The sequence below is a fragment of the Herpetosiphon geysericola genome, assembly GCF_001306135.1.
Lineage (GTDB): Bacteria > Chloroflexota > Chloroflexia > Chloroflexales > Herpetosiphonaceae > Herpetosiphon > Herpetosiphon geysericola.
Genome location: NZ_LGKP01000026.1, coordinates 1 through 57,488, shown reverse-complemented (window position 1 = coordinate 57,488; position 57,488 = coordinate 1). Strand labels below are relative to the sequence as shown.

The 57,488-nt window shown below is 49.5% G+C and carries 53 protein-coding genes and 3 pseudogenes (1 of these 56 running past the window's edge); 23 read left to right on the top strand and 33 right to left on the bottom strand.

All coding sequences use genetic code 11. The annotated features are described in order from the left end of the window. Window positions 1-114: the 5' portion of a class I adenylate-forming enzyme family protein gene (locus tag SE18_RS18855; RefSeq protein ID WP_054536021.1), read on the bottom strand. The gene continues 1,569 nt to the left of window position 1, outside the view; only the first 114 of its 1,683 coding nucleotides appear in the window; the start codon lies at window positions 112-114; the stop codon falls past the left edge of the window. 123 nt (window positions 115-237) lie between these two features. Between SE18_RS18855 and SE18_RS18850 the strand changes: the two genes are divergently transcribed. Further along, window positions 238-777 carry a hypothetical protein gene (locus tag SE18_RS18850; protein ID WP_054536020.1) on the top strand — a complete coding sequence of 180 codons (540 nt, stop codon included), beginning with the start codon at window positions 238-240 and terminating at the stop codon, window positions 775-777. An 86-nt stretch (window positions 778-863) separates the two neighbouring features. Then, window positions 864-1,979, top strand: a complete 1,116-nt coding sequence (locus SE18_RS18845) for a hypothetical protein (protein WP_054536019.1) — start codon at window positions 864-866, stop codon at window positions 1,977-1,979. A gap of 27 nt (window positions 1,980-2,006) precedes the next feature. On the opposite strand, the gene SE18_RS18840 is transcribed toward SE18_RS18845, so the two are convergent. Both SE18_RS18840 and SE18_RS18835 read right to left on the bottom strand, forming a co-directional pair. Continuing rightward, the gene (locus SE18_RS18840; RefSeq protein WP_054536018.1) at window positions 2,007-2,555 is read right to left on the bottom strand and encodes a hypothetical protein; all 549 of its coding nucleotides are present in this window, start codon (window positions 2,553-2,555) and stop codon (window positions 2,007-2,009) included. Between the two features lie 346 nt (window positions 2,556-2,901). Further along, window positions 2,902-3,399, bottom strand: a complete 498-nt coding sequence (locus SE18_RS18835) for a pyridoxamine 5'-phosphate oxidase family protein (protein ID WP_054536017.1) — start codon at window positions 3,397-3,399, stop codon at window positions 2,902-2,904. A 123-nt stretch (window positions 3,400-3,522) separates the two neighbouring features. On the opposite strand from SE18_RS18835, the gene SE18_RS18830 reads away from it, so the two are divergent. After that, complete coding sequence (locus tag SE18_RS18830) at window positions 3,523-4,455, top strand: aldo/keto reductase family protein (RefSeq protein WP_054536016.1); 933 nt, start codon at window positions 3,523-3,525, stop codon at window positions 4,453-4,455. A gap of 53 nt (window positions 4,456-4,508) precedes the next feature. Here SE18_RS18830 and SE18_RS18825 read toward each other — a convergent pair whose 3' ends face one another. From SE18_RS18825 to SE18_RS18815, 3 genes and pseudogenes are all read right to left on the bottom strand, one after another. After that, window positions 4,509-4,976, bottom strand: a complete 468-nt coding sequence (locus tag SE18_RS18825; RefSeq protein ID WP_054536015.1) for a hypothetical protein — start codon at window positions 4,974-4,976, stop codon at window positions 4,509-4,511. Between the two features lie 217 nt (window positions 4,977-5,193). Continuing rightward, window positions 5,194-5,586 (bottom strand): annotated as a pseudogene (locus SE18_RS18820) (lectin OAA family protein); the annotation flags it as partial. 208 nt (window positions 5,587-5,794) lie between these two features. Next, window positions 5,795-6,265: a hypothetical protein gene (locus SE18_RS18815; protein ID WP_054536013.1), complete on the bottom strand. Its 471-nt coding sequence runs from the start codon at window positions 6,263-6,265 to the stop codon at window positions 5,795-5,797. A gap of 205 nt (window positions 6,266-6,470) precedes the next feature. Between SE18_RS18815 and SE18_RS18810 the strand changes: the two genes are divergently transcribed. Continuing rightward, window positions 6,471-8,456, top strand: coding sequence for a reprolysin-like metallopeptidase (locus tag SE18_RS18810; RefSeq protein ID WP_054536012.1), 1,986 nt, complete (start codon window positions 6,471-6,473; stop codon window positions 8,454-8,456). An 81-nt stretch (window positions 8,457-8,537) separates the two neighbouring features. Here SE18_RS18810 and SE18_RS18805 read toward each other — a convergent pair whose 3' ends face one another. Beyond that, complete coding sequence (locus tag SE18_RS18805; protein ID WP_054536011.1) at window positions 8,538-9,392, bottom strand: hypothetical protein; 855 nt, start codon at window positions 9,390-9,392, stop codon at window positions 8,538-8,540. Window positions 9,393-9,538: 146 nt separating this feature from the next. On the opposite strand from SE18_RS18805, the gene SE18_RS18800 reads away from it, so the two are divergent. Both SE18_RS18800 and SE18_RS18795 read left to right on the top strand, forming a co-directional pair. After that, on the top strand, window positions 9,539-12,190 hold the full coding sequence (locus SE18_RS18800; RefSeq protein ID WP_054536010.1) for a tetratricopeptide repeat protein: 2,652 nt from the start codon (window positions 9,539-9,541) through the stop codon (window positions 12,188-12,190). A gap of 198 nt (window positions 12,191-12,388) precedes the next feature. After that, window positions 12,389-14,062: a protein O-mannosyl-transferase family gene (locus SE18_RS18795; RefSeq protein ID WP_160319525.1), complete on the top strand. Its 1,674-nt coding sequence runs from the start codon at window positions 12,389-12,391 to the stop codon at window positions 14,060-14,062. Here the strand turns inward: SE18_RS18795 and SE18_RS18790 are convergent. From SE18_RS18790 to SE18_RS18775, 4 genes are all read right to left on the bottom strand, one after another. Next, on the bottom strand, window positions 14,052-15,173 hold the full coding sequence (locus tag SE18_RS18790) for an SGNH/GDSL hydrolase family protein (RefSeq protein WP_054536008.1): 1,122 nt from the start codon (window positions 15,171-15,173) through the stop codon (window positions 14,052-14,054). The genes SE18_RS18795 and SE18_RS18790 overlap by 11 nt on opposite strands. 132 nt (window positions 15,174-15,305) lie before the next feature. Next, window positions 15,306-15,827, bottom strand: a complete 522-nt coding sequence (locus tag SE18_RS18785; protein WP_054536007.1) for a putative immunity protein — start codon at window positions 15,825-15,827, stop codon at window positions 15,306-15,308. A 178-nt stretch (window positions 15,828-16,005) separates the two neighbouring features. Next, a complete protein-coding gene (locus SE18_RS18780; protein WP_054536006.1) occupies window positions 16,006-17,310 on the bottom strand; it encodes an NB-ARC domain-containing protein in 1,305 nt (434 codons plus the stop codon). A gap of 102 nt (window positions 17,311-17,412) precedes the next feature. Beyond that, a complete protein-coding gene (locus SE18_RS18775) occupies window positions 17,413-17,742 on the bottom strand; it encodes a glutaredoxin family protein (protein WP_054536005.1) in 330 nt (109 codons plus the stop codon). Between the two features lie 126 nt (window positions 17,743-17,868). Here SE18_RS18775 and SE18_RS18770 point away from each other — a divergent pair, with 126 nt between their 5' ends. Continuing rightward, window positions 17,869-20,931 carry a GAF domain-containing protein gene (locus SE18_RS18770; RefSeq protein WP_054536004.1) on the top strand — a complete coding sequence of 1,021 codons (3,063 nt, stop codon included), beginning with the start codon at window positions 17,869-17,871 and terminating at the stop codon, window positions 20,929-20,931. Between the two features lie 534 nt (window positions 20,932-21,465). Here SE18_RS18770 and SE18_RS18765 read toward each other — a convergent pair. The 9 genes from SE18_RS18765 to SE18_RS18725 all read right to left on the bottom strand — a co-directional run bounded on the left by SE18_RS18765 (window position 21,466) and on the right by SE18_RS18725 (window position 33,522). Further along, a complete protein-coding gene (locus tag SE18_RS18765; RefSeq protein ID WP_054536003.1) occupies window positions 21,466-22,281 on the bottom strand; it encodes a menaquinone biosynthetic enzyme MqnA/MqnD family protein in 816 nt (271 codons plus the stop codon). 76 nt (window positions 22,282-22,357) lie between these two features. Beyond that, window positions 22,358-23,461 (bottom strand): aminofutalosine synthase MqnE, encoded by a 1,104-nt coding sequence (gene mqnE, locus SE18_RS18760; protein ID WP_054536002.1) that lies wholly within the window; start codon window positions 23,459-23,461, stop codon window positions 22,358-22,360. A gap of 43 nt (window positions 23,462-23,504) precedes the next feature. Then, window positions 23,505-23,690: a ubiquitin family protein gene (locus tag SE18_RS18755; RefSeq protein ID WP_054536001.1), complete on the bottom strand. Its 186-nt coding sequence runs from the start codon at window positions 23,688-23,690 to the stop codon at window positions 23,505-23,507. A 556-nt stretch (window positions 23,691-24,246) separates the two neighbouring features. After that, on the bottom strand, window positions 24,247-25,308 hold the full coding sequence (locus SE18_RS18750; RefSeq protein ID WP_054536000.1) for a class I SAM-dependent methyltransferase: 1,062 nt from the start codon (window positions 25,306-25,308) through the stop codon (window positions 24,247-24,249). A 20-nt stretch (window positions 25,309-25,328) separates the two neighbouring features. Beyond that, entirely contained in the window at window positions 25,329-27,278 is a 1,950-nt protein-coding gene (locus tag SE18_RS18745; protein ID WP_054535999.1) for a nucleoside-diphosphate sugar epimerase/dehydratase, read from the bottom strand. A gap of 81 nt (window positions 27,279-27,359) precedes the next feature. Further along, window positions 27,360-29,105, bottom strand: coding sequence for a glycosyltransferase family 4 protein (locus tag SE18_RS18740; RefSeq protein ID WP_054535998.1), 1,746 nt, complete (start codon window positions 29,103-29,105; stop codon window positions 27,360-27,362). Between the two features lie 9 nt (window positions 29,106-29,114). Beyond that, the gene (locus tag SE18_RS18735; RefSeq protein WP_054535997.1) at window positions 29,115-31,601 is read right to left on the bottom strand and encodes a glycosyltransferase family 4 protein; all 2,487 of its coding nucleotides are present in this window, start codon (window positions 31,599-31,601) and stop codon (window positions 29,115-29,117) included. Beyond that, on the bottom strand, window positions 31,601-32,794 hold the full coding sequence (locus SE18_RS18730; protein WP_083470011.1) for a class I SAM-dependent methyltransferase: 1,194 nt from the start codon (window positions 32,792-32,794) through the stop codon (window positions 31,601-31,603). The genes SE18_RS18735 and SE18_RS18730 overlap by 1 nt, the downstream gene beginning before the upstream one ends. Before the next feature lie 161 nt (window positions 32,795-32,955). Then, entirely contained in the window at window positions 32,956-33,522 is a 567-nt protein-coding gene (locus tag SE18_RS18725) for a hypothetical protein (RefSeq protein ID WP_054535995.1), read from the bottom strand. 189 nt (window positions 33,523-33,711) lie between these two features. On the opposite strand from SE18_RS18725, the gene SE18_RS18720 reads away from it, so the two are divergent. From SE18_RS18720 to SE18_RS18700, 5 genes are all read left to right on the top strand, one after another. Continuing rightward, entirely contained in the window at window positions 33,712-34,671 is a 960-nt protein-coding gene (locus SE18_RS18720; RefSeq protein WP_054535994.1) for a D-2-hydroxyacid dehydrogenase family protein, read from the top strand. Between the two features lie 34 nt (window positions 34,672-34,705). Then, window positions 34,706-35,329, top strand: a complete 624-nt coding sequence (locus SE18_RS18715; protein WP_054535993.1) for an RraA family protein — start codon at window positions 34,706-34,708, stop codon at window positions 35,327-35,329. 163 nt (window positions 35,330-35,492) lie between these two features. Beyond that, window positions 35,493-36,035 carry a hypothetical protein gene (locus SE18_RS18710; protein WP_054535992.1) on the top strand — a complete coding sequence of 181 codons (543 nt, stop codon included), beginning with the start codon at window positions 35,493-35,495 and terminating at the stop codon, window positions 36,033-36,035. A gap of 7 nt (window positions 36,036-36,042) precedes the next feature. Further along, a complete protein-coding gene (locus tag SE18_RS18705) occupies window positions 36,043-36,777 on the top strand; it encodes a DUF2071 domain-containing protein (protein WP_054535991.1) in 735 nt (244 codons plus the stop codon). An 8-nt stretch (window positions 36,778-36,785) separates the two neighbouring features. After that, window positions 36,786-37,643, top strand: a complete 858-nt coding sequence (locus tag SE18_RS18700) for an NAD(P)H-binding protein (protein WP_054535990.1) — start codon at window positions 36,786-36,788, stop codon at window positions 37,641-37,643. Window positions 37,644-37,778: 135 nt separating this feature from the next. On the opposite strand, the gene SE18_RS18695 is transcribed toward SE18_RS18700, so the two are convergent. Further along, on the bottom strand, window positions 37,779-39,002 hold the full coding sequence (locus SE18_RS18695; RefSeq protein WP_236706912.1) for a S8 family peptidase: 1,224 nt from the start codon (window positions 39,000-39,002) through the stop codon (window positions 37,779-37,781). Window positions 39,003-39,446: 444 nt separating this feature from the next. On the opposite strand from SE18_RS18695, the gene SE18_RS18690 reads away from it, so the two are divergent. Together SE18_RS18690 and SE18_RS18685 are read left to right on the top strand one after the other, a co-directional pair. Continuing rightward, entirely contained in the window at window positions 39,447-40,454 is a 1,008-nt protein-coding gene (locus SE18_RS18690) for a sugar ABC transporter substrate-binding protein (RefSeq protein WP_054535989.1), read from the top strand. Window positions 40,455-40,576: 122 nt separating this feature from the next. Beyond that, complete coding sequence (locus SE18_RS18685) at window positions 40,577-41,680, top strand: STAS domain-containing protein (RefSeq protein ID WP_054535988.1); 1,104 nt, start codon at window positions 40,577-40,579, stop codon at window positions 41,678-41,680. A 3-nt stretch (window positions 41,681-41,683) separates the two neighbouring features. On the opposite strand, the gene SE18_RS18680 is transcribed toward SE18_RS18685, so the two are convergent. From SE18_RS18680 to SE18_RS18655, 6 genes are all read right to left on the bottom strand, one after another. Then, the gene (locus SE18_RS18680) at window positions 41,684-42,154 is read right to left on the bottom strand and encodes a hypothetical protein (RefSeq protein ID WP_054535987.1); all 471 of its coding nucleotides are present in this window, start codon (window positions 42,152-42,154) and stop codon (window positions 41,684-41,686) included. After that, window positions 42,151-43,038 carry a PHP domain-containing protein gene (locus tag SE18_RS18675; RefSeq protein ID WP_054535986.1) on the bottom strand — a complete coding sequence of 296 codons (888 nt, stop codon included), beginning with the start codon at window positions 43,036-43,038 and terminating at the stop codon, window positions 42,151-42,153. Before SE18_RS18675 ends, SE18_RS18680 begins: the two co-directional genes overlap by 4 nt. Further along, a complete protein-coding gene (locus tag SE18_RS18670) occupies window positions 43,038-43,325 on the bottom strand; it encodes a DUF1905 domain-containing protein (RefSeq protein WP_054535985.1) in 288 nt (95 codons plus the stop codon). The genes SE18_RS18675 and SE18_RS18670 overlap by 1 nt, the downstream gene beginning before the upstream one ends. 72 nt (window positions 43,326-43,397) lie before the next feature. Beyond that, window positions 43,398-45,143 (bottom strand): STAS domain-containing protein, encoded by a 1,746-nt coding sequence (locus SE18_RS18665; RefSeq protein WP_054535984.1) that lies wholly within the window; start codon window positions 45,141-45,143, stop codon window positions 43,398-43,400. Window positions 45,144-45,167: 24 nt separating this feature from the next. After that, window positions 45,168-46,307, bottom strand: coding sequence for a TMAO reductase system periplasmic protein TorT (torT, locus tag SE18_RS18660; RefSeq protein WP_054535983.1), 1,140 nt, complete (start codon window positions 46,305-46,307; stop codon window positions 45,168-45,170). A gap of 128 nt (window positions 46,308-46,435) precedes the next feature. Then, window positions 46,436-47,074, bottom strand: coding sequence for a RidA family protein (locus tag SE18_RS18655; protein ID WP_054535982.1), 639 nt, complete (start codon window positions 47,072-47,074; stop codon window positions 46,436-46,438). 314 nt (window positions 47,075-47,388) lie between these two features. On the opposite strand from SE18_RS18655, the gene SE18_RS18650 reads away from it, so the two are divergent. The 4 genes from SE18_RS18650 to SE18_RS18635 all read left to right on the top strand — a co-directional run bounded on the left by SE18_RS18650 (window position 47,389) and on the right by SE18_RS18635 (window position 49,400). After that, complete coding sequence (locus SE18_RS18650; RefSeq protein WP_054535981.1) at window positions 47,389-47,706, top strand: hypothetical protein; 318 nt, start codon at window positions 47,389-47,391, stop codon at window positions 47,704-47,706. Between the two features lie 21 nt (window positions 47,707-47,727). Next, a complete protein-coding gene (locus SE18_RS18645) occupies window positions 47,728-48,132 on the top strand; it encodes a hypothetical protein (RefSeq protein WP_054535980.1) in 405 nt (134 codons plus the stop codon). A 143-nt stretch (window positions 48,133-48,275) separates the two neighbouring features. Next, on the top strand, window positions 48,276-48,671 hold the full coding sequence (locus SE18_RS18640; RefSeq protein WP_054535979.1) for a cupin domain-containing protein: 396 nt from the start codon (window positions 48,276-48,278) through the stop codon (window positions 48,669-48,671). A 60-nt stretch (window positions 48,672-48,731) separates the two neighbouring features. Beyond that, complete coding sequence (locus tag SE18_RS18635) at window positions 48,732-49,400, top strand: VOC family protein (RefSeq protein ID WP_054535978.1); 669 nt, start codon at window positions 48,732-48,734, stop codon at window positions 49,398-49,400. An 87-nt stretch (window positions 49,401-49,487) separates the two neighbouring features. On the opposite strand, the gene SE18_RS26880 is transcribed toward SE18_RS18635, so the two are convergent. Beyond that, a complete protein-coding gene (locus SE18_RS26880) occupies window positions 49,488-49,847 on the bottom strand; it encodes a glutaredoxin domain-containing protein (protein ID WP_083470008.1) in 360 nt (119 codons plus the stop codon). Between the two features lie 124 nt (window positions 49,848-49,971). On the opposite strand from SE18_RS26880, the gene SE18_RS18625 reads away from it, so the two are divergent. Continuing rightward, entirely contained in the window at window positions 49,972-50,943 is a 972-nt protein-coding gene (locus SE18_RS18625; RefSeq protein ID WP_054535977.1) for a WD40 repeat domain-containing protein, read from the top strand. 4 nt (window positions 50,944-50,947) lie between these two features. Here SE18_RS18625 and SE18_RS18620 read toward each other — a convergent pair whose 3' ends face one another. The 3 genes and pseudogenes from SE18_RS18620 to SE18_RS18610 form a co-directional block, all read right to left on the bottom strand. Next, on the bottom strand, window positions 50,948-51,388 hold the full coding sequence (locus tag SE18_RS18620; RefSeq protein ID WP_152976688.1) for a hypothetical protein: 441 nt from the start codon (window positions 51,386-51,388) through the stop codon (window positions 50,948-50,950). Window positions 51,389-52,190: 802 nt separating this feature from the next. After that, window positions 52,191-52,385, bottom strand: a pseudogene (locus SE18_RS28375) (DnaJ domain-containing protein); the annotation flags it as partial. 6 nt (window positions 52,386-52,391) lie between these two features. After that, complete coding sequence (locus SE18_RS18610) at window positions 52,392-53,366, bottom strand: hypothetical protein (protein ID WP_054535974.1); 975 nt, start codon at window positions 53,364-53,366, stop codon at window positions 52,392-52,394. A gap of 129 nt (window positions 53,367-53,495) precedes the next feature. Here SE18_RS18610 and SE18_RS18605 point away from each other — a divergent pair, with 129 nt between their 5' ends. The 4 genes from SE18_RS18605 to SE18_RS18590 all read left to right on the top strand — a co-directional run bounded on the left by SE18_RS18605 (window position 53,496) and on the right by SE18_RS18590 (window position 55,577). Beyond that, window positions 53,496-54,134 (top strand): hypothetical protein, encoded by a 639-nt coding sequence (locus SE18_RS18605; RefSeq protein ID WP_054535973.1) that lies wholly within the window; start codon window positions 53,496-53,498, stop codon window positions 54,132-54,134. Between the two features lie 140 nt (window positions 54,135-54,274). Further along, a complete protein-coding gene (locus SE18_RS18600; protein WP_054535972.1) occupies window positions 54,275-54,610 on the top strand; it encodes an ArsR/SmtB family transcription factor in 336 nt (111 codons plus the stop codon). A 3-nt stretch (window positions 54,611-54,613) separates the two neighbouring features. Beyond that, window positions 54,614-55,123, top strand: a complete 510-nt coding sequence (locus SE18_RS18595) for an SRPBCC family protein (RefSeq protein WP_054535971.1) — start codon at window positions 54,614-54,616, stop codon at window positions 55,121-55,123. A 46-nt stretch (window positions 55,124-55,169) separates the two neighbouring features. Then, window positions 55,170-55,577, top strand: a complete 408-nt coding sequence (locus SE18_RS18590; protein WP_054535970.1) for a DoxX family protein — start codon at window positions 55,170-55,172, stop codon at window positions 55,575-55,577. A gap of 58 nt (window positions 55,578-55,635) precedes the next feature. Here SE18_RS18590 and SE18_RS18585 read toward each other — a convergent pair whose 3' ends face one another. Further along, window positions 55,636-56,964 carry an RCC1 domain-containing protein gene (locus SE18_RS18585; protein ID WP_054535969.1) on the bottom strand — a complete coding sequence of 443 codons (1,329 nt, stop codon included), beginning with the start codon at window positions 56,962-56,964 and terminating at the stop codon, window positions 55,636-55,638. Between the two features lie 234 nt (window positions 56,965-57,198). Beyond that, window positions 57,199-57,488 (bottom strand): annotated as a pseudogene (locus SE18_RS27575) (FG-GAP repeat protein); the annotation flags it as partial.

The following is a 57,488-nucleotide window of genomic DNA, read 5'->3' as shown; positions in this document are numbered from 1 at the left end:
CAGCTCAGCCAGCGAATGCCATGGCGTTTGAACCGTCGAGGCAGGAATTCCCGTGTAGGTATGGGCAGCATTCAACAACTGCATTGTCGTTGGATCAAGCTCAGGGTGCGTCATTGCACAAATACTCCTTAACTGAGAGCACACAGCGAACAGCCTCACCATTATATACGATGCTTGTGGCCGAGAATTAAGTTAAGATAGTGTGTCACAAATTCATACAATCCAAGGAAGCAAGTGATGACAGAGCAACAACCAATGGCTGCTGCGCCCATTAAATATCGCGACGATGGCGAGGTCGATTGGGCCAATATGTGGGAAAGCTTTTGTGGCTTGGCACTCGAGGGCGGGCCGCCGCATCGCGGGATAGAAGCCAACATTCCAATTCAAATTAATGCGAATTCGCAGCATCCCAACTATTTGCAAGTCTATGCAGAGCTATGTCGCGGCATTTACGAGGTCAGCGGCCTCAGTGCGCATATGAGTGATGCTACCGAATGGCTGGCGATTGAATGCCCAATTGTTGGTCAAGCCCAATGGCTGGCAGGCGCAATTAATCAAGAGCATGTGGCGGCCCAAGCCCATGGCCAACAACTATGGGTGCCAATTCATCAAGATTTTAGCCTCAAAAGCGAAATTAAAAGCGTGATTACGGTTGTGGCCAAAACCACCCACTACTGGACAGAGCATCTGCCACCGTCGGTTAAACAGAGTTTTGCCATCCAAGCCCAGTTCAGCAACGTTGGCCAAAAGCTCAAACGCTTATTTAATCGTAGCTAAATTGGTTTAAGCAAGGAAAGGTACTTAATCCCCATTGCGTCTTTATGCCATCGAAAGAGTTAAGTTCGTTCGTCAGGAGGATTTCAATGGGGATTAACGATCAGGCTGAAGATACTATCAATCACCCAAATTCACGGCGCTCATTTTTACGCAACACTGGGTTGGCTGCGTTGGCAACCGCTGGCGCAATCAGCGCGTTCGATCACGCTGCTGCCAGCACCAAGCCCGCAATTGATGAAAACCAACTTGCTGCTGGCGGCGAAATTCCTGATAGCGCCCAATATGCTCGCCGCGCTTTTCGCTCATTGACCTTGCTCGCAATCAGCGCGGTCAGCAGTGACCAAACATTTGCCAAAAAAGTCTATGATTTTGCGCTTGCCGACCTTGATAAAAATATAACTGGTTTATCAAACGCCAGCGATGCGGTCAACAGCCTGAGCTACACACCCAACCCCGACGACGATTACGAACCCCGCCCATGGTGGTGGCCACGCCCGTGGTGGCGGCTCAAAGACCAAGTCTTTACCCCAATCGAGCGGATTCCTGCTGGTGGGTTGATTGTCTTAGATTTGCATCGCAGCCTTGATGCCTTCAACATGGCCTTCCAATATGGCGATCAAGCTTTGCAAGCAGAAAATCTGCGCATGGCCCGTAGCGAAATTCGTAGCCATTTTGTGTCACTGAAACGGGCAAATAGCTTTGCAGCGTGGGAGCCAGGCGACGATCTCTGCCCGCCATGGTGGCCATTCCCATGGCCGCCAAAACGCCAACCAGACATTTCAACGCCGCAACCATTGCTTGAACTCGGCAATCTTGTCAAAGGCTTAATTAATTATGGACTTGGCAAAAGCATGAGCAATACCACGCTTAGCCTTGCCCGCAGCAAAGCAATTATTGTGCAACTTCAGGGAAGTGCACGCAAAATGACCAGTTATAGTGGCAATTTGGTTGGTTGGGTAGATGGCGATGACATTTGCCCACGCTGGCCGTTCCCATGGCCAGGCCCATGGTCACTCAAACAATTGCTTGATCAATACAACCCTAAACCGCAACCAGATCCATGGCATGCAGTTGCCAGCGAAGTGCTGCGTGCCAGCACCATCTTTGCGATTGCCAGCAGCCTGAGAGACCGAGTGATTGCCCAAGGCTTACGTGACGCAGCGATTGGGCAAATCCAAACGCAAGTTGGCAAATTAGCCTAATTGTTAGATTGAAGCAGTGCAGCCGAGCTACGCAACCCGTTTGCTCGGCTGCAAACGATTAAGCGGCCAAATCTCTAGCTCGTCTAGCTCACGCAGCAAGCGTTGGGTTGGTACAAAACGCCCAACCGCTTGAATTGAGGCTAGTTGATCGGGCAATTGATGTTTAACCTCGTGAGCTGGCAAATGCTGGCTGTGTTGGTTGAACCATGGCCGTAGTTGGGCCACAGGCAACACATAGACCTTGCTGGTCGCAACCACATAGCTATACCAATATTCAGCCGCCGTGATTTGCAAACGGCTGGCAGGGTCGGGGTCGGCTTGCCACGTGGGAATAAACAACTGTTGATCGTTGCCATATTCATCGTAGTAGAAGGCAATCCGAATGTTGCGCTTGGAGCATGGTGGGATGCGCACTTTCCAAACAATATTAACCGCTAATTGCTGATAGAGCGGCACATGGGCAACATCATTCACTTCTAAGGTATCGCTAAAACTGCGCAAATGCTTCATGAGCAGACGCTTAACTTCACGGCTTTGTTGGTCGCGCAGTGAGGGTATTTGCAGAATTGTTGCCATTAGAATGCCTCATTTCGTAGTTGCTTCAGTCACCCATTTTGACTATACCAGAACAAATTTTCTATGTCAAGCACACATGTCAAGTTGCGGCGTTTTAGCGCGATTATTATTCCTATAGTTCTTCTCCTTTCTCCTCCCTTCCGTCCCTCCGCTGGAGGGAAACGCCGGGGGTTTTCATCCCCCAGCACCCCCTAATAGTTGCTTTGTGGAATATGCAGGCTGGTTCAGCTGGTCAACTATTGTGCATTTGTCTCTTTCAATTCACGAACATATATAAGCTCAGGATAATGAAAAAGGTCAGTCGCCAAGGGCAACTGACCTGAATCTATCGATGAAAAGCTATTATTTAGAGGCTAACCTTGCCATGATCGCCAACATCTGGGCGTTCGCCAGTCACCAGCGCTGTCAAAAAGCCTTTGACTTGGACAAAGGTGCTGTTGGGAGTATCCCAATATTCAACGACGCTTGGCTCGACCTTAATCAGGATAATGTTGGGGTCGTTTTCATCTTTGAACCATGCCTTGGCCAAGGGAGTCCATAACTCTTTGATTTTGGCCCGATCATCAACCAGCTGGGCTTTACCGCTGACTGAGACATAACGCGAATCATCGACATTCACAAAGGCTACATTCACTTGTTTATCGTTGCTTAATTCATCGATCTTGCCACTATCGCGGCTGGTCATAAACCAAAGATCGCCATCAAATTCTTTTTCTTGCACAACCATTGGGCGGCTGTGCAATGAATCGTTTTGGGCAACCGTGGTTAACATAGCAATTTTAAAGCCTTTAAGTTGCTCGGCAACTTTGGCAATATTTTGTTGAACTGGGGTTTGCTCTGCCATTGAAGTATCCTCCAAACTAGAATTTCTACTAGCTCATCAAGGCAAGAGCTATGCCAAGAGCCACGATAAATCCGTGGTATGATCAGATTGTAATTTCAGCATATCTTCACTTAGGAGGCTTCTGTGGAATATCGACGGCTAGGCAAAGCAGGCATGCGGGTTAGCGCCGTATCACTGGGCGCATGGTTGACCTACGGCGGGAGTGTCGAAAGCGATATGGCCGCCCAATGTTTGCGGGCAGCAATCGACAATGGCATTAACTTTATCGATGTTGCCGATGCATATGCCTACGGCGAAGCTGAAAGAGTCGTTGGTGCAGTTATTCGCGATTACAAACGCTCGGATTTGGTGCTTTCTTCCAAGCTTTTTTGGCCCATGAGTAGCAACGTCAACGATCAAGGGCTTAGTCGCAAGCATATTATGGAATCAATTGATAAAAGCTTGCGCCATTTTGGCACCGATTATTTGGATATTTATTTCTGCCATCGTTTCGACCCCAACACGCCGCTTGAAGAAACTGTGCGCGCAATGAGCGATTTGGTGCAGGCTGGCAAGGTGCTCTATTGGGGCACAAGCGTTTGGGAAGCCGATCAAATTGAGCAAGCGGTCAGCATCGCCAAGCAATATAATGGCTACTTGCCCCAAGTTGAGCAGCCCCGCTACAATATGCTCGATCGCCATATTGAGCCAGCAATCATCCCAACCTGCGAGCAGCATGGCCTTGGCTTGACGGTTTGGAGTCCACTTGCCCAAGGTTTATTAACTGGCAAATACAACGCTGGTGTGCCCGAGGGCAGCCGTGGCGCAACCACCAAATGGCTTGATCGCGAACTCAACGACACAAATTTGCAAAAAATTCGCCAATTGACTGCAATTGCCGAAGAGCTTGAGCTGACTACCAGCCAATTGGCCTTGGCGTGGGTCTTACGCTTGCCGCAAATCAGCTCAGTCATCACCGGCGCAACCAAGCCTGAACATGTGCTCGATAACATCAAGGCTGGCGAAGTGCAATTAAGCGCCGATGTTCAAGCCCAAATCGAAGCAATTCTGGCCTAAAATAACCAAGTGCGCCACCAACAAAATTGTTGGTGGCGCACTTGTAAACAGGTTTATTGCTTTTTCCAGGTCCCGCTGCCGCCAGTAACCGAGGCTGCCACGGCCAAAGCAGCCCCAGTAAAGTTGCCAAGGTAGTTGTTGCCACGCCAGAATTGAATCGTTACTGCGCCGCCAACCCCTGAAACAACCGTCACTTGGAAGCTGCAATCGCCAACTAATTGATCGATCGGAACCCCAACATAGCCGCCAGCACTGGTGCCACCACCAAGCCCAATGCCCCACATCGTGCCATAAAAGCGAATTTTTTGGTTATTATCAAAGGTCAAAATGCATTCGCAGGTACCATAAATGAAAGCAGTGGCAAAGGTAGCAGTCCCAGTTGCGGTCGAGGTTGCTGCTGCGGTTAATTGATTCGATGCATTTTTATCAGCATCAGGAAATGCTTGCTTGAGTGATTCAACCGTAGCATCGTATTGGGCTTGTGCAATTGAATTATAATCAATTTGTTGTTCAGTAGCCATTATTCATTCCTTTACTACACAAATTCCACAGTTCATTGAATCGATTCATACTTAAAACGTATAAGCAACGCAAATCCTGAATTATTTCAAAGGCTTAGATATACATTGAATTACTAGTGCCAATCATAAAGCAATACAGGCATAGCAATGAGTATATGCCTAAAACAAAAAGCCAGCCATGATTAGCTAATCATGGCTGGAAAACGAAGATTAAGCGTTATTGCAGTTTGCCACGAAAACCAATAGGGCCTTCACCAGCATAAACCATCGTGCCATTCAGGGTTTGGCCGCCATCTTGTGAATTAACATCAAGATTAATCGGATTTTGGTTATCACGCCCACCAATCACCCACGTTCCACCTGGATGCCAGGGTGCATCATCGCCGCCCCATTGATTTTCAACAGCATAATTATTAGTACTGGTACGATTTGCGCGGAAGCCAATCGGGCCTTCGTTGTTATAGGTCATGGTTCCAGTAAAGGTTTGGCCGTTATCAGCGGAGGAAATATTAATTGCTACAACATGTTGGTTATCACGTGCGCCCAACACCCATGTGCCACCTGGATGCCAGGGTGCATCATCGCCGCCCCATTGATTTTCAACCCAATATGCGCTCATTCGGTTGGCCTCCTAAACTAAACCGTTGTACCAAGAGAACCCAGCTAACACCAACATAAACCATCTCAGGCAAAAGAGATGCTGTGATCAATTGTTATATTAATTAGTTGATTGCTGGCTCTGCATGTTAAACGTTGTGCACTAGCCAATCCTGAATCATTTTAAGCCCCAATGTTTGATCAAGTATGCTAGCGATTGCTCACGCTAAAAACCAAAGAAATCCCGTAACCATGAGCGGCAACCCAATCGCCAGCAGCAGATTGATGCTTAATCGGAGAACTCGCCCTTCAGCAACCCGCCATTCAACGAAGATACTGCGCAGGATAATCCCAAGGCTATTGCCAAAAAAGATCCAATAGCCCAATCCTAAATTCTTAATCAGGAAGCCGAAGATTGCAATACCATAGATAACGCAGAGCAAGCCTAATCCCCAATAATGCGGCTTTTTTGCTGGCTGATAGAATAGCCCTAATCCCCGCCAACTAGCCATGGCCCCAATGATTGGCCAAAAACACACAATCAGCCAAAGAATTGCTCCACAGATTATCAACAATCCTGAACCAAACGATAAAAACGGTGCTCCAACTGTTAAAAAGAAGGCTCCAGCCAGCCATATCAGAATCACGAACCCAAAAACAACCAAATATGAACTAAAGCGCTGCAACCACATACACCTAAACCTCACTAAGCAATCGATTGAATCAACCAAAGCTTAGCCGCAGCCCGTTACACCAACGTTACAAGGAAGTGGCTTCTATCAATCCTTGCTAAAAACACATTTGCTTTCATGGATCCATTTACAAATATCACAATTTAATTAAATATTTTTAATGTATAATAGATAGGTATCCACTTCTACCTCTAGGAGGTTTGGCATGCCCGGAAAACGTTCATCGTTGGTGATCGTTGCAGCCTTGGTGGTTGCATTGCTGAGTAGCTTTGCTGCCGCCACCCTCGTCACTCCTACCGCCGCTTCGTCCGATGGCTTTTGGCAAGATGTGCAAGAAAGTCGGCTGGTGCAAAAAGGCGCGCGCCAAATTGTACCAACCATCTATCGCACTGTTGGGCTCGATTTGGATGGCTTGAGTCAATATCTCGCCAAAGCACCATTAGAGCAAGACCAAGCAGTAGCAAACTCGTTGTATACGCTGCAATTGCCCATGCCTGATGGCAAATTTGAGCAATTTCGCATCGTCGAATCGCCAATTATGCAGCCTGAACTTGCGGCGAAGTTTCCCGAAATTCGCACCTACCTGATCGTTGGGGTGGATACACCGAATCGTAGCGGACGCTTAGATCTGACTCCAGCAGGCTTCCATGGCTTGATCTTGGGCGATCAAGGCCGGATTTTCATCGATCCCTATAGCGCTGGCGATACCAAAAACTACATTGTGTACGATAGCCGGAATTTTGTGCCAAGCAGCGAGAAACTGGCTGAACGCCAAGTTGAAGATTATGTCATCGATCTGCCATTGAGCAGCGATGGCTTGGCTGCACCAAAAGCTGTTGGCGATAAATTGCGCACCTATCGCTTGGCCATGGCCGCAACTGGCGAATATACCGCCTTCCATGGCGGCACGGTCAGCGGCGCATTGGCAGCAATCACCACCAGCGTCAACCGCGTTAATGCCGTTTATGAGCGCGAAGTTGCCGTGCGTATGGTGTTGGTTGCCAACAACAGCAGCATCATTTACACCAATGCCAGCACCGACCCCTACACCAACAATAACGGCGTCACGATGCTCAGCCAAAATCAAACTAATATCAAAAACGTGATTGGCAATACCAATTATGATATTGGCCACGTGTTCAGCACTGGTGGCGGCGGGGTTGCCTCGTTAGGCTCAGTTTGCTCGACCAACTACAAAGCTCAAGGTGTGACTGGCTCGTCGGCTCCGGTTGGCGATCCATTTGATATTGATTATGTTGCTCACGAAATTGGCCATCAATTTGGCGGCAACCACACTTTCAACGGCACAACTGGCAGCTGCGGTGGTGGCAATCGTGCTAGCAGCGCCGCTTACGAGCCGGGCAGCGGCTCGACGATTATGGCCTATGCAGGCATTTGTGGCGCTGAAAACTTACAATCCAACAGCGATCCCTACTTCCATTCGAAGAGCTTGAACGAAATTACGACCTTCATTACCACTGGCGGCGGTTCAAGCTGTGGCACGGCAACCAACACTGGCAACACGGCTCCAGTCGCTAATGCTGGCGCAGATTACACGATTCCGCGCAGCACGCCATTTGAATTAACTGGCACTGGCAGCGATGCCAACGGCGATAGCCTGACCTACAACTGGGAACAATATAATTTAGGCACTGCTGCGCCACCAAATACCGACAATGGCTCACGCCCAATCTTCCGCAGCTTCAACCCAACCAGCAGTCCAAAGCGCTCGTTCCCCAAATTGAGCGATATTCTCAATAATGTCAGCACGATTGGCGAATCGTTGCCAACCACCAATCGCACCTTGGCCTTCCGCTTGATTGTGCGTGATAATCGGGCTGGCGGCGGCAGCTATGCAATTGATACTGCCAACGTCACGGTCAATAGTGCAGCTGGGCCTTTCACGGTAACCGCGCCTAATACAGCAGTTACTTGGACGCGCAACAGCAGCCGCACGATTACTTGGAATGTGGCAAACACTACCGCTGCTCCTGTTAGCTGCGCCAATGTCGAGATTTTATTCTCCAGCAATGGCGGCAGCAGCTTTAGCAGCTTGCTTGCGTCGACTCCAAATGATGGGAGCCAAGCAGTAACCATGCCGAATACGGCAACCACCCAAGCACGGATCAAAGTGCGCTGCGCCAACAATGTGTTCTTTGATCTTTCAAACGTCAACTTTACGCTGAACTAAGCGCATAGCTGCTAAAACAAAACCAACAACAGGCCACTAGGAATAATCCTAGTGGCCTGTTCGCATCTGAAACAAAACAGATTATTGTGGGATGGGCATGGTGGGGGTAACGGTTGGCGTTGGACCAGGATTGATCACCGTTGGTTCAGGATCTTTGCCATATGGATCAATAATCATCATGCCCAACTTTCCATTCAGATACTCGTTAGTATCTGGGTTATAGCCAATGATCACCGTTGTCGCACTGGTGCGAAACTTGACCATGGTTTGGCTTGAATTGGCATAGGTCGTGTCGCCATGGATTTTTGCATAGCCATAATACGGGGCTGTTTGGCTGGTTGGGCAATTCAGCGCTGAGCTAGAGCATTGACCAACCACCAGCCGATTATCATCAATCAGGCGAAAGCGGCGCACGGTGTTCGATTCAAGGGCATCGGTAGTATGGCGATATTGCCATTGCAAGTTGCCATATAAGCCATTTACATCAACACTCATCCGCGCATCAGGGTGATATAAGAGCGGCTGATTGCCATTCGTGCTAAATTGAGCTTGAGCATAAGTCCAAAAATCAGGGTAGGTCTGCTGCAAGCTGTTTGGCAAATCGAGAGCACACGAAAGGTAGCCATTGCCTTGAAAGTGCGCATAATCTGCTGGGCTGAAATCCACAGCTCCATTGACGGTACAAGCAATTGTCGTCATTGAGACAATTGGTGGGTCTTGGCTGGGGATTTGTGGCGTGCCAAGCTCAACCAAACAGCCATTGGCCGTCTCAAAATCCCAAACTGCCATCCACGTATTGGGCGTTGAAAGATCGACACCTGCTAAACCGCAACCTGCTGGTGGAGGTGGCGTATTAGCCTTAACCTGCGTGGTTTGATTGAATATCAATGAACCCAATAGGCTAATTAGCACTGTTAACACTACGATAAGTCGCATCTGAAGCCTCCCTAATCACAAACGAATCACTTGGCTTTCAGTATAGTGGGCTTGTGGCTCAAAAAGTCTCATTCTGCCCTTAAAAAGTCTCATTTGAGACCAAGCGAGTCAACCATCAGCTGCTTTCGATTAACGAGGAGTGTGGAATGACGCATATTCTTAATCCAATCTTACGCACTGTACTCAACCAGTTTGATCAGCCTGCTGAGCTTGGCACAATCCAACCGTTGGCAACGCCAGCATTGCTTGGGCATTGGTATGATCTCTATGGTGCGTATCCGAGTGAACGCCAACGGGGCCACATTATTCAATTGGTGGTTGCCTATGCCCTGCTTGGTGAAACCCAAGTGCGGCCCGAACAAACCCACGATCTCGCTGAGATTTTGCAACAGCTGCGGGCTGGCAATCGCGACCAACGCTTAGTTTATTGGCGCTTTTTGCACGAACACAAATTGCCAGTGCATGTGCTGATCGATGAGCTTGGCTTGGCCAAAGCAACCTTTCATCGCGATATGAAAGATCGTTTACCCTTGATTTTGGATCAGGCTGCTGATTGTTTGTTGAGCATTTTACAGCCAGCGCTGCAATTGGAACGGCCACCAGTGCCAGCTCAATTGTATGGGCGCGCTGAATGGCTGGCCGAAGCTTATGCAATGCTCAAACACGAACAGCATCTTTGCATTATTGGGTCAACAGGGGTTGGCAAAAGTGCCTGTGCTGCAACACTTGCCAATACATGGCAAGGCCCAGTGTTTTGGCTGACGCTCCTGCCCGATTTGAATGATCAGGTTGAGAGCTGTTTACCCTTGATCGGCGCATTTTTACAGCATCATGGGGCCTATAATCTGGCCCAACATTTGGCAATTGAGGGCGGCAAGCTCAATAGCAATGTGGCGCTGGGCTTAATTCGCCGTGATTGCGCCAGTCTTACAAATCCAGCCTTGTTTTGCCTTGATCAAAGTGAGGTTATGCTCAAACAGCCGCAACCTCATCATCGTGCGTTGCACTCATTTTGGCGTGCTTTAGCTGCAATTTCCAACATGCATGTGCTGATTATTGGCAACCGCGTGTTTAGTGATGATCTGCCAGTGCTTAGCCTAGAACCCTTGGAAAGTAGCGCATTTCGGGCATGGTTTGATGCAACTACAACCATGCAACCAGATTATCCATGGGAGCAATTCCTGGCGTTGATTGCTGGCAACACCCATCTGATGCGGATTGTGATGGTTTTGATTCAGCAGGAACGAAGTTTGGCGGCAATTTGCGCCATGCTCGAAGCGCATCCAGGCGTTAGCTCCTTGATCGAACGGATTATCACTATGCTTGGGCCAAGTGCGCAACAGTTATTAACCATTTTGGCCAGTTTTCAGCAACCGATTCCACGCAGTTTATGGCCAAGCAACGATCTGCAACAACTTGAACAGTATCAATTGCTGCAAGCTGGCTATCGCGATACGCTGGAGCTTTGGCCATTGCTGCGCAAGCACTACTGGCAACAGCTAAGCACCGAACAACGCCAACCATTGCATGAACATGCAGCCCAAGTCCATGCCTTGCTTGGCCAATGGACGCTCGCTGCTGAACATGCAATTGCCGCAGGCGATTATGCGCAAGCGATTGTTTGGTGGTTTCCCCAACGCCATAGCGAAATTCGGGCTGGCTATTTTGGCCGGATGCTGCGCATGCTGCAATTAATTCCACTTGATCAATTACCAGCCCGCGAGGCCCAAACCCTGGCAATTGGACAAGCAGAGTTGGCGCGCTTTATTGGCAGCTACGATCAAGCCCGAGCTGGCTTAGCCGCAGTTTCGCACACGGGAAGCGATTCGCTGCGCGCCTATATTCACCAACTCGAAGGCGATTTATGGGAGGCCCAAGGCCAAATTGAGCAAGCAATGCAGAGCTACGAGCGGGCAATTACGATTTTGGATACCAACCATTATCATCAAGAGGCAATTTTATATGTTAAGCGCGGCTTAATGCACCTCAACCATGAGCGCGATTTCGAAGCCGCGCACCAAGCCGCCGCCAAGACCCATTTTATCGCCGCCTTGTTGAGTGGCGAAATTGCCGATGAAGAAGGCAACTATGACCTAGCGTTACAGGGCTACCAAACTGCACTTGACCATGCCTGTGCGCTCAACGATCAGGCGCTACAAGCGCGCGCCCATGCGAGTTTGGCGATTGTGCATGCCCGCAATGAACGCACCGAAGCCATTGAGCATTTTAATGTTGCCATTCGCTATTATCAATCGATTGGCAACAATGTGCGGGCTGCGCGCAACCAAAGCAATTTGGCCTATTTTTTGGGCGAGATCAACCAACCCCACGAGGCTATTACAATCGCCAAAGAGGCCTATAGCTTCTTCAAGCAAATTAATTCGCGCTTTTGGATTTCGCTGAATACGATGACCTTAGCTAATGCCCATGTGGAGCTCAATCAGTGTGATGATGCTGAGCGCTATGCCCACGAAGTGCTGCATTATGAAGAAACGGCCCATGTACCCTTTGGGGTGTATATTCTAGGCAGGGTTGCCAATCTCAAACAAGAATTCACTATCGCTGAACGCTATTTACATCAATCAGTCCAGCTTAGCCAAGCGATTCAGGATCGCTTTATGCAAGCTAAGGTTTGGCGCGAGCTGACCAAACTTTTTTATGCAACCCAACGCTATCCTGACGCACAGCATGCGCTCAGCCAAGCAAGTGATTTGTATCAACAATTGGGCTTAAACAAAGAGCTGGAGCGGATTCAACACTGGGCGCACCACTCCAATGGACAGCTAGTGGTCAATTAGTGCCCCAACAACAGAACGCCGCAAGCTGCATCGCTCGCACTTGCGGCGTTCTGTTGGCTCCAATCTAGCGCTTGACAGTAACCAGCGCCACGCTGATAATCGTAGCTGAGAAGCAGTTGGCACAACTCCATGATGCAAAACCCAAAACCCATAAAGTTTGATCGCAACGTTAGTGCATTGTTGCTCTTTGGAGTTGCATTGCTGCTGTATAACTTAACCCTACTCCCAGGCCTAGGCGGCGGCGATACTGCCGAATTTCAACGGGTTGGGCCAACCCTTGAGATTGCCCATAGCACTGGCTACCCACTGTATAGTATTGTGACTTGGTTGTGGAGCAAGGTACTGCCATTTGGCAGCGTTGCTTGGCGGATTAATCTCTTTTCGGCCTTTGCTGCGGCACTGAGTTTAACCATCGTTGCCCAAATTGCGCTTAAACTTGGGCTGGCTCAAGGCTGGGCTTGGGCCTGTGCAGCAATTTTAGGCCTATCCGCAACCTTTTGGCAGCAAGCAACCCATGCCGAAATTTATGCCTTTGCAGTGTTGTTGCAGGTTGGCACAATCTGGCTCATTCTGGCTTGGCGACAGCAGCAAGTGGCCTTTTGCTGGCTTGGACTCGCCGCAGGCCTGATGCTTGGGCATCATCGCAGCAGCCTCTTTTTGCTGCCATGGATGCTGATCGCTGCTTGTTGGCAACAGCGGCCAACGGGACGCCAAATACTGCTAGCAATCGCTGCTGGATTAATCAGTTTTGTGCCATATTTGTATATTGTTTGGCGCGCACCTGTTTGGCAAAATGGCTGGGCGGTGTTGACTGAGTATTTACTTGGCAGTGCTGGTGGCGCTTGGTTTGACCCACAGCGCGCAGCCAGTCAAGCGTGGCAACGGTTCGTTGCAGTGCAAGGCGAGCTGTTTGGCCCACAATTAACCTGGCTTGGCTTTGGTTTGGCATGCTATGGGTTTTGGCAGTGTTGGCGGCAACAACGGCCCATTGCAATCATGCTTGCTGGCAGTTATTGCAGCATTCTGGGCTTTTGCTTGGCCTATTTCGTCGACGATTTGGCGGTTTTTGGGCTTGGCGCGTATGTGATGCAAGCCTTGCTGATTGGCTTTGGGCTGGCGTATTTGCCATGGCCACGCTGGAGTTTGGCCGGAGCTTTGGCGATAAGCGTATGGCTGGCATGGCAAAACTTGCCCCACATTCAAGCCAGCAATACAGCCGAGATCGAACGCCTTGCCCGCCAGCGCTTGGCCGAGCCAATTGCAGCGCAAAGCCTGGTGATTGGCGATGGCTGGAGCATCGAAAGTTTGCGCTATCTGCAAGCAGTTGAGCAGCAACGACCCGACCTCGAATTTAGTTTTCAGGCCGATCAGCAACGGATTCGCGATCAGTTAGCCCGAGGTCGCCAGGTCTATGCGCTGCAAGCGATTCCAGAATTGGCCTTGCAGCATCGTAAACTTGGCGATTGGTGGCAGATTGAAAACAAACCCCTACAATTTAGCCAACAGCTCAGCGTTGGCTGGCAAAATGGAATTCAATTAACTGGGCTTGAATTACCTAGCCATGCCCAAAACCAACTGCTGGTTGCGCTGCGCTGGCAAACTGCGCAACCATTACCAAGCTTAATTCGCTTTATCCATGTGCTCGATCAAGCTGGCAATTTGGTCGCCCAAACTGATAGCCCAACCAATCCTACGAGCCAAACTTGGGCGCTTGATCAAGCTCAATCCGACCTGCTAGCGGTTGATTTGGCAGCGCCATTGCCAGCAGGTCGCTATACGGTGATTGTTGGTTGGTATGATCTCAGTGGCCAACGTATGCAGCTTGAGGCAGGCAACGACACCTATGAACTAGGCCAAATTGTTATTGATTGAGCTTTACAAAAGGCATAAATACGCGATAACTTGCCGCTGCTGGAACGGTCCAAGCGCGCGAGCCTTCAGTATTGCCGTTAATATCAACCGCACGCACAATAAGCGTTGCTTGGTTTGCAACCGCAATCGGCTGGCTATAGCGAGTCCAGGTTGTTTCGCTGGGCAAGCGATATTCCAAGCCACGCACGCCGCGATTATCGATCGCGCTGAGGGTTGCCAACCATGTGCCTTGGTTTTGGCTAAATGTTACGTTTGAAACTGGTGCTGCTTGATCAGTAAAATCAAACGAGGCTTGGGCAAGGTTGCTCGCCAGCGTCCGTTGCCCAGCAATCGACGGATGATAAAAATCGGCGGTGACCAAGGTTGGCGAAATTGCTGAATTAAACAACAGATTCTGATCAAAGCGACAGCGTAAATAGCTGCTACAGACCTCGCTTAATTGGCTATTAAAATCAATAACCCGTTGGCGAACACGCTGGCGCCGCTCCATATCAGCGGGCGCGGTTGATTCGGGGTTGGCAAACAGCGCCTGACAAACCCCAAATTGATTCCAAATCCCTCGTGCAGCTGGATTATCTTTGAACGTTTGCCAGACCTTAAACACATCGGGAATGCTAGCAATGAAGATACGGGCTTCTGGCTCATTGGTCGTTAATTGATTCAAGCCGCTGATCAGTTGCGCGCGATAATCGGCCACGCTGGTCATGGCAGCTTCGTTGGAACGACAAACATCGTTCGCGCCCATTAAAATCGTTGCATATTGGGCATCAGCAGAATTGGCTGCATTCACTTGGCCCACCAATGCATTAATGCTTGCGCCAGAAGCAGCAGCATTGGTAGCGGTTAAATTGCCAGTCGCAGTGCGAATCTGCTCAGCCAAACTGTTTACTTCGGAGCTAGTGCCAGTTGCCCAACTATACTGCGGCTGATCCGTAATATTATTCGGATTACCATCAGCCAGAAACGCTTTGGTGATCGAATCGCCAAAGGCCACCATCCGTTGCGGATAGCCCACAACTGCCGGATCAATCACCTCGCCCTGTGGTTTGGCCTGAATAGAACCACTCAGTGCCACGATGCCAACTAATACACCCACCATTGTTCGTCGCATGCTTGTTCCTTGCTTTTAATCAATTCAATCGTGCTGATACTGTATCAAAGCCACATTAACGAAAACAGCAGGTTTAGTGCATATTTGCAGCATGTTCACAGCAGTTCATACTATCGAAATTAAAAGGCTCGATTAATCATTAACCTCAAAAACCCACCAGCAAATTGGATTACGAGTACGTTGATCTTCCAACACAAACTCGCGAATGCTTGTAGGCAGTTGCGCTCGCTGCCAAGCACACTCTTGGCGACCAGCTTCATCCTCAGCGCCCTTGGCTGCTGCCGCGCGCACCGCCTTAATCGCATAGGCCGCAGCGCCAAGATTGTGGGCGGCAACATGGGCAACTAAGGCTGCCTGCGCCGCTGCAAAGCCAGCAAAGCGCGCCGCTCCACTTAAACCACGGGCAGAAGCATTGGCATGGCCACCAGCAGCCCGGGCTTCACTCATGCTAATCTCGCCGCGAACCCATGCCTCAAGTTGGGCTAAAGCGTGGTGTGGCCGTTGATCGTTGGGCTGCGCTTGCTCAAAGTAATCAAGCACATGGCCAGCACATGCAGCAGCCCAACGCGCCAGCAGCCGATGGTCGGCGTCGCTAAGCGTGCCACCACGGCGAATTGTAATCAGGCGCTGGTCACGCTCTTTCGGAAGAATCATCATTGGCTCCTTGAACAGGATTCGAGCAAGCACTGCAATCTTAGCGAATTGTTATGAAGCGCTTGATAGCTAAAATCAATAACGGTTGACACGTTTAAATACTTGCAATACTTCTGTCGGGTTTGGATAAGGCGTAAACAGCCATCATTAACGCTAGCACCATTATGGTGGGCAAAATTCAGCTTAAATGTATATTTTCAGGGTTGGCGATAGCGTGCTGAATACAGCTTGGCATGGCATACCACGCAGCCCAATCAACCAACAGATGCTTCGTTTGAGCTTCGTGCACACTCGCCTGAAGCTGTCTGCTCGGCAGCTCTTGCAAGGCTGCTAGCTCACGTTGGTTGAGCCAGCGAGGCAAGCCTGCTAGTGTCGCGAGCAGCTGTTGGGTCGCTGGTTGCAGTGTCGTATAGCACAGCTTAATCAACCACGCCAACCGCTCTTCGCCTGAAACAATTGCCTGAAGTTGTGCCACTAGGCTCGCCAAATCATAGTCAATACTTAGACTGGCCACTAATTCGAGGGCCAAGGGCAGGCCGCCTAGCAATTGGCAAAGCTGGTTTGCTAGGCCAAGTTGCACTGGGTCATTCAGATCAAGTGTCTGAAAGGGATTTAATCGCTCAAGTAGCAGCTGCAAACTATACTTCGCCTCAAGCAAACCAGGGTGATCAGCAGCGAAGCCAAAGCCTTCAACATGATGCAAACGCTCTTGGGGCACATGCAAGCGCTGTGTGGCGGTAGCCAACACCCGCACAAACGGTGCTGTTTGCAAGCGTTCACACAACCAAGCAGCCAACTCAGGTTGATTCAGATTGTCTAAAATGAGCAACATCTGGCGTGAGCTGAAATACGCTTGCAAGCGTTGTTGCGCGTCGAGGTGCGGGGAATCAAGCCCGAGCTGAGCCAAAAAATCGCGAGCCAGCGTTGCTTGCGTTGCTTTACTCGGTATATGCAACAAGCCAACGCCATCACGAAAAATTGGGCCAACTCGCTGGCTCATTTCCAAGGCCAAGCGGGTTTTGCCCACCCCAGCAGGGCCGATTAAGCTAATCCAATCGCAGCCTTGATCAAACAACAATTGAATCCGCTCAAGATCAAGCGTGCGCCCAAGGAAGCTCGTTTTGGGCATTTGGAAGTCAAGTTGGGGGATGCTTGGCGCAGCAGGTTCAACCTTCGGCGTGGGCAATAGGCCACTAAGCCGCTGACAAAGCGCATTTTGCTGGCGATGAAACGTAGCAGGATGAATCGCCAACACATCACAATAATAGTCAACCGAGGCTTCTGGCTGGCTGATTAAGATAGTCAGCAAGCGCACTTCTTTGGTTTTCAGCGGATAGGTTAACAGCTGCTGGTGCAAATGGCGCAACCCACCAAGTTCGGCAATAACTAACGACCAAGCAGGGTGCGCCAAAAGGCGTTGCGGATAGTTTAAGAGGCTATGGACAACCTCTGCTGTCCATTCTAAGCTAGCGGGTGTGGTCATAGCAGGGCAGCCCTATCATTGCCAAAGCGAGCAAAGCTAAAACCAGTCTCATCGGTTGGCTCTCACACCAACCTTCGCCTCTCTGCCACCCTCAAGCTACGCTTAACTCAACAAACCGTTGCGCTTCAAGAAACCACTCAAGGCTTCATCGCTTGGTTCGGTGATAACGGTACCACGATCAAACGAGCGTGCTTCGCGGCCTGCTGGCAAGGGAGCTGGCTCTTCAAAGGGCAAATTGCTGCCAGCTTCGGCAACCACAATCGTAGGCACACTCCGATAGCCAACCCAGCCCTCGACCAACGCGCCAGCAGCGTCATCTTGATCGATATTAATTTGGGTGTAGGCAACCTGATTGGCTTCTAAAAACCGTTGCGAACGAGCAAGATCAGGGCAAAAACTCGTTCGACCATAGACGACAACATGTTTACTCACAAGAAACCTCCATATGCACCGCCGGATAGAGATAATGGTGCACTATGATCGTACTTGGCTTTATACCATTGTCAAACGCCAAAACACCTCGTACAATGAGGGCAGTGACCCAAGTGGAGAACCTTCATGCCTGATGCAAGCAATGGCCATGTGTTAATCGTCGAAGACGACCTCAGTATTAGCCGCATGTTTCAATTGCTGCTGCGCGATGCTGGCTATCGGGTTTCATTGACCAATAGTAGCGAAGAAGCGTTGCAATTTGTGCGCGTCATTACACCAGATATTATTTTGTTGGATATTTCCTTGCCTGGTATGAATGGCGTTGATCTGACCCGCCATTTGCGCAGTAATCCCGCCATCCCGTTTATTCCGATTATTCAAATTACCGCGCTTGGCGATTTGCGCACCAAAGTTGCTGCACTCGATGCAGGCGCCGACGATATTTTGGTCAAGCCAATCGAGTTATCCGAGCTGTTGGCACGCTTACGGGTGATGATGCGGCTGCAAAAAAATCGCCGCGGCCTCGAAGAATCAACCCGCCAAATGCATATTCTGTATGCCATTAGCCAAACGCTCAATAGCTCGCTCGATATTAACAGCATTTTACGCGATTTGGTGCTGCAATTGGCCAATGCCTTGGGCGCAATTCGCACCTCAATCATTTTGGTCAACGACCATAATACGCCATTTTATGCCTCATCAGTTAAAGAAACCCTGAATACAGAAAGCATTCAACGGGTCATTCGCGATGGCGTAGCAGGCTGGGTGATGCGAGCCAGGAAACCGTTAATCATCAGCGATACTGCCCGCGACCCACGCTGGATCTCGATGGATCGCCGGATTGATACCACCCGCTCGATTCTCTCGGTGCCATTGATTCACCAAGGCATTGTGATTGGCGTGATTACGGCGGCGCATACGCGGATTAATTATTTTACCCAAGATCAGCTTGAATTAGCCCAAAATATTGGCAATCAAAGCGTTACCGCTTTTACCCATGCCCAATTGTTTCAGACCACCGTTCAGCAAAAAGGCCTGCTCGAACGCCGCTCGCAAATGCTCGAAGAATTGCTGAATGTTGGCGAACGCTTAAGCCTCAATTTGCCATTGCATGAGGTGTTGAACGAGCTAGCGCAGGCAATTCATCGCTCGTTGGGCTTTCGCCAAGTGATTATTCACGTCTTTGGGATTGATGACGTTGAGGCGGCCCAAGGCGTAGCAGGCGTTCAGCGTGAGCAAATTCAGCAACTTTGGACCAATGAGCAGATTCAGCAAAGCATCGTGCCGCTGCTGCGTGAGCGCTTTCGGATTAGTCGCTCGTATTTTGTGCCGTCGGGCTATACCCTCGATGACGAAGAAACCAACCACCTTCCATTTGGCGCAACTGGTATTCGCCAAGCTGATTATTTGTTTGTGCCTTTGGGTAGCCCGCAACAATTACTTGGCTTGATGATCGTCGATCTGCCGAATAATCTGATCACGCCCGATTTGGCCACGATTCAAGCGCTCGAAGTCTTTGCCAATCATGGCACAACCGCAGTTAACAACAATCGGCTGTTCGCGCGCGAACATACTCGGGCCAACCAATTGCAATTGCTGGTTGAGCTAGGCCGTAATTTCGCCGAATTAATGACCCCTGATCAGTTGTTGCGCTTGGTGGCGTCGTTAGTGCGCCATAGTTTTGGCTTCAACAGCGTGGCAATTTTGCTCAAGCAGCACGACCAATTTATGCTGCGGGCTGGCACGCATAATTTCGCCCACAACCCATACAACCAAATATTAATCATCGAACCGCCGATTTTACAAGCCTTAGAGCAATATCAAAGCTGGCTTAGCAGCGATGCCAGCCAATTTTGCTTGGATTATCAATGGGCCGAGCCGCAAATTGTGGCCGAGTTAATTGTGCCCTTGCATACCCACGAAGGTATTCAGGGCCTCTTAGTCGTTGGCCATAGCGATCTCAGTGCCTTGGATGGCCTGACTCAATCGATTTTAGGCGCGGTTGCAGTCCAACTGACTGTCGGCTTGGATAACGCTAAGCTCTTTTTGCGCGAACAAGAATATATTCAACAACTTAACCAAGTTAATGAAATTGCCCTGCAACTGACCAGCGCCAGCAGCGAGCCGCCATTTCACGAGATTATGCAACAGGTTGCGGCAATTTTTCAGGCTCCCCAAAGTATGCTGCTGTTAATCAATCACGATCAGCGCCAGATTACGCGGAGCATTGCCTACCCAAGGCCATGGCTTGACCAACTGCCAGCCCTGCCCGAACTGTTGGCTAGTCTCAACGAACATCGCGTCCAGTTGTTTAAACAGCAGCATGCTTCTGCTTTAGGCCAAGCATTACGTCAAGCAGAGATTAACACGATCGTTATTGCTCAGTTGTATAGTGCTGAACGCTTACAAGGCCTTTTGTTGATTAAGCCTGCTGATGATCAGTATGTCTGGCGCTCGAACGAACATAATTTGCTGCAAACCCTTGCCACCTTATTTGCCCAAGCCTTGGAAAACCAGCAACTCCAAGCCCAACGCCTCGAACGCTTGCGCGCCGATTTACAACGCTACATGGCGCCGCCACTGGTCGAACAGTTGTTGAGCGAAGGCGGTTTTGGCGAGCCAAGCGAGCGTGACATCGTGGTGTTATTTGCCGATTTACGCGGCTTTACGGCGCTGAGCGAAAATCTCGCGCCGCAAGTGGTAGTCAAGCAAATTCTCAATCGCTTTTTCGATGAAATGACAGCAGTGCTTTATCGCTATGATGCAATTATCGATAAATTTTTGGGCGATGGTTTGATGGCAGTATTTGGCTCGGTGCGAGCATTAGCCAACGATCCAGAGCGCGCAATCAACGCCGCAATCGATATGCAGCAAACTTTTGCCAGCTTGCAAACAGAATGGCAAGCAAGCTTTGGCTATCCGATTGGCTTGGGCATTGGCATGAGCTGTGGGCGGGCGGTGGTTGGCAATATTGGCTCGGCCCAGCGCATGGATTACACCGTGATTGGCGATGTGGTCAATACCGCCAGTCGGTTGGTGGCGATCGCCGAGGCTGGCCAAATTATCATCACACAGCAGTTGGCCCAACGCTTGCAGCAACATCAAGCCAAACTGGAACAACTAGAGCCAGTTCAACTCAAAGGCAAACGCGAACTCCAAACAATCTACAGCGTGCACAAAGCTGAGTGAACGAGGGATGAAAAGAGCATAGAACAGAGAGCATAGAACATATGGATAAGGGGCTGGGGGTTGGGCTATCGGCTGTTGGCTATAGGAAACATAATCCCAATAATCTGTGCAATCTGTGGCTAGATTAAAGGATGAATTATGAGGGATGAGGGCAAAAGAACAAAGAGCAGAGAATATAAGGACAGAATTATGATGGATGAAATCAAAAGCCATCAGCCAATAGCCTATAGCCAATTTCCCCTTCGTGCGCGGTGTAGATCAATTATTAGCGCAGAGGATAAGGCTCTTGGCTTTTGGCTATCGGAAGCATGATCGGGTTTGGCAAAGACGTTGGGCATTAAACACGGACCCGAGTCCAGCCCCTTAACCCTCGTGATAAACCGCGAAGAACACGAAGGCTTGAGTTACAGAAGCACAGCAACATTCTAAACCATGAATATTTGGGGTTGCAGGGGGCTGAAAACCCCCTGCGTTTCCCGCCAGCGGCGGGACGGAATGGTGACGAATCATTGGTCATCGTGATGATTTAATCACTTATTCGCTAAACCACTCCAGTTGGCTTGGCTGAAAACTAGGCACTGCATAACGCAAAAAAGTGTGCAAGCCTTCCAAATCAACCGACGTTAGGTGGTAGCGCAAATCGCGCAAATATTTGGCACACACGCCAGGCGAGATATTAATTCGTGGCGCATAAAACTGAGCAAGTTCATCGATACGGGTCAAATTTTCGGCTTTGGCAGCCCGCAACGCTGGCACAATTCCAGCATCGCGCACCGCCTCAGCCTGATCGCGCCGCACAACCCACACCGCAAATACAAACGGCAAACCGCTCAGTTTCAGCCATTCATCACCAAGATCAAAGAAGTAGGGCAAACCACGTTCGCCCAAATGGCGACGCGCTGTCGCTTCGACCAAGGCTTTATCGCCAATCATCAATGAACCTTGGCATTCAGCCAACATTGCATCAAGATTGGGGGCCATCGAGCGCCATTCTGGCTGAATTCGATAATGCCGCTCGCACAGCACCTTGAGCAAATTAATGCTGGTTGCTGAATCGGTGGTTAAGGCAACTGGCTGGCCATCAAGCTGGCGCGGATCAGCAGCCCACGAAAACAGATTTACACTATTCACCGCGCCAATCGTGGCGATCGAAAAATCGCGCACAACCAACAACTGATCTGCATTCAAGGCCCATTCATAGACCGACATTGGCGCAACAGCAACCTCACCGCGCAAAACTGCCGCGTTGATCGCCGTTGGTACGCCGCGTTGGACAGGCACATGCGGCAAGCGCTCGGTAATGCCATAATCCATCGGTTGGGTATTGAGATAATCGATTACACCAAGCATATAATTTAAAAGCGTGAGTACGCTAGGCGACTCACGCGATACGCAACGTTTCAAGCAACAGCCCAAAACCCTGCAATTAGTTCACAGCAATGTGGTTATATAAGGCATCGCGTTCGACCGCTGTTTTACCAGCTGTCGTCACAAGATGGACTAATTCAGCGCGTGAGATTCCCTGTTCGGTTTTAGCACCAGCAGCGTGATAGATTTCTTCTTCGATCACCGTGCCGTCGACGTCGGAAACCCCAAACGACAATGCCACTTGGGCCAAGCGTGGCGTAAGCGAGATCCAATAGGCTTTGACGTGGGCAAAGTTGTCAAGCAACAAGCGGCCAATCGCCAAATTCTTCAAATCTTCAAAGCCAGTTGTCCAATCAAGCTTCTTGACCCGACCCAAGTTGTTGTTTTCTGGGTGGAAGGCCAACGGAATATAGGTCACAAAGCCGCCAGTTTTATCTTGTTGCTCGCGCAGCCGCAATAGGTGATCAACCCGTTGTTCGAGGGTTTCAATATGGCCATATAGCATTGTGGCATTGGTTTTGATGCCTAATTCGTGGGCAATCCCATGAATTTCCAGCCAGCCATCACCATCGACCTTTTCTGGGCAGATTTTACGCCGAACTTCAGGATGGAAAATTTCAGCGCCACCGCCAGGCAAGGCATCCAAGCCAGCTTTACGCAAAATCTCAAGCGTCGTGCGCCAATCCATGTTTGAAATTTGCGCCATATAATCAATTTCAACTGCCGTAAAGGCTTTAACGTGAACATTCGGATAATGATCCTTCAATTCACGAATAATATCGGCATAATATTCAACATCGAGATCGGGCACTAAACCGCCGACAATATGGAATTCACGGGTACGTTCGCTAAACAAACGCCCAACGTGATCAATAATTTGCTCGGGTGTACGTACAAACGCATCAGGCTCGTTGCCATTACGGCGGAATGAACAAAAATTACAGTGAAATGCACAAACATTGGTTGGTGTAATGCGGTGATTTTGCACAAAATACACCACATCGCCATTCTTACGGCGATTGACCGTATCGGCCAGTTTACCCAAGGCTAAAATATCGTTAGTTTGATACAAACGAACTCCATCTTCAAACGATAGGCGTTCGCCTGCTTCAACTTTTTCGGCAATATCAGAGAGTGGCGACTTCGCCAACAGAATAGCCATAGACAGTTCCTTTCCGCGTTACTGTGTTCATTATATCACAATGTTATTTTGATTTTCGTGCCAATTTCCGACCATTCCAATACCAGCGTTGGCTGGCTGGAGCAACCAAATTGGCACCGCATACCAAGCCAAGGCTAGTGGTCAGCACCCAAATTGCACAAAACAGCAGATCAGCCCGCAATAAACGACCTAAGCACTGCCAGCCGTTGGCAAATTGGGCATGCGCCATGGCCACAATTTGGTAAACGACCTTCGACTTGCTTGAAGCTTGGCATTTGCTGGCGCAAACCCCGTTATTTCGCTTTGATCCGATTGGATCGGGCCTTGAATAAAGGGTTATTGGGCATCCAGAACCAACAGATTGGGCAGCGCGCCAAATTCGCGGGGCCGAATCGCATTGTTACGGGCATTCCAAACACCCAGCAGCGAACTTAGTGCACTCATTGTAGCAGGCATTAGGCTTAGGCCAAATTGATTCAGGCGTAGCGCTGGTTTGATGGCCGCTGATAGCGATATAAAACTTGATTACTGCCAGCACGATCAGGCTAATAAACAATGCCTACTGTAAGCTTCCGCTTAGCAAGCAAAGTTTGGCCAAAAGCTGGCTTGCCAACTCCGAGCGCAGTGACAGCGCATGAATTGGATTGATACTATGTGAAGCATAACGAGGCATGAAAGAAAATACCGCTGCATTGTTACGCGCAATCAGAGGCGCAGCTACAGCGAACTAGGAAGGCATAGCGTTCGATAATATAACACCAGCGCCCACAAACCTAATCGATATTTCATTCATTTGCTTTTGTAATATGCTTAGCTTGAAGCAACGCTTTGAGCAAACGCAGTATTCGGCCCGATTCAAGCGTGTTGATTTGGCTTTCAAGCTGGGCGATATGTGCGTTTTTGTTGGCAAGCGTTGCTTCAAGCGTCGCCACATACTGCTGAAGCTCATTGGTCGTGGTGGTTAATGGTGGAATCTGTGCCTGAGCTTCATGCAGCTGGGTTGTCAATTCTGCATTACGCATAGTCGCTTGCTGCAAATCATACAACAGCCAGGCTGGCGGGCCTAGACGAGCCATTAACGCCTGTGGATGGCAGGCATAGACCGTCAACATGCGATATTCTGGCGATTCATTGCAATAAAACACACACAAGCCAGCTTGGGTAACTAAGCGCGTCAGGGTTGACACAGTAAAATACAAGGTATGCACCACGCTCAAAAGGCTGCCAGCTTGCCCTTGTTCGATAAACTGATCGCGAAATTGATAGGCTGGCACTTGGATTGCCAAAACACCCTCTGGCTTGAGCGCAGCAGCGAGTTCTTGCACAAACGCTACTGGCTCGTGCAGATGCTCAAGCACATGCCAACAGGTAATTAGATCGAAGGCTTCAAGCTGGGCAAGGCTGGTTGGGTCGCTATAGACAATCAAACCGTAGCGCTGGCGGGCAATCTCTGCGGCCACAGGCGAGAGTTCAATCCCAACTGGTTGCCAACCACGCTGTTGCGCTGCCACCAACAACAAGCCGCGATTACAGCCAAGATCAAGCATCCGCCCAGGTTTCAGCTGGCCATGCTGCTCAATATGGGCAAGGATGCTGGCTTTTAATGCTATTTCTTGCTGCTCGGCGGCTTCGCTGTAGACATACACCTCGCTTTGGTTTTCGAGCACAGTGGTGCTTTCAAGGGTCAAACGCGGATTAAGATAAATTTGCCCACACGCACGACAACTATACAAATTTAAGCCTTCAGCAATAAATGTTTCTGCTTGCTGCCAAACCAAATCTGCTTGAGTTGCACCACAGCTTGGGCAGGCCTTGAGGGTTTCGGTTGGCATTGATTGCAATTGCATGGCAGAGCATTCCATTTGAATCAAATCTCTGCGGTGATTGGTGTAGGTTGAGCAACTTCAGAACGCAACATGCGCCACCAAAAAAGCATGACGATCGCATAAACTACAAGCCAAATAGGAATAAAGAGCCAATCATTACGAATATGTTGGGTTAATTGGCTCATAGCTTTGCTCAAACTTAATTCATGCATTGGCATAAACGGCAAAATACCAGCAATTGTTTCATCGCCATAGCTAAATTGTTCTTGATTCGAGCGATAGCCTAAATCGAGTTTGCGATTTAATTCCCTAAGCTGCAAACTAAGTGTATATGGTTGATTATACGTAGCCATTGGTGGGTAAATCACGTTATAGCCAACATATTCCCAAACCTCACCTTTTGGTGCAGTTAAAGGAGCACAGCGTGTTTCTTGAATCGTTGTAACACAGCCGTTAATGCTAGGATAATTGTTACTTGGTTCTCTAAATAGAACTGCAAAACCTGTTAATGCTGTTTCCGAGCCAGTAAACCTTTGGGCAACTGTCGGTGTATTTTGGTTCAATTGGACTGATAAATGGGCTTCAGCAAAGGCTGGAGCTGGAATAACCATGCCGCGCGTAAGCAACATCGCTGCAATAATGACCCCAATATTAACAACTAACGGAATTGGCAATAAGCGCAGTAATCCAGAATGTGCTTGCGCCAATGGTTGCGCTTGACGGACGCGATATAAACAATAGACCGCCAAACCAAGCACAAAGCCAAATAAGGCCAATTGAAAGCTTTGGATAAATCCTTCAAAACGGGTAAACATTTGTGCAATTAATGGTGAGCGCAGCGATAGTGCATGCACCGGATGCATAAAAGTCAGTTCATTAACTAAATAGCGTGATAAGCCAATGTTTATATCACGGCTTTTACTAAATATCTGAATGACAAATAGAAATTCTGCTAAAAACCAAATGCTGATAGCGCGATAGCCAAAACGCAGCGCAATAACAATCGCAAAAGGAATAAACCAATAGAGCCAATAGGTTGGAATATGAATCCACAAAAAGAACATTGCCATAACTGCTGCTGTAACCCACCAAGCAGAATCGCTGACCCATGTTCGACGATAATTTAATAAAAAGATCAGCAAGACACTATACGAAAATAAAAAGAATGAGACAGGTTCGCTGAATAAACTTCCTTCATTAAATATCCGTGTACCTTCAGGATTAAATAGTACACCAGTAATATAGGCTTTACTGCTTAGAAATGGCAGCGATAGGAGCACAAATGGCAATATGCCAATCATAAACAGGATAGTTTGCCGAGTCCATGATAGGTTAAGCAATAAAATTAATGGTACAACTAAAAATAATGGAATCAGCTTGAATGATGCGCCAATGCCTAAAACTAGCATTGCTTGCCACGCTCTGCGCCATTGAAGTTTTTGCTCGTTTGCTGCCAGCGCTTGACCAACTAAAGCAGTGCCAAGCACCATCGAAGCAGTCGCGTAAACATCGTTTTGACCCATTGAAAGCATATATAAGGCAGTTGGTGAAAGTGCCCACATAATGAGCGCACTCATCCCAATATAACGTTTCAAAGCCCAACCAATTAATATATCGAACGGTAAATAGATCAATTTAAACAGAAAAACCGCCCGCATTGGGTGGGCAAGCGCCCATGACGATGACCAATTACTAATATCGATTAAACCAAGGAGATCGTAGATTTTCGTCCAAAGCCCAGTATATGCATAAAAGCCATAGGGATAGGGTGCCCACACGGGAATATTAATAACGCTATCGCCATAGGTATTCAGTAGATGTTCATAAACATTGAAATGGCCTTGGGCAACAAAATGCGCATGCCATGGCATAAAAAGTACATCATTATGTCCAGTTACAGGCATTATCAATAAACGTGCAGTATAGCCAAGCATAACCAAGAAGATTGGCGCAAACTTAAGCAATACTGCACGATTCAACCATTTCGACATACACTCTTCCTCATTAACTACAGACAGATAACGAATATACCAAGAATCAGCAATGATCGCCGTTGATCGTTGCTCGATGCTTTAGCGCCAATTACGAAATTGAGCTTTAGCCCGATCGTACATCCAGCGGCCATATTGTTTGGCCTCGAGGGCAAGATGATTAAACTTGCCAGAACGAATTAATTGCAAGGTTTTCTTGCTGCGTTCTTGCCATGTTTTCTTGGGCACAATTAAGTTATGCAAGCGTTCGGTAAATTCGCTCAATAAAATATATTCGCTATTTGCCAACGCTTGTTGGGCACGCAAAAAGTCAACCTCGGGCGTGGCGCTACGCTCACGGGTATCGTAGGCAGCTGCATACAACACGCGACAACACAGCTGGCCAAGTTGGGGCATATGGTTGAAGCTCAACGAGCCACCAACCGCAGCCCGAAAATCAAAGCGCACGCTTGAGCCGTTGGTCGAACTCACCACAAAGTGCAAGGCTTGATTGCGGCTGGCTGGCAAAGCTGGAAAGTCAAAATGTAGCCATTGTTGATCAATGCTGCTTGATTCTACATCAACCAAGCTGCGATTTGGATTAATTAGTGCATCGTAAATCTGTAAACGCCACGAGCCACTGGCTGGTTGCGCCAAAGCAACTTCAAAGCCGCAAACACCATCATGTTGGCAAACCAAACGCTGGCCAATGTTAAAATCGGCGTTCAAAGCAGCACTCACGCCATCACCTTGCAAATGTTCGTGATCAGTCAGCAAGCGTTGGTTGATTGCGCCAGAAGCAGTTGTAACCAGCTTAACCAAGGCTTTTTCGACCTCGCGGGCAGAGCTTTCCCAGCGCAAAGTTTTGGCATGCTCAAGGCCAGCCTTGATCAAGCGTTGGCGCAATGGTTCATCGCTCAACACGCTTAACAAGGCTTGAGCAAGTGGTTTTGGCTCTGCTGTTGCCAACAAACCAGTTTTGCCTTGGCTCACCAAAAAGTGATTTGGCGCGAGATCAATATCGACTACCGGACAGCCCGATGCCATCATTTCAGGCGGCATCAACGAAGGGTTGGTTGATGAAATGACTAAGCCCAAGGTGGCCGAAGCATACAACTCAGCCAATTCTTCTGGGTTTAAAATGCCCATGGCGGTAAATTTGAACGGTGCTGAAAAATGCTTGAGATGTTTATCGCCAAAGAGCACAATTTCAACATCGGGCCGTTGTTCTTTGACAATTGCCAAAGCCCGCATGCCCAAATCGAAACAGCGGCGTGGTGTTGATGGTCGCGCATAAAAAATAACCCGCGGTTTTTTGGTCAACAACTTAGGCCGTGGATAGTAGCGTTCGTGCTCGACCGCAAAATCAAATGGAAAAGTTTTCGCCTGATATTGCTCGTGCAAATGTTTGGCCAACCAATGCCCCAAGGTAATACAAGGCCAGCCTTGTTTGTAGGTGGCCTCGGCACTGAGCCATTCATCGCCCATGGCATAGAAAAATGGCTCGAAATCTTGCACAAAATAGGCGCGTGTAATCGCCGGATCGCACATCTCAAAGCCTTGGGTGGTCGTCCATTGGGTTGCTAAAACAATATCAAAGCCCTTAATTTCTTGCGGCCAAAAATAAATTGGCGCATGCACCACGCCAAAATAGCGTTGCACAAAATGCTCAGGCCGATCCAGCGCCTCGGTTGGGTAATCGCTGGGATTCATAAAGATAACTTGCTCGTGGCCAAAGCTTGCCAAGAGATTAATAATTCGAAAAATATTGGTATACCCGCCAGAACCAACAATTGGTGCGGTCAGCAACCAAGCGATTCGCAGACGAGGATGTTCAGTAACTTGCATAACTCGGTTCTATCCTTTACGGTTTACAAGACGTTTAAGCAGCCCTTTGGCTTTGCCACTCAATTGCATCAACATGCCATTGGCGATGTTTTGCAGCTGAATTTCTAATTGGTGGGCATAGGCTTTAGCTTCTGCATTGCCACGCTCAAGCTCTTGAACGCGATAATGTAAATCTTGATTGCTGGTGATTAAGCCATCAATGTGCATCACCAACACTTCGGTGCCATTCGATAACGATTTATTCGCGCCAAGCAACAAGGCATTGCTCTTGATCAACGACATTTGGCGGGCATACATCACCCACACTTGAATCAATGCATTGTGCAATTCGCGGCTACGTGCCTTGGGCGTATAGCGCTCATACACATCAGCCAAGGCTTCGCGGCCCAAGCGTTGGCGCAACGCAGGATCGGTTACCATTGCTTCAAGCGCGGCAATCCATTCAGCTTCGTTTGCGGCCAGCATGCCATTGACCCCGTGGGTAATCGCATGGGTAAACGCTTCAATTGGCGTAGCAATTAAGGGCACGCCCACCAAGCCTGCTTCCATATATTTGACTTCGCTCTTCGATTGACAAAATGGATTATCAAGCTCCAATGGCGCGAGCGCAAAATCAACCGCAGCAATCTCATCGGCCAATTGTTCGAGCGGCACCAGATCGCGGCGCTCAATTCGTGCAGCAACCGCATCGAAGGCTGGTGATAATTGCAAAGGCCCGACAATTCGCAAGCGCACATGCTCGTGCTTGGCCAAAATATGCAACAGCGCAGTTTCAACTTGCTCAAAATCGCGATTATGGGTTGCAGTGCCGCTAAAATAGCCAATTATAACCTGATCATTCGCTTGGGCTACGGGTTTGGCTTGGCGTTGCGTGGCAATAGGCGCAGCATAATTAATTTGATTTTGGCTCAGCGCATTGCGCACCACATAGGCGTTGAGGTCTAAAGCGCGCACCTGTTCGGCCAGCGGCTCGGTTGAAACAATCACTGCATCACACAGCAGCATTGTTTTGCGATAGCGTTCAACCCCATCGCGATAGAGCGCAACCTCATCGGCGGGCCAATCTTTAATCGCATCGATATAATGCAGCAAATCGGTGCGAAACACCAAATCATCAGTATCAAAAATAACTGGATGACCAAGCGCCTGATGAGCGTTGATTAATGCTTCAATGTTCGAATCAAGCGCCACCCGATGCAAAATTAAAATGCCGAATTTAACACTATCGGCAATTTTAAATGGTTCGTTATAGAGGCTCGTAACGCCGCTATACATCTCAAACCATTCGAGCTGTTCTTGGCGATGGCGGCAGCGATAATTGCCTGCATTACCAATATCACAGCCGGTAATCATATGCACCGAGCGATCAGTAAAATATAGATCGCGCTGAAATTGGCTAATTAATGGTTGGCTGGCTGGCTGAATCGCATTGGTGGCAAAACGTTGAATGATCATCAACAGCAGTGCTTCATATTCGGCGGCGGCAGCGGCAATCGTATAGTGGCGTTGCACATGCTCATACGCCGCTTGGCCAAGCTTTTGGCGCAAGCCTGCATCGGCAACCAAGCTACGCAGATGGCTGGTCCATTCTGCTTCAGTAGCGGCCAAAAAGCCATTGTTGCCATGGCTAATTGCTGCGGCAAAGGCGGGAATAGGGCTGGCCACAACTGGCAAGCGTAACGCTGCTGCTTCCAAATATTTTAATTCGCTGCGGCAGCGGGTAAAGGCATTTTCCACATCCAAGGGCGCCAAAATAATATCGGCCTGCGCCATCAGGCTTGGCAACTCTTCCAGCGGCACAAATGGCAATTGCTCAATTTGGGCAGCGACCGGAGCCAAAACCTCGGGCAGGGTAATTTTGCCACCTAAAACGAGGCGTAACTTGGGGTTTTGCTGCAACAGGCTTAATAAACTTGGCGCAATCAGCCGCAAGTCAGCATCGTGCGAAAAGGTGCCGCTAAAATAACCAATCGTCACATGCTCGTGCGCTTCGCGGGCTTGATATGCCGCTTCGCACCAGCGCAGCCAATCGTCGCCAAGCACATTGCGGTGGGTCCAAACTGGCTTATCAAACGCTTTTGCTGCCTCTGCAAGCGGGGTTGTGCTAACAATTGCCGCCTGACATTGCTCAAAAACTGGCCCATTGCCCAACACATAAGCACGCCAAAATTGACGTTCAAAGCCAGTGCTTTCGGCAACAATCGGCATCGAATCGACCAAACGTGGGTCAAACAACAGATCGTCGGTTTCGTAAACTAATGGCTTGCCTGCCGCCGCTTGCTTCACGGTTTCCCAGAAATGGCTGGCTTTGGGCCGATGGGCAATCACGAGATCGGCGGTTGCAATTGCTGAAATAACCGCCGAATCGGTCTGGTTAAACAATTGAGCTTTGTGCCCGCGATGTTTTAGCTGATCAATTGCATGCTGACAGCGATAGCGCTGGGTTTCACCGCCACAACCGCTCCAGAAAACGACGTTTAATTGACGCTGACTCATTAACGAAATTTCCTCCAAAGCTGGCGTAAACGATCAGTTATGCGTTGTGGGAGCGAGCGATTAAGCTGCTGTTGAACCAAGCTATGCTGCCAATGCAGATACTCAAGTTGGGCTTGGACGCCACGTTTTTCGGCCTCAAGCTGCGCCGCTAACACCGAGGCATCAAGCAAACGCCGCTCTAAATCGTGTATTTGCTCAAAGCTGCTTGCTTGTAGGGCAAGTTGTTGCTGCACCTGTGCTAGTTGCTGGCTTTGGGCCTGCTGATCGTGCTTGAATTGCTCAAGTTGGGCTGTAAGGGCTTGCTGAAACAGCACAGTATCGTAGGCGGTGCTAGTCAAAACAGGCAAGACGATGCTCAACAAATCGCTGGCAGGATCGGTTGGCGTAGGCTGGAGTGAACGCTCAACCAAGGCGTGCAAGCTGGAATCCAATTGCCCGTTGGTGGCAATTAAATAGATTTTGCGGTAGCCAGGCCCGCGCTGGTCGTAGGTATAAAAGCGTTGATTATAGAGCGCATCGAAATTGGCGTGCATTGCATCGCGTTGGTTTTGGCGAAACAATAAATGTTTCAGCACCATTAGCAATTGCCAATGCGCCAAGTAGCCGCTTTCAAAAGCCAGATAATCAAGCTGCTCAGCGGCCAGCCAAGCCTCAACCAAGGCCGCTTGGGGCAAGCCATATTCCACATGCTCATCAAGCATGGGGTTGTGCATTTGCAATTGGCTCAGATAAGCGCGCAACATCGCTTCGGCAGTAGCTACATTGGTTAAATTATGCGGTGCTGCCAAAAAAACCGCTCTGCTGGCCACCCGCCGCAGTTCGGCCAAAAAACTATTGCGGCCTGGCAACGGAATATGCTCAAGCGTATCGCAACTAAGCACAATATCAAACACCTGATCATCAAAGGGCAATTTGGTGCCATCAGCCTGCTGATAGCCAGCACCCACATACTCGGCAGTATCCACAACCAAGGTTTCGTCGTCGGGGAAGAAAGCTTGCAACGGCATTACACCATTGCGCGGCGGAAAAAAGCCGCCAACATCAAGAATCCGCCAGCGCTGATCGTGTGCGCCAGCAGCTTGTTTTAATAAAAATATTGCTTCAGCACTCAGCCGATAGCGCTGATATTGATCAAAGGGCATCGCAAGCAGGGCATCGGAATTCCAATGCTCAAGCACAGGGATCATGGTCATTCCTACCCTTTCCAAAGTACACCTACAAAATGCGAATTATAGCATACTCTTTGACAGGCAACACCTGTGCTCAATCAATCGCGTAGCGGTACGCAATTAATAAAATAAGCACAAGAATTCGCATATTAAGTTTATCAATTTAATAATTACTGGTTTGTATTTTAGCGAAATTCAGCACATTGTGCTGGCGACTCAAGCTTTACATTACAACGACTCATTCGCCATTGAAGCTCAATTAAACGATGGGTTTCTGTAAAATCGCCATAGGAAAAATCATGATATTCGTACTTAGTACCCGAAGCACGATTTTTCATTTGAACTAGAGCTGAAATATAGGCCCTTGGTTCTTTCAGTTCGAGATCAGGCATTGTTTGCTGATGACCTGATTTTTTAGCGAGCATGCTTAATGGTGTATCAAATGAGGCAAGCATAACGCTTTTTTGATACAGCATGGCCAATGTTTGATTGGAAACACGATCAATACTTGTTTGATCAAGATAGAGGATTTTGATCGTTGTTTGGCTTAACAACGCATCTAATGCTTCAGGCGATGAAACAATGGCAATTCCTGCAATCGAATGCGCAGCATTAAACGGAGTTTCCGAAAAATAAATTGTATCGATTGGGGCTGTTGGCGTAGGCTGTGGCGCTGGTGCAGCAGGCTGCGCAGTTTGACAGCCAACCAAACCGATCAATCCTAGCAGAAGTCGCACAATCCAGCGTCGCATCCAAGCACCTCCTCACACATTCAGTTACCTTTTCATGCTAGCGCAGCAACGATTGCTTGTAAAGAATAGTGGGGCACGTGAAGCAGCCAGCACGAACAACAGCTCGTTTGGGCGTAGAATAACGCTTGAGCTAGTGATCAATGCTTGGGTAGCATTGCAATTCAGCCATTTACGAAGGAGCCGAACCGAATGAAACTTCAATGTGCAATCCTTGACGATTATCAGCAGGTCGCTTTAACGATGGCAGATTGGTCAGTTATCGCCGATCAGGTTGAGATTCGGGTATTTGCAGAATACTTTAGCGATCAGGCTGCGTTGGTGCAGGCAATTGACGATTGCGAAATTGTGGTGATTATGCGCGAACGCACACCGTTCAAAGCCGATTTGCTTGCTCAATTGCCAAAACTTAAGCTGCTAGTCACGACTGGCATGCGCAATGCGTCGATTGATTTGGCAGCAGCCAAGGCCCAAGGCATTGTGGTTTGTGGCACAGCCACTTACCCAGAACCACCAGTCGAAATAACATGGGCGCTCATTTTGGGCTTGGCGCGCCAGATCGTGCCCGAAAATTTGGCCTTTCGCAACAATGGCCCATGGCAACACACGATTGGCATGGATCTCGCTGGCCAAACGCTGGGATTGTTGGGTTTAGGCAAACTTGGCAGCAAGGTCGCCCAAATTGCCACAGCCTTTGGCATGAACGTGCTGGCTTGGAGCCAAAATCTCAGCGCGGAGCATGCGCAAGCGCTTGGCGTACAACCTGCCGAATCAAAAGCACAGCTGCTCACCGCAAGCGATATTGTTTCGATTCACCTTGTGCTGAGCGAGCGCACTCGTGGCTTAATCGGTGCTGCTGAATTACAGCAGATGCGCCGCACAGCCTATTTGATTAATACCTCACGCGGGCCGATTGTCGATCAAGCAGCGTTAATCAGCGCACTTGAACAAGGCTGGATCGCTGGCGCAGGTTTAGATGTTTTTGATCAAGAGCCGTTGCCTGCCGATCATCCGTTGCGCCGCTTGCCCAATGTGCTGGCAACACCTCACTTGGGCTACGTCACCGAGCGCAACTATCGGGCGTATTTTGGCGAGGCAGTTGCCGATATTCAGGCCTTTTTGGCTGGCACGCCGCTGCGTCAAATCAATTAAACTTAATGATATTCGTTTTCTCTATGGAGGTTTGATGATTGATTATTCTGCATTCGCAGCGCTTTCGCCAACAACCTTGGCTGATACACTGAGCCGCAACCAAATCATGGATCTGGGAATTCGCCCGTTATGGCATGGTATGCCGCGAGTCGCAGGGCCAGCATATACGGTTCAATGTAGTGCTGGCGATAATCTTATGCTCCATGCAGCGATTTATCGCGCAGCGCCAGGCTCGATTATTGTTGTTGATGGCGTTGATGTTGAGTATGCTGTGGCTGGGGGAAATGTATGCACAGTTGCTCAAGAACGTGGGATCAAAGCATTCATTATCGATGGCGTTATTCGTGATCTCGCTGAAATTCGCGAGCGCCAATTTCCAGTTTTTGCCCATGGCGTAGTGCCAATTCCAGGCATCAAAGCGCTAGCCCATCCGCTCAACCAGCCAATCAATTGTGGTGGAGTACAGGTGCGAGCGGGAGATATTGTGGTTGCCGACGAAGAAGGCATTGTGGTTATTCCGCTTGAGCAAGCAGCAACAATCTTGTCCAAGGCCCAAGCACGCGCGGCCAAAGATGCAACCGAAAGTCTCGCAACGTGGGAACAAGCACATCGGGCTAAAATTGATGAACTTTTGCGCCAACAAGGCTTGCTTGATTAGAATCCTTATCGGTGTAGTTAATCAATAATCATTAATGCTTGCCCCTCGACCAGCTGCGGTTGAGGGGTTTTGCGTCGCCAATTTTGGCAGCATAATTTGCTGTAACGGGCTTGTAACGTAGGCGATGTATGCTTGCTGCATCAGTTGATATGAGGTGAATTCAATGCAAACATTGTTTCAACAATTGCGCCAGCCCAAGCAAAGTCTGGCCGAACAACATAATCAGCCAGACCAACAATGGCCATATCGGGCGTGGTTGCAGCATGCTGGTTTAGCAGTTGGTGGCTCGCTGATCTACGGTGGCTCGCTGCAGCAAGCAGTGCCGCAATGGTCGCGGCGTGGGGCGGCTCGTTGGTTGACGCTCTCGGCGGGTGCTGGATGGTTGGTGCTTGGCCCAGCGCTCGTATTCGCCAGCAGAGGCAAAATTAATAGCTGTATTCAGGCATGTTTGGTAAGCATGAGCTATGGCGAAACAATCCTATTAATCGGCGCTTTGCTCAATTATCTGCTCAAAACCCAAGCCTATGCCCAGCAACGCAACCTACTGCTGGTATTAATCGCCAACATCAGCATGGCCAGCACGTTGGCCGAGCAACTGAGCGTAATTAAAGTGGCTCGTTGGCAAACCTGGCTCCTATGGATGCTGCTGCTGAACGGCACAGGCGCTAGTTGTTTCTATCGTTTACGCCATCTTTTAGCGAAATGAGGCTGCTATGCCACTCCTGCATAACCCAATCACCATGCAAGGCCACATTGACCAATGTTGGCTTTTGACCTATCGCATGCCGATCGATCAGTTTCGCGCCATCTTGCCAGCAGAATTAACTGCCACCGAATATCAAGGATACGGTTTTTGGAATATCGTAATATGCCATGTTGCGCATATGCGTCCGTGGTTTGCACCGCAAGCAGTGGGCATTAATTATTGGCATGCAGCCTATCGCATTTATGTCAATCTAAAAACACCATTTGGTATACAACAAGGCCTATATTTTGTGCGCAGCGATTGTGATAATCGGCTGTTGGCATGGGCGGGCAATGGCGTAACCAATTTCAACTTTCATTACACGCCAATTGTTGTCAATAGTTCTGTAAAGCAAACAAGTATTTCGATTAAGAGTACGACCGCAAACGCGCAGATCGTGATTGATAACCAACAGCCAGCCCAACTTGCCAGCGATTCAGTTTTCGAAAGCCTTGAACAAGCAGCCAAGCAGCTTAAATATCCGGCGCGGGGGATTGCGCTGAGTAAGCCAGGCGAAGCCAATATTGTGAGCATTGAGCGCGATGAAGCTGCATGGCAACACAGCTTACGCCATATGCAACAGGCTGAATTTCAGTTGCTCAAGCAATATCCAGTGCAGCCAGAAATTTGCTATGAAATTCAGCCAATCGCCTATCGTTGGCTGCGTGGCTATCGCCGCAAGGTGCTTATGGCTGAGCAGTGAGGTGTGCAATGCGAATTTTCCTGACCGGAGCAAGTGGTTTTATTGGCCGCCATGTGGCAGCTGAATTGAGCAATGCAGGCCATCAATTAACCTGCTTGGTGCGTCGAGCAGCACCGATTCAAGCAAATCCAGCGATTAAGTATCTGGTTGCTGAGTGGCTTAAGCCTGCACAATGGCTCGATCAATTGGCTGACCACGAGATTGTGATTAATTGTGTGGGAATCTTGCGCGAAACACGCCAAGCCAGCTTTCAAGCAGTGCAGACCGATGTGCCAATTGCCTTATTTCAAGCAGCAGCTCAGCACAAACTACAGAAAATTATCCAAATTAGTGCCTTGGGCGCAGATGTTATGGCTCCGCAAGCCTTTGTGCGCAGCAAAGCGCTCGCCGATCAAGCTTTGAGTCAGCAGGCAATTCCGTGGGTGGTGCTGCGGCCAAGTTTTGTCTATGGCTCAGGCAGCTATTCAATGCAGCTCTTTCGGCGCTTGGCACGGCTGCCAATTACCCCAATTTTGGGCGATGGTCGCTATCAAGTGCAACCAATCCATATCAACGATCTTGTACAAGCAATTAAATTGTGCGTTGAACAGCAATCAATTACCAACTGTACGATTGAGGCAGGCGGCGAACGCATGAGTTTTTATCAACTGCTCGAACGCTTGGCAGCCAGCCAAGGGCGTAGCTTACGGCCATGGTTTGTGCCAAACTCGCTCAGCCAGCTGCTTGCCACTATTGGCACAGCAACAAGTTTGGGGCCAATTAATCGGGCTGAATTAAGCCTTTTGCTCCAAGGCAACATTGCTGATTTAAGTGCCTTTCGCCGTTATTTTGGCTTTGAGCCGCGCCCATTTCAGCCACATGACTAAAACCAAAAGCCCATGGTCTAGCTAGTCCCATGGGCTTTTGATCTGATATTTAAGTTAGGGATTTCAGGATCACTTGAACATTTCCACACACCAAGCGGTCAGCAGACCGCTTATTCCGTCAAGGCGAAAGAAGAACTATTGAACAGCTTTGTAGATGTTGATCCGGCCACAGGTCCAGCGTGAGCCAGTCCCGCTGATTTGGTCGGAGCTTGAGCAGATTTTGCTCTTGATTTGGCTATTGCTCAAGCCTTGTGATGACAACAAGCCTGCCAAACCAGCAACGTGCGGAGTAGCCATTGAGGTACCGCTGATCGTGTTATAGCCGCTGCCAATCCAAGTTGAGTAGATGCTCGAACCAGGGGCAGCAACTTCGACCCACGTACCATAGTTTGAGAACGATGAGCGAGCATCGGTCGAAGTGGTTGAAGCAACCGCGAAACAGTTGGTGTAGGCTGCTGGGTACGAGCTGGTGGTGCTTGAGGTGTTGCTGTTCCCAGCGGCACACGCCAAGAATACACCTTTGCCCCAAGCGTAGTTGACAGCATTTTGCAATGCGGTCGAACCGCCGCCACCAAGGCTCAAGTTGATGACCTTCGCGCCATTGTTGGCAGCGTAGGTGATGCCGTTGGCCACACCGGCCAAGGTACCGCTACCGCTGTTGTTCAAGACGCGCACGCCCATCACGCGGCAGTTGGGGCAGGTGCCTGCGCCGCCGGTGCTATTGTTGGTTTCAGCAGCAACCGTCCCAGCGACGTGGGTGCCGTGGCCGTTACCATCAGTTGGCGTTGAGTCATTATCAATGTAGTCATAACCAGCGACGACTTTGGCATCCAAATCAGGGTGATTGCTTTGAATCCCAGTGTCAACGACCGCAACAACAACACTGCTGCTACCACGGGTAATATCCCAAGCAGTGTATGCTTGCGTTACACCCCAAGCCCATTGTGAGCTACGACCTGGGTCGTTTGGGGTATAGGTTGAAGCATAGATAAAGTTGGGTTCGGCGTATTCGATGGAGTCATTTTTGAGCAAGCTTTCAACCAGCGCTGTGCGCGAAGCCAAGCTATCGCTGCTCTTGAGGCTAGCAAATTCGACAACTTCTGCATCGAGAGCTTCGATGCGATCGATTTGCACAGCACCTAAGGCATTCAAGGTATTGGTGCGATTCGCTTTGGTGGTTGTATTCTTGAATTTGATGACGAATTGACCAGGAACAGCAGGGGCATTGAGGTCGAGACCTACAGCATCGCCAATGTCGACGGGTTTTTCTACATCACGTGACTGTGCGAACGATGAATTTGAGCCAGCAAACGCACTAACCGCCAAGATCAACATGCTCGAAACAAACAGACGCTTCAAGGGTGCCTCCTCAACATGTGGGTTATTTAACCAAAATCGTGCAGTACCAAACCAACAGCGGCTGTACCTACACCTATTGCACATCGTTGTCATGAAGGATCGGTGAGGCCGATGATCCTGATGTTGCGTCCTCCTTACGCAGTCAGCAAATTACCCTAACATTCCAGTAAAGCTCCATATCAGTGGATTAGCTATATCTTAAATGATCTTAACGAATTTGTCAAAAAATTTTAATATCCGTTATGCAGATATGTTAAAAAGCGCTTAAACGGGTTTAAGCATACTCCTAGAGCAGGCTGGGATAAAACCTACTACTATTTATCGTAGAAATAGGCTAGTTAACTTGTTCGTAAATTATGACGAATTTAATCAAGATTGATCAGCTAATTCAATTTTTTCGTCTGAGGCTAGTTTTGCATGCTCCATGGGCAGAAGGATCATCCAATGGAAAAACCACTTAACAATGTACATGGTCTGGTAAACTCCGTCGGATATTCCCGCCGTGATTTTTTACGTTTAGGTGGGCTGGCCACGCTTGGCGTGTTGGCAGGCTGTGGCACGAGCCAGGCCACTCCCGTAAGCACCGCTACCCCAACCAAGCCCAAAATTGGTTTGGTAATGAAGTCGCTCAGCAACGAGTTTTTTCAGCAAATGCAGGCTGGCGCTGAAGAATATGCCCGCCAAAATGCAACCCGCTTCGATTTCACTGCCACTGGGATTAACGACGAGCGCGATTTTGCAACTCAAATTGCCTCTTTCGAGCGTTTCATTACCGAAAAATATGCTGTAATCGTGCTTGCTCCCGCCGATTCGGTGGCCTTGGTCGCACCAGTTGCCAAAGCAATCAAAGCTGGGATTGTCGTAATTAATATCGATGTTGCACTCGATGAGGCAACCAAAAAAGCCGCAGGCATCGATTTGGCCTTTTTTGGCCCCGATAACCGCGCTGGTGCTAAAATGTCGGGCGATATTCTAGCCAAAGCCTTGGGAGTTGGCGGCAAGGTCGCGATCCTCGAAGGCAATCCCGAGGCCGATAACGCGGTGCAACGCCGTTTGGGCTTCGATGATGCAATTGCCGATGGTAGTCTGAAGCTTGTCGGGGCCGAAAGTGGCCACTGGGAAACCAGCGAAGGCCAAAGCATCACCGCCGCCTGGCTCAAAAAATACCCCGACTTGCAAGGCATTATGGCCGCCAACGATTCGATGGCCTTTGGCGCTGTGCAAGCACTCGAAGCCGCCGGAATGCTTGATAAAGTCAAAGTCGTGGGCTTCGATAACATTCCAGCAGTGCAGCCGTTGATCAAAGATGGTAAAATGCTGGCAACGGTTGAACAATATGGTGCTCAGATGGCCGCAATCGGCATGGATTATGGCTATCGTGCCCTTAAAGGTGAGAAATTCAGCGGCTGGATTCGCACCGAGCTGAAATTGATCACCAAAGATACACTCTAACAACGTACTTCGAGCAAACCTAATTAATGATCCAGAATGCACAGAAGCTCTATCTTCTGTGCATTCTTCTGGTTGTTAAACATCATTCTTTGCTGGCTATTTTAGTTGGATACCATAGCACTATGCGTCTTAAGGCTTTACTCGCCCTGCTTTTCCGGATCAAACACGCCGATGCCAATATTCGGCGCCGTGGCAAAGCAATCGTCGGCATCACCTTTTTCTTAGTTTGCTGTGTTGTTTTAATTAGCCTATTGAGCATTTTTGCTGCTGGTTGGCGTGAAACCGCTGTGCTTGTTAGCCCTTTTGGGATTTTAGGCTTAGCGGCAATTGGGCTGGCCCGCCGTGGCTCAGCTAATAGCGGCGCAGGCTTGCTGATTGCAATCACGTTGATTGCCTTGGTAGCCGCGCCAGTTTTGTCCAATCGAGTTGCATTTACGCCATTTTTCTTTTTGTTGCCAATCTTAATTGGCTTTGTGACACTCTCGCCGCGTGGCTTGTTGGTTGCCAGCGCAGCCAGCTTCGCAGCACTTGGGCTACTCGCAGGATTAACCAGAGATATCCCCCAAAGCTTGCCCCAAAACGCTGAAGTTTATGGGTTGGCCAGCACGCTACTCGTGATTATCATTGGGCTTGGCTATGTCGGCTCGCGCACGACGCAGCAGGCAATCCATGCGATGAATCTTGCCCAACAACGTAGTCTCGAATTGACTGCGACGCTGCAAACCGAGCGCGATCAGCTAAGCCAGCGTGTAGCTGAAAGCACCCAAGAATTACGCCAAAACTTGGTAAATTCGCAACATTTAATCGAGCAACAAGCCCAATTATTAGCTGAGAACGATCAACAACGCTCAACCATTCGGGCCTTGAGTTTGCCAATTTTGCCTTTGCATCAACAAATGTTGCTGGTGCCGCTGATTGGCACGTTCGATCAGGAGCGCTTGCACGATATTCAGCAACAACTTTTAGCGGCAGTTGGCAGCTATCGCGCCAAAATCTTGTTGTTGGATTTAACAGGCGTGGCGGTGCTTGATTACGCTGGCGCAGCGATGTTGCAGCGAATTGTGCAAGCCAGCAGCTTGCTTGGGGCGGTCGTGGCCTTTATCGGGGTTCGGCCTGAGGCGGCCCAAGCCTTAGTTAGTATGGGCAACGAACTTGATAAGGTAGCGGTTTTCCGCGATCTGCAAGCAGCGATTCAGCAGCATAGTCGGCTCCTATTCAAGAGCTAAGCGTTATTGCTCGATATAGCGATCGATAATAGATCGCTTCGTAAATAAAATATATGCCGGTAAGCGCTGGGTTTCGATATACTGATTGATGGCCTGCACCACCTGTTCATGAGGCAGTAACTCTGGCATATATTTTTCGCCATGATCTGCTTTAAACGAATACTCGATCATCAGCTCAGGATGAGCAATCTGTGGATCATAATGGCTATCAAACTGCGTTCTACAATGTACAGCGTGGCGATCATCGGCAATAAAAATCCCAAAATAAAAACAGCTTAGGTCATGGCCAATAATAAACCCAATATAACTATCATCCTCGAATTCAAGTTCAACATAGAATGGATAATTTTTTTGCCTAGCTCGTAACTCAAGTGCTTGGAGTTGAGCTTGAAAATCCGCTTGATTATTGGGATAAAAGCAATCACCATGGGCTTCACCATATTCCCATTCAATCTTTTTTACAAAATAACTCATGCATCATGATCCTCAGCAACCACAACCCCTAAACGACCCAGCAAGGCCCGATAATCGCCAGCCCGATAGCGAATTGGCGGCTTGCTAGGCCGATGCGAATCTGAGCCAGCGCTCGTCAATAGGCTTCGTTGCGCGGCAAAAGCCCGGTACATAGCAATTTGCTGCGGCGTATGCAACGGATATTCCACCTCAAGCCCATCCAACGCCACTTCGGCCCACAGTTGCTCAAGCAGCGGTTGATCAAAACAAACAAAGCCATCGCTACGGCCTGGATGAGCCAAGATACACACCGCACCACTTTGCTGGGCAGCTGCAACCACCGCGGCAATTGGCGTGGTGGCAAAATCGCAGCCAGCAGCCTGCATCAATTGCGAAAACTGGGCTGGAGTCAGACCTGGGTTTTGCTGTTTGACCAAGGCCGCGAAGGCATGCGGCTGGCTGGCAGAAGGTTGCTTGAGAATTGTCTCAAGTTGCGGTTGCAGCTGCGCGGTTAAAAAGCCTGCATCACAACAATACGCATAGGCATTGGCGATCATTGTCCGTTGGCGTTGATGGAGATCCGCAGCCAACGCTGTTAATGGATTTGGTTCGAGTGTAAAGCCGAAACACAACACATCAACCATTTGCTCACGCCAAACGCAGCTCAGTTCAGCAGCAACCAGCAGCGGCATAGCCTCGGCAAGCGCCAATTCCTGGATTGATTTGGCAAGCTCAGGCCGATCGTGGTCGGTGATGGCGGCCAAGCCAAAGCCTTCGCGCTTGAGATAGCCAATCAATTCGGCTGCTTCCCATTGGCCATCGCTGGCAGTAGTATGCAATTGCAGGTCGATTGCTGCATCGGCGGCCAAAACGAGGTTGGTGGTTGAGAGAGTAGGCATTGACATTATTCGCCAATCTCCAATTGCAGCGTAACCTCATCGCCTTCGTTAAGCTGTTCAGCCAAGCGAATCGTTTTTTTAATTGGCACAAGATACAGGCCATCTTTAGGAATTAACGAGGTGCTCCAACGGGTTTTGCCAATTTGCACTTGGGCGGGAATCACACCCCAGCCGTAAGTCACCAAACCAGCAATAGCTTTGATCGTACTGCTCTCTTCTGCGGGCACAGTCACAAAATACCATGGTGCTGGCCCTTTCCAAAACCAAATTGGCCCAGTAATCTCAATAATCATGGCAAACTCCTGCTCGATTTAACCACAAGAACCCATGCAATCCCCTGCATGGGTTCTTGAATCCGCTTAATCTTAGGATGAACGGCTGAGTTGGGCAACTGCGCTGCGCAAATCAGCTGCGGTTTGGACTGCACTCAAATCAACGGAGAGCGCAGTCAAGCTTTGGGCGACTTCGGGGCCGACCCCGACCAAGGTAACCGTCGCACCCAACAACCGTAAGCCATGGATCATGCGCAATAAGGCTTGGGCAGCAGGTTCGTCCATCATTGGCACGCCAGTAATATCGATGAGGACTTTCTTGGCCCGCTCATGTTCAACCCGCGATAAGATAATCGTGGTTGCTTGTTGCATACGTTCGCCATCCAAGCTGCCAATCAAGGGCATGACCAACACGCCTTTGAGAATTGGAATGACTGGCGAGGCGACATCGCGGAGCAATTGGGATAATTGTTGGCGCTCTGCCAATGAGTGTTCGAGGTTGGCGACCACTTCGCTGAGGCGTTGCATGGCTGCTTCGCGAGCAGCTTCCTTGGCCTCGGTTTCTTGGCGGGCAACCTGCAACGCAGCGGTCATACTATTAAACGAGCTAGCTAATTGGCCCAACTCGTTGCTACTTTCAACCTCAATCGGCTGCAAATCGCCATCAGCAACACGGTTTGTCGCCCCAATCAGGCTAGTCAATGGCTTGACAAATTGGCGCCGCAAAATCAGCGCCATGCCAAAGCCAAACAGAATCAGCGCAATCAAGGCAAGGCCAATATTCAGCGCGAGGCTTTGGTTGGTAATCGTAGCAATTTGGTTGGCAGTTTCTTGGGTGCGCTCGGTAATTTCATCCAATGGCGAAGCTAAACCCAAAGCCCAGGGAATGCCGCTAATAGCTGCATAAGCCACCACATAGCCGCGACCATCCATAAAGATCGTCGTCACGCCATCGCGGCCAGCTTGCAAATCGTTAATCATTGAAGAACTAGCGTTATTCGATTGATTGGTCAAAATTTGCTGGACAACGCCGCCTTGGCCAGCCTCGGTTACGGCAACAACCTCGCCCTTTTGGGTAATCAAAAAGGCAAAACTCGATTCATCAAGAATCAAGCCCTTGAGATAGAATGCCAAGCGATCAAGGCTAACATCGACGCTAACCGTGCCCAAAAATTCAGCATTATCGTAAACTGGCGCAGCAACCGAAATCAAGGGTTGCGATTGATCGATCGACTGGTGGACTTCTGTCCAAGCTAAGGCGCGGCTCGGATTATTAGCTGGCAGGCTGGCAACATAGGCTGCTTCTTGGCTTGGTTGCCAATCAGCTGGTGGATCGTTGGGCGTCATGTTGGGGTAGGTTCGCAGGGTATTGGCGGTCAAATACGAGATGCGCACAATTTCGGGAACGCTAATTTGCAAGCTTGGCAATACATCTTCGAGCCGTTGGCTATAGCCAATATCGGCTAGCGCTCGGGCCTGATCAGGGTTAGCAATCACCAAGACCGTGGTTGCACCGCTGGCATATTGGCGACCATTACGAGCCACGCTTAACTCTGGCAAGCGTGGGCTTTGGGTTGTTGGTTGTTGCAAATAGGTGCGAGTGGTAACTGCCAGCTGTTGCACCGCCCGCACCGTTTGGGCGGTACTGGCAGCGTGGCTTTGAGCAATGCGCAGGAGATATTGTTCAGCTTGGGCTTGCAACGCGGCGGTGCTATCATTGGTGGCTTGGTTGCGCACAGCCACCAAGCCACGGGTATTAATCGCTAAATTAAGCAACGCCAACAGAGATGTTCCCAATAAGAGAATAACAATAACCTGCCTGCGTAAACTATGGAGCATCGTCCATCCTCCACCTACAACAACCTATTGCGACACGCGCAGCGTAATTTTGAACGTTTCTGGTGGGATTGAGGTCGTTGGGTCAAACGTTGTGAGTGATGTTGTATCGATCACAAAACTTTTGGGGCCAACGTGGGCCATATATTCTTTGCCTTCCAAAATGCGCACAGTTTGGTCGAGCGCAATGCGGGCAATCGTGACTGGTGGCGCAACCGCCGCCGCTTGGATGCCGCCGCTTTGCAATTCTGCATAGACTTCTGGGCTGATGTAATACGCCATCAGCTTGATTGTATCTTGCAGCTTGCGTTCGCGCAAAATTTCGGCAGCAGTTACAGTTGTTTGGCCAGTACCTACAATATAATCGATCTCTGGATGCGCGATCAAGACCTCTTCGATTAATTTTGCCTGTTCTTCTTTACCAGTATCGCCATATTTGGTTTCAACAAGGTTAATTGCGCCATTGGTAATAGTAGCTTTGAATTTTTCGTCTGCTGCTTTCGACCAACCAGCCTTCTCTGGGCCGGGGAACCATGCAACATCAACTGGCTCGCTGCCTTTGGGATGTTTTTGCACCAAATATTTGGCAATTTCTTGGCCACCCTCGCCTGGCACTGAAAGTGATTTGGCGGTAACAGCCTTCGACGAAATATCATTCATAAAGGCAATTACTGGAATCTTTTGGCCTTGCAGTTCAACAATCAAATCGTTAAGCCCATCAAGCGAGATAGAGCCAATCACCACAGCTTTGGCGCCATTGGCCACACATTGGCGAATTTGGGTGATTTGGGTGGGCAAATTGCCATAACCGCCAGCTTCAACGATTTCGACATTCACGCCCAAGCGTTCGGCCTCGGAGACGATGCCATAATTAACCGCCAGCCAATAGCTATCTTTGATGTGTGGAATCGAGACACAAATCGTTTCAACTTTATCAGCCAGCACCAGCGGCACATAATCGGTCGTCGTCCGGGGGCTAGCAAAATCAAACGGCGGATTCCAGACTTCAACCTGATAGCTAGCACTGGTACTGGTTTGGCTCAGTGCAGCTGTTGCGCTGGGAGTATTGGTTGGTTGGGTGGTTGGCTGGGCCGTACCACAAGCGGCTAAGCTACAGGCCAATAAGCTGCCAAGAAGCCAGAATGAGCGTTTGGTTGCAAGCTGCATAGGAGCGTCTCCTTGTCCCTGAAACCCGAGCGCAATGATTGAAGAATGCGGTGGGCCTTGTGAGAAGCGGGGATTACATGAAAGAAGGTATGCCGTGCATGATGCAGCGGCATACCCATTTAACCAGTTTAGTTGATTTCAACAATCAATTCAATTTCGGTGGCCATATTGAAAGGTAAGGCAACTTTACCGCCTGATGAACGGGCGTGCTTGCCAGCTTCGGGGCCGAAAATCGTTACCAAGAAGTCTGAGCAGCCATCGACAGTTTTGCCGAGTGCGCCAACAACTGGGCCTGAGGTAACATCATCGTAGGTTGGAACGACGTTGACCGTACCAGTCACCATTACAATGTGATCAACCCGATCGAGGTCGCCAATTGTCGATTTGAGGAAGCGCAAGCCACGCACACAGCTCAACATTGCAGCTTCTTGAGCGGTTGCTAACGAGAGAGTTGGCAACTCGCCTTTGAGGAATCCACCGCTACCAGTCAAAATTTCTGGGCCAGCCGATGAGATGAAAACAATTTCGCCAGCTTGTGAAGCATTCACATAATTGGCAGTTGGTGGAGCCAAGTCGGGCAATGAAGCAACGCCATAGCGAGCTTCAACATAGGCTTCGACCTTTTCGAACACACAATCAACGCCTGGGCGGCGGCAACGGTTGCGTTCGGCGCTGTCAAGCGATTGGCCTTCCGAGGCGAGGGTAATTGAACTAAATGTACCAGCTACCAACAATACGAGCAGGAGTTTTAGGGAAAAACGTTTCATGAATGGACTCCTCGTCACAAACTAGTGCCATGAACGCTTGATCGCAGGATCAACGGTCATTCCATCTATACGGCAAATGGTTCAGTGGATAACCAGAGTCTACCCGACGCATAGCCAAAGTCAATCCGGCCAATAGTCCTATCCAAAAATAACCTCTAATGGGATTGCGCGGCCCATACGCAACTAGGCTATCCTAGGCTTGTCGTTTAGCGCAAAAGTCATTAAATTCGCACCAAACGAGGGGTCAACAGTGAACTATTTTGACGGAGCAGGGGTAAAGTAGGTCAGCACAGGTTAATCTTGAGGAAAACACAATGCCAATCTGGATTCATTTTGAGTTTTTGTGGATTCCACCCCATTTTGGTGGACATCCAAATCCTCCTTTTGAGACCATGATGACACTCATTAGTTGGCAAAAATATGGAGATAGCCCCAATGGCGAGGGCCGAACAATTCGATGGATCGAATTTGACTATGACGAAACAACCAGAGAAGGCTATGCACGCTGTCAGTTTCTGATCAATACACCGTTACCGCAAGGCTGGCTTGAACCGGGATTATTGCTTGAACTAACATTTGGTAACAATCGAATCTTAGCAATCGGCAAAATCGTCGAGGAGCGCAACAGATAATTATTATTCAGCGGAGCAATAATGAATAATACCCTTTGCGACTATTTGTGGGCACAACTCCAACCACTCTTCATAGCATTGGAATACAAGATTCGTGCCCAATTTCAAGTGCCTATCTTTACCAATATTCATATGTACTATAACGATTCATTAACATTTTGTAGCTCCCTTGGGTTTGGTAAAACGCAACATAGTGATTGGATTGTCTTTGAGGTAGATATTGACTATATCGATTCAGGACTGGAGCTTGAAGGCTTTATCATCCATAATCATAATCCATTACGAATTGCAGGGCCAAGCTATATCTTCACTACCAACAATCCCATGAGTAAAGCATTGATTGATGCATGGATTGGCGAATTTAAGGCCTTCATTGATCGCTATGCAGACCATATCAAACCAATCATCGAATCAATGGAAAGCTAAAGCGTTGTTTTGATTTCATCGAGCCACAAAGGGGCTGCTTGATACTAAGCAGCCCCTTCTTCTTTTACTCCCCAATTCTCATGAACCTTTCCGGCCAAATCCGAGTATCATAGATCGTCAATTGAGCACGGAAGGATTGCCCAATGAGTGAATCATTTATGCCAATTTCTGTCGTCTTGCCGGAAGAAGGCACAACCCTGATTGGTGATATTCGCTGCAAAATCTCCAGCGCCGCCACGAACAACCAATGCACGGTCTTGGAGGTTACGTTGCTGGCTGGCCAAGGCGCGGTGCTGCACCAACACGAGGTCGAAATGGAGATTTTGCTGGTGCAGGCAGGGCGTTGCACGGTGGGCGACGAGCGTAATAAATGGCTGCTTGAGGTTGGTGGCATCGCCCACTTTCCCCAAAACACACGCCACTTTTTTCGCAATGATCACCCCGAAACGTGTGTGCTGTTGATTACCGCAATTCCAGGTGGGCTTGACCGCTTTTTCGAGGCCTTGGCAGCCCAAGCAGAAAATCCAGCCCAAGACTGAGCCAACCCAAGCTTACCCAGCGTATACTGCCAGCCTAAGCGGTTTAATCTGGAGCTGATTATGCCAACCACAATTCCAGCGCTGCCCTGCGTCGATCTCGATCAGACCATCGATTTTTGGCGTAACCTTGGTTTTACGGTCAGCTATACCCAACGCAAGCCCAACCCCTATGCCGTCATCAATGCCGACGATTATTGTTTGCACTTCTTTGGATTGAAACACCTGCCGCCCGCCGAAAACTATAGCACCTGTCTAATCATTGTTTCGGAGGTTGAGCAGTTGCACCAACAATTTGCTACACGCTTGAAGGCTAGTTTGGGCAAAGTGCCAACCCAAGGCTTTCCGCGTATCTCGCGCATGAAGCCGGGCCAAAGCCGATTTACGCTCACCGATAATGCTGGCAATTCGATTATTTTCATTAAACAAGGCGACGAGGATGCAGCCGCCTCCCAAGCCTACCTAAACCCCGACCAATCGCCGTTGCAACGCGCCCTCGCGGTAGCGGCCCGCCTGCGCGATTTCAAAAACGATGATCAAGCAGCCGCTAAAACCCTCGACAATGTCCTGGCCCGCTATCCCGATGCGCCAGTTTTGGAGTACGCTCAAGCCTTGCTAGCGCGGCGCGAATTGGCCCAAGCACTTGAGCAAAGCGACCACATTGAGCGCTTAAATGCACAACTAAGCAATTTGGCGCTCAACCACGAACAACGCCAGCAACTAGGCTTATAGCACCCTAAAATAAACCATGCTCCCCTCGCCACAGCTGCCATTGAACATGGGCGGGGGAGTAGCTTATGATCAGCATTGCAACTGCGGTTAAAGCCAGCCTAAAGCGCGGATAATCGCAAAAGCAACGCCCGCAACAATCAGAATCTTCCAACCATGGCCGATCAGGCGGGCAGTCCATGGAATACGATAACCAAATTGCGCGAGCCGCTCCCTCAGCTGGCGTGTCGTTGGTTCGGTTAGCGTACTTTCATCGGGAAAGATCAAAGTTGGAACACTTTCATTACCATGGTTGATCTGCCGCACAAGTGCCGCCGCCGCTGGATCGTTATGAATATTAATATAGACATATGGAACTCCAGCTCGATTGAGCATACCGCGCACAGGAGGAACAGCAGGGCAACGTGCATGGCCATACATGCGAATGGGATTTGGTGGATTCGCTTCCATAACATTCCTTAATAATGCCACAACTCATCACACAATGATAAACCCATTGTGTGGCGAAAGCACTAGGTTTATCAGTATTTATGCTCAGGCTCGTTATATTTCAAGCGGCTTAATAGAGAATTTGATGAATTTTTATTGCTATGCTCATAGTGCGTTACGCAAGCCCATCCGTGATCTGGCAATTAATCAGTGCTATCCAAAAATGGCCGTCTGCTATGATTATGGAACCATCCAAGAGATCGCAATTCCGAGCTTAGCGCGCACTGCTCAGCATCGCAGCCGCCGCACAGGGATAGCCTTTGGACTAACATGGAGCAGCGATGGCACAACCATCTATAGTACGAATGAGTACGGTCATCGGGCTTTGCATTGGGTCAACGGTTTAAACCAGTCGCCTCAAGTTCTATTCGAAGGCCCAATCTATGATGATGATCAAGCAGCAATGGAACCTTGGGATGGCTTCTACCCAACATTAATTCAAAGTGATCGGCTTGGTAAAGAGTTTGCTTGTGACAGTTTTGGCGATATTAAGCGTTGGAATGCCAATGATTTAACCACAATTCGACTGCTAAGCGTTCATAATGGCCACAGTTTAGGCTTTGCCTTTCATCCGACGCAAGCGATTTTGGCCAGTTGCAGCATGGATCGCACAATAGGCATTTGGGATGAGGGTGATGTTGCAACCATCTGGCCTACGCATCGATTTAGCCCAGTTGTAGATATTGCTTGGAGTAGCGATGGCGCAAGTTTATTATGTACAGGCTCCGAACCACAGCATTATGGGATTCACCATTCGTCACTTGTTCAGCGCTGGAATCCATGGAATCAGCAGTTAGAGGCAGAGTATCGCATGCCATACGCCACAAGCCACAAGATCGCCATCCATCCAAGCCAGCCACTGGTGGCAATCGGCCATCTCGACCATACCATTAGCATCTGGCACAGCGATTCATGGCAAGCTTATGCCACACTGAAAAGCCACTATGTACATATCGATGAACTCAGCTGGTCACATGATGGTCAATGGTTAATCTCGATTGGCTCTAAGTCTGAAAATTATTATTATGGCATCGAAGTGTGGGCAGCTCATCCATAGCGCCTCAATCGCACGCCTCAAGCTGCTCGGCGTTAAAACAACGAGCCAGAATATTGCTCGTCGCTTGCACAAAATGGCGTTCAGCAGAATCAACCGGATGCACCACGCAGCTGGTAATATCGCAGTGCAAGCCGGTAATCACCCGCCCTTGGGCTTGCTGCTCAGCCAAAACAGCGAGCAAGGTTTGGCCAATAATCTGCACCGCCCAATCTAATTCTGCAAAAGCCAAAAACTTGCCATCGCGCATAGCCAAATCGCGAAAGCTAAGCAGACGATTGGGTTGCGGAATTAGGCGCATGCCCACGATTGCAAAACGCTCAGTATTGGGGATTTGGCGCACATAGCGCTCATATTCCAGCAGGGTCTGCTTTAAACGCCAGCTTGGTTGGGCAGATGTGGTTGCCAAAATCACTCGTTGATAAGGCACACAGCGCGGCATGAGCATTGCTTACCTCTTATTATGGTTGGGCTTGCTGACGCATGGCATAGACATAGCCAACTAAGCCGCCAATCAGGCTGGCCCCAACCACCAAGCCAATGGCACTACCGCCATGCACGACCAGCAACAAGAGCAAACAAACCCCAGCAATCCCGCCAAATACCTTAATTCGCAAGTCATCAGACCATGGCTGAATGAAGCTTGGCAAAAAGCGCACAGCCGCCAACGCGCCCACAACCATCGCTATAAAGCCAACAATCGCCAGATTAATAACTGCCCCAACTATAGCCGTCGCGACAATCGCGCCAACTCCGCCAACCAAAGCCAAATCGAGCATTGGCTTGTATTGCGGGGCGAGACTGGCGCGAATTTGATCTTCAAAATCTTCGCCAGTGGCTTGACTTTGATCGTATTTTTCGAGCCATTCTTCAGTCCAACGCAATTCGGCCTGCGCCGCAGCATATTCCTCAGGATTGGTGCTGGCGTAGGCGGTTTCGGATAAAGCTTGATAGGCCGATTCTGCCGCCGCCATCGGATTGCTCAAAATTTGCTGGGCGGTTAATTGAATCACCTGCCAATCGGCCCAGGTTGTTTGGGCGCTGCTCGAAGCTTGGCAAATAATCCCAATTTTCTGGGCAGGATAGGCAAAATCAAAGCGAAAACTATTGCCAGCAATTTCAACTGTGTGATTTTCGTACAGATAGACTGCTGGATGAGCCGCATGCCAAGCTACCGCAAACAAATCGTTGATCGCATTGCCACTTGATTGTTGGCGTTGACGCGGCTGTTCGCGCTGGCCACTCAACTCGCGATCGTAAGCTTGGCGCTTTTGAGGATCTTTCAACACGCCATAGGCAATATTCAAGGCCTGCATCAAGGCCGTAGCATCAGGAGCTTTATTAATATCAGGGTGATATTGGCGTGCCAAACGGCGAAATGCTGCATCAATCGTGGCAGCATCGGCGCTCGTGGCAACCCCAAGAACCTCGTAATGTGTTTTCATCAAGCGTTACTCACTCGCTGCTAAACCAAAAAAACCACGTAATTGTTGGCGATAGGTTGCGTGATTAGCCCACAGCGCCAGATTGGCTTGGGCTTGCAAATCAAGCAATTGGGCCAAGCTCTGAAGGTTTGCCGCGCGCAATTTGCCTAAGGTCTGCGCAATCAAGGCCTGATTTGCTTGTTCAAGCTCATGCCAAAATGCTTCATGCAGAATCTGCTGGCCAGCAACCTGAGCCGCCGTCAACTGGCTAAAATCATCAAATACTGCTTGCTGGTGCAAATAGACCAAAAAGCGACAGGCCACACTGTTGAGTTTATCCTGTTTAAGTTCGTCGATCCAATCGCTGGCATCATCGCTGAATTGGCGCGCCAAGGTCAAACATTCAAGCGTTTCGATAACCAGATTCGCGGTTGGGCCAAATGGATCGTGCCCAGCCAGCCAAGCCTGAGCACGGCTGTTGAAAAAGAAGGGTTGGGCACGTGCCAGCAAGACTGTTTGCTCAAAATTGGCCAATTGATCCACACCCAAACTTGCCAATTCGCTCAAGCGATAGCCCAATTCCTGCTGATGCCCAAGCGCTGATGCAAGCGTCAGTTGGCGAAATAGCGGCCAGATTGGGCTTTGCGCCAAGCCTAATTCTGTATACAGCTCAAGCTGGCGGAGTAAGGCCAAATGCGCGCCAAGCAATAACGCTGGCTCAGCATCGCCATCCAACACATTATCTTGGACCCAATAATACCACCAGCCATAGAGTTGGGCCGCACCAAGCTGCGTATAGATTGGCCTGGCAAGCGCAAACTGCTCACGCAACCACCAAGGCAAGAGCGCGGCAATCTGGCTAAATCGACCCTGTTTCAATTGGCTGAATTGGGCTTGTAAGGCCTCGGCCAAGCCAGTGGGCAAGGCCGCCAAATCGGCTTCAATCAAGCTACAAACGGCGCGATAGTGCGCGTGATCATCAACTGGCTCGGCTAAATTCATCCTCATTCCTTTGCTGCGACAAACAATTGTGCGCCACTAGGATACACCAAAGCAGAGCATAGCCGAACTTTGAGCCACAAAGCCCAGTATAGTAGAGCAGAATTAAATCCTCGTAAGGAGAAACAATCGATGGCAATTTTGATTTCAATTGACTTTTTTTGGATTCCCAAACACTTTGGTGGACATAGTGGGCCACCGTGGAATAATATGAGTCTTAGCATTCGTTGGCAACGCAATATTAAAACCTATATCGCAGAAAGACGTGATATTAAGTGTATTAAGTTTGAATATGATCCAAGCACACGCGAAGGCTTCGCAATCTGTCGCTTATTAACCCATGATCCATTACCAAATGACTCGCTGCAACAAGGCGCACGCATCGAAATGCTCGATGGTTACAATGTTCTAGCAGTTGGCAAAATAACCGACTCACGCATAACGAACGACGAGGAATCAATGAATGCTTCAATTAACATTGAATTTATGATGATTCCTGCCCATCTTGGCGGACGTAGACACCCCATATTTGAAACGATGTGGATTAATTTTCGTTGGCAGCGCTATCCACAGTATCTTTGGAGTATTCGGATCATGAACCTCGAATATGATCAACAAACCCACATAGGCTATGCCCAACAATGCGCTTTGATTATTGAAGAACCATGCACAGAGGCGTGGCTACAACCAGGTGAATTACTTGAATTATGCGAGGGGCCAAACGTCGTAGCAATTGCTAAAATCGTTGACCAGCGCGTAACCGATCGGTAAATGGCCATACGCCCTCAGCCTCGCTTCTACGGCACTGGCAAGAGGCTTTGCTCTATCATTTTATATTTTTGATCAGCCCAATTTGCCCATTCAGCCAAATTACCCCTTGATATATTCCCATATTGGCATATAATAACTATATGGCACGTGCAGCAACAACAACCGATGTATTCAACGCGATCGCAGAGCCTGGGCGACGGCAAATTCTCGACCTGCTCGCGAATGGCGAGCTTTCCGTCAACGAACTGGTTGAGCAGCTTGGGCTGGCTCAACCGCAGGTATCCAAACGCCTGCATGTCTTGCGTGAAGTCGGGCTGGTGCTCGTGCGCGATGATGGCCGGCAACGCCACTACCGATTAAATGGGCGGGCGCTCAAACCAGTCCACGATTGGATTCGGCGCTACGAACAAATGTGGAACGACCGCTTTGATGCCTTGGATGATTTGCTCGAAGAATTGGATGATCAGGAGGATTAACCCATGCCAACGCTTGTCAACAAACATTCAGCAGTGGTTACACTGCCAACCGACACCCAAATTCAAATTAGCCGTGATTTTAATGTGCCCAAGGAGCTGGTGTATCGGGCTTGGACTACGCCTGAACTGGTGAAACGCTGGTGGTCAGCAGGCCATGGCACGGTCACTATCGCTGATATTGATTTGAAAATTGGCGGCATGTGGCGTTGGGTCACGGTTACAGACACTGGCTTTGAAGTGGCATTTCATGGCGAATATCGCGAACTTATCCCCAATGAGCGGCTGGTTTGCACCGAAGTGTACGAAGCCATGCCCGATGGCGAAGCCCTTAATAGCTTAAGCTTCACCGATCGCGAAGGTGGCTCAAACTTGACCCTGCTGGTGCAACATAGCTGCCAAGAGCATCGCGATGGGCATGTCAATTCAGGTATGGAATCGGGCATGCAAAGCGCGCTGGCAATGCTTGAAGCAGTTGCGCTCGAATTGCTTGAACAAGCGGCAGTCGAAGCCTAATTCGGCGGCCACAACGTTTGGTTTAGCTTCGTGGAATGGAGAATTCATGACAAAGCTAACCGCAACCAGCTCAAAAACCAGCCTGTGGGCCAGCAGGATCATGCGTGGGTTACCAATTCTATTCCTGCTTTTTGATGGCAGCTACAAGCTTTTTAATCCAGCTCCGGTTGCTGAATCGTTCGCGGCACTGGGCTACCCTGAGGGCATTGCCTTAAGCTTGGGGTTGCTACTGATTGTCTGTACCATCGTGTATGCAATTCCCCGCACCGCCGTCCTGGGGGCGGTTCTGCTTACTGGCTATCTTGGTGGGGCAATCGCCAGCCATGTGCGGATCGGCGATCCGCTATTCTCGTTGATCTTTCCAATCATCATTGGGGGCTTGTTGTGGGGTGGCCTGTATCTGAGCGATGAACGGCTCCGCGCAATTTTCCCAGTTCGCAATATTAACGCCTAACCAACTAAATCATAGCCAATGCCATGCTCCAACTGTCTAGGAGCATGGCATTGCAGTTTTAGTTCGCTGCCCAAGGAATGTAACAGCGCCACACTAAGGGAGTTGTGGTCGCGGTTGCTGTTGGCATGGTCGCGGTCGCCGTTGCAGTATTGGTCACGGTGGGCACATCAGTTGCCGTCGGTTCGTCAGTCGCAGTCGCTGTATTTGTTGCAGTCACCGTTGGCATATCAGTCGCGGTCGCCGTTGGCACATCAGTCGCCGTTGCAGTATTTGTTGCGGTTATAGTCGCCGTTGGTACATCGGTTGCCGTTGGTTCGTCAGTCACGGTCGCGGTTGCGGTCGGTTCGTCGGTTGCGATCACAATTTCCGTATTTGTTGCGGTCGCTGTTGGTTCAGCGGTCGCGGTTGCTGTGTTGTTTGCGGTTACGGTTGCAGTGGCTGTGGGCAAAGGTGTACTGGTTGCGGTTACGCGCGGGGTTGGCGTGCTTTCAATTGGTACATTCAGTTGGCCATAACTATTGTCGCCCCAACACAAAATCCGGCGATCACCCTTGATTGCGCAGGTATGGCCATATCCAGAACTGATTTGGCTAAACGTACCAGCTGGCACAATTGCCGCAGCAAAATACCCCCAGCAATGGGCAATTGTCGTATTACTAACGATGCCACAGCCATGATAGCCCCCAATGCTAAGCTGGCTAAATGAGCCATTGGGCGGTGCAGGCAAATCGGAGAATGTCGAGTAATTCCAACAGCTGATCCTATTATCAGTTGCTAGTGCACAAGCAGAACTATAGCCAACACTCACATCGCGATAGCTCCCAGCAGGCGGCGGGACGAATACATCCCAGCCATTTTCCCAACAGTGGAGTGCTTGCGCAGTATCAATTGCACAAGCATAGGCTTGGCCAACGCTCACTTTTGTATACAGACCTTGCGGTGCACTTTCCCATGGATCAACATTCCCGCCCCAACAGGCTAAAGTTTTATCAAGCTTAATCGCGCAACTATGAAACGAACCAGCCTCAAGCGCGCTAAATCTGCCGCTTGGTGGATTCAGAATCCCATAATCTGGAGCACCCCAACATTGGATCGCGAGATCTGAGGATCGAATAGCACAGGTAAATCCATCGCCAGCACTCACTGCTTCAAATGAGCCAGTTGGCGGCGTTGATTCATTATCGTCATTCGCGCCCCAACATTGCAGCGTTCGACTGGTCTTAATCGCACAGGTGTGTATAGAGCCAGCACTCACCCGCAGATAGGTATCAACCAAGGGTGCGGCCATCACTGGCTGATTGGCCTTGGGTAGCACAAGCATCAGCGCCGCCAATCCAATCAGCCACCACAGAATTGACGAACGAAAACGAACGTGGATGCGATCCATAACCACACAGCTCCTCAACAACATTGCCTAAATCCGGATTGTCTGAACAATGCTGATCGCTCAATTATACGTCCGGATCAGCGTAGAACTAGAGCCATTAGTCCAATCCAGGAGTGGGATCACGCATTCCTAGCGCTGAGTCAGGAGTGATAACCGAAAAGCTGCTTAGGGAGTGGATTCCTGCCGCGATCGCTCAGCTAGGCCAAAGCTGAGTGATCGCAGCAAATTAAGCTCTTAGTTCGCCGCGGCCCAAGGTATATAGCAGCGCCACAGTGCAGTAGTCGTGGTCGCCGTAGCCGTATTTGTCGCGGTCGCCGTTGCAGTGTTGGTCGCGGTCGCAGTTGGCACATCGGTCGACGTGGCCGTTGCGGTGTTGGTCGCGGTCACAGTTGGCAATTCGGTCGACGTGGCCGTTGCGGTGTTGGTCGCGGTCACAGTTGGCAATTCGGTCGACGTGGCCGTTGCGGTGTTGGTCGCGGTCACAGTTGGCAATTCGGTCGACGTGGCCGTTGCGGTGTTGGTCG

Coding starts and splice junctions, on each gene's coding strand:
- SE18_RS18850 (WP_054536020.1), top strand. CDS start 238: ATGACAGAGCAACAACCAATGGCTGCTGCGCCCATTAAATATCGCGAC.
- SE18_RS18845 (WP_054536019.1), top strand. CDS start 864: ATGGGGATTAACGATCAGGCTGAAGATACTATCAATCACCCAAATTCA.
- SE18_RS18840 (WP_054536018.1), bottom strand. CDS start 2,555: ATGGCAACAATTCTGCAAATACCCTCACTGCGCGACCAACAAAGCCGT.
- SE18_RS18835 (WP_054536017.1), bottom strand. CDS start 3,399: ATGGCAGAGCAAACCCCAGTTCAACAAAATATTGCCAAAGTTGCCGAG.
- SE18_RS18825 (WP_054536015.1), bottom strand. CDS start 4,976: ATGGCTACTGAACAACAAATTGATTATAATTCAATTGCACAAGCCCAA.
- SE18_RS18815 (WP_054536013.1), bottom strand. CDS start 6,265: ATGTGGTTGCAGCGCTTTAGTTCATATTTGGTTGTTTTTGGGTTCGTG.
- SE18_RS18810 (WP_054536012.1), top strand. CDS start 6,471: ATGCCCGGAAAACGTTCATCGTTGGTGATCGTTGCAGCCTTGGTGGTT.
- SE18_RS18805 (WP_054536011.1), bottom strand. CDS start 9,392: ATGCGACTTATCGTAGTGTTAACAGTGCTAATTAGCCTATTGGGTTCA.
- SE18_RS18800 (WP_054536010.1), top strand. CDS start 9,539: ATGACGCATATTCTTAATCCAATCTTACGCACTGTACTCAACCAGTTT.
- SE18_RS18790 (WP_054536008.1), bottom strand. CDS start 15,173: ATGCGACGAACAATGGTGGGTGTATTAGTTGGCATCGTGGCACTGAGT.
- SE18_RS18785 (WP_054536007.1), bottom strand. CDS start 15,827: ATGATTCTTCCGAAAGAGCGTGACCAGCGCCTGATTACAATTCGCCGT.
- SE18_RS18780 (WP_054536006.1), bottom strand. CDS start 17,310: ATGACCACACCCGCTAGCTTAGAATGGACAGCAGAGGTTGTCCATAGC.
- SE18_RS18770 (WP_054536004.1), top strand. CDS start 17,869: ATGCCTGATGCAAGCAATGGCCATGTGTTAATCGTCGAAGACGACCTC.
- SE18_RS18765 (WP_054536003.1), bottom strand. CDS start 22,281: ATGCTTGGTGTAATCGATTATCTCAATACCCAACCGATGGATTATGGC.
- mqnE (WP_054536002.1), bottom strand. CDS start 23,461: ATGGCTATTCTGTTGGCGAAGTCGCCACTCTCTGATATTGCCGAAAAA.
- SE18_RS18755 (WP_054536001.1), bottom strand. CDS start 23,690: ATGGCGCATGCCCAATTTGCCAACGGCTGGCAGTGCTTAGGTCGTTTA.
- SE18_RS18750 (WP_054536000.1), bottom strand. CDS start 25,308: ATGCAATTGCAATCAATGCCAACCGAAACCCTCAAGGCCTGCCCAAGC.
- SE18_RS18745 (WP_054535999.1), bottom strand. CDS start 27,278: ATGTCGAAATGGTTGAATCGTGCAGTATTGCTTAAGTTTGCGCCAATC.
- SE18_RS18740 (WP_054535998.1), bottom strand. CDS start 29,105: ATGCAAGTTACTGAACATCCTCGTCTGCGAATCGCTTGGTTGCTGACC.
- SE18_RS18735 (WP_054535997.1), bottom strand. CDS start 31,601: ATGAGTCAGCGTCAATTAAACGTCGTTTTCTGGAGCGGTTGTGGCGGT.
- SE18_RS18730 (WP_083470011.1), bottom strand. CDS start 32,794: ATGACCATGATCCCTGTGCTTGAGCATTGGAATTCCGATGCCCTGCTT.
- SE18_RS18725 (WP_054535995.1), bottom strand. CDS start 33,522: ATGCGACGCTGGATTGTGCGACTTCTGCTAGGATTGATCGGTTTGGTT.
- SE18_RS18720 (WP_054535994.1), top strand. CDS start 33,712: ATGAAACTTCAATGTGCAATCCTTGACGATTATCAGCAGGTCGCTTTA.
- SE18_RS18715 (WP_054535993.1), top strand. CDS start 34,706: ATGATTGATTATTCTGCATTCGCAGCGCTTTCGCCAACAACCTTGGCT.
- SE18_RS18710 (WP_054535992.1), top strand. CDS start 35,493: ATGCAAACATTGTTTCAACAATTGCGCCAGCCCAAGCAAAGTCTGGCC.
- SE18_RS18705 (WP_054535991.1), top strand. CDS start 36,043: ATGCCACTCCTGCATAACCCAATCACCATGCAAGGCCACATTGACCAA.
- SE18_RS18700 (WP_054535990.1), top strand. CDS start 36,786: ATGCGAATTTTCCTGACCGGAGCAAGTGGTTTTATTGGCCGCCATGTG.
- SE18_RS18690 (WP_054535989.1), top strand. CDS start 39,447: ATGGAAAAACCACTTAACAATGTACATGGTCTGGTAAACTCCGTCGGA.
- SE18_RS18685 (WP_054535988.1), top strand. CDS start 40,577: ATGCGTCTTAAGGCTTTACTCGCCCTGCTTTTCCGGATCAAACACGCC.
- SE18_RS18680 (WP_054535987.1), bottom strand. CDS start 42,154: ATGAGTTATTTTGTAAAAAAGATTGAATGGGAATATGGTGAAGCCCAT.
- SE18_RS18675 (WP_054535986.1), bottom strand. CDS start 43,038: ATGTCAATGCCTACTCTCTCAACCACCAACCTCGTTTTGGCCGCCGAT.
- SE18_RS18670 (WP_054535985.1), bottom strand. CDS start 43,325: ATGATTATTGAGATTACTGGGCCAATTTGGTTTTGGAAAGGGCCAGCA.
- SE18_RS18665 (WP_054535984.1), bottom strand. CDS start 45,143: ATGCTCCATAGTTTACGCAGGCAGGTTATTGTTATTCTCTTATTGGGA.
- torT (WP_054535983.1), bottom strand. CDS start 46,307: ATGCAGCTTGCAACCAAACGCTCATTCTGGCTTCTTGGCAGCTTATTG.
- SE18_RS18655 (WP_054535982.1), bottom strand. CDS start 47,074: ATGAAACGTTTTTCCCTAAAACTCCTGCTCGTATTGTTGGTAGCTGGT.
- SE18_RS18650 (WP_054535981.1), top strand. CDS start 47,389: ATGCCAATCTGGATTCATTTTGAGTTTTTGTGGATTCCACCCCATTTT.
- SE18_RS18645 (WP_054535980.1), top strand. CDS start 47,728: ATGAATAATACCCTTTGCGACTATTTGTGGGCACAACTCCAACCACTC.
- SE18_RS18640 (WP_054535979.1), top strand. CDS start 48,276: ATGAGTGAATCATTTATGCCAATTTCTGTCGTCTTGCCGGAAGAAGGC.
- SE18_RS18635 (WP_054535978.1), top strand. CDS start 48,732: ATGCCAACCACAATTCCAGCGCTGCCCTGCGTCGATCTCGATCAGACC.
- SE18_RS26880 (WP_083470008.1), bottom strand. CDS start 49,847: ATGGAAGCGAATCCACCAAATCCCATTCGCATGTATGGCCATGCACGT.
- SE18_RS18625 (WP_054535977.1), top strand. CDS start 49,972: ATGAATTTTTATTGCTATGCTCATAGTGCGTTACGCAAGCCCATCCGT.
- SE18_RS18620 (WP_152976688.1), bottom strand. CDS start 51,388: ATGCTCATGCCGCGCTGTGTGCCTTATCAACGAGTGATTTTGGCAACC.
- SE18_RS18610 (WP_054535974.1), bottom strand. CDS start 53,366: ATGAATTTAGCCGAGCCAGTTGATGATCACGCGCACTATCGCGCCGTT.
- SE18_RS18605 (WP_054535973.1), top strand. CDS start 53,496: ATGGCAATTTTGATTTCAATTGACTTTTTTTGGATTCCCAAACACTTT.
- SE18_RS18600 (WP_054535972.1), top strand. CDS start 54,275: ATGGCACGTGCAGCAACAACAACCGATGTATTCAACGCGATCGCAGAG.
- SE18_RS18595 (WP_054535971.1), top strand. CDS start 54,614: ATGCCAACGCTTGTCAACAAACATTCAGCAGTGGTTACACTGCCAACC.
- SE18_RS18590 (WP_054535970.1), top strand. CDS start 55,170: ATGACAAAGCTAACCGCAACCAGCTCAAAAACCAGCCTGTGGGCCAGC.
- SE18_RS18585 (WP_054535969.1), bottom strand. CDS start 56,964: ATGGATCGCATCCACGTTCGTTTTCGTTCGTCAATTCTGTGGTGGCTG.